The organism is uncultured Fibrobacter sp. (assembly GCF_900316465.1).
Classification (GTDB): Bacteria; Fibrobacterota; Fibrobacteria; order Fibrobacterales; family Fibrobacteraceae; genus Fibrobacter.
Genome location: NZ_ONDD01000002.1, coordinates 115343 through 168085 on the forward strand (window position 1 = coordinate 115343; position 52743 = coordinate 168085).

The window sequence follows — 52743 nt, forward strand, 5'->3', positions numbered from 1 at the left end:
CAGGCGGAAGGGCGTCTTCTTGCCCGTAGCGCGGATAATGCGGTCCTTGAAATTCATAGCCCAAATTTAGTAAAATGAAAAAAAGTGAATCCTTTTCTGTTAAATAATATTATCTTTATGGGTGTATTCGTGTATTTAATGGAGGGTGGCATCATTTATGCGTTTTTGGACCAAAAAGAGCATTTCTCCTGAAGTGCGCCGTCGCAAAGCCGGTTTCGGAATTGTTGAAATTCTGATTTCTTCGCTGGTTTTGGGTTTTATGATTGTTGCCTTGAACTTGCTGCAAACCAGCAATAGAGACTCGATTATCCGCATTCGCTCCCGCGATGGAGCGGTGGCAGTTGCTCAAGAAGTCCTTGATTCCTTGTCTGCCGTAGGGGTGCCCTCTTTGCAGATGCCTACTAGCGGAAATAAGATTGTTCTCCATAAAACCCGTCAGTGGGATGGTAAACCGGGGGCATCTTCGGGCCATAAAATGACCGTTGATTATACGGTCCGTTTGGGTATATCTAACGATGCGGATTATCAAGAGAGTAACGCTTCTTATTACCACACGACCCAGCATGTTTATGCCAAAAAAGTGGATATAGAAGTGGAGTGGACCTATAAAGGCACTCCGCACTCAATAAATATGTCCACAATCCTGCGATAGAAACCCCGTTTTTGGGCTTTTTCGTCGTTTTTTGAGCCATTAATGTAAAAAAAGATTATATTAATTACTGCACGGAATACTATTGTCGGTAGTCTGGTTTTCATGGTAAGAAGGACATGAAAAATATATTGATTAAAAATAGCTGCAAGAAGGGTGGTTTTACTCTCATTGAACTCATGGTGTATATGGCACTGTTGGGTATAATTGTGGTTATTGCAGGCCAAGTTTTTAGTGATAGCACCAAGTTTAGAGTTCGCTCAGAAGGTATGATTCGCTCCAACGCGATTGCAAGCGATGTGGCCTTCTATTTATTAGACGATATCGGTCAGACGGGCGCAAAAAGTGCTAAAGATGCAGCAGGGTCTTTCTTTAAGAAGGATGCCGTTTATATGGATGTGACTGCTGGGGACGAAGATTATTCTTCGTTTAGAATAGCTAGGTCTTGCGGTACTTGTAACACGGACACTTTGACGGTACGCCGTGTTCGCTATGACGATGATGGCCAGTTTAAGGCGGTTGAAGAGGTAAAGTGGTTTACCGAAGGAAAAAAACTGTACCGTTTTTGCCATACGGTACCTAATACGTCTTCGACTGCGTCGAGTGATTGCCCAAGCGATGATGATGATCCAGAACGCGTAGAAGTTGCAGACTTTATCGATACCTTTAAGGTTATTCCTGCAAAGCCGAGAGTCGTGTCTACAGTGGATAAATCATCGGAGGAACTTTCTTACTTGTTGCCGAGTACAGATGCCTCAGTGAAAGCGTTTAGATTTGTCCCGCGTTATGGTGAAGAGTATTTTGAAATGCTGGCTGTTGATCCTGCTGCAGGTGGGGAGGCGGTAGCCTTGTCGGGCTTTGCCACGAATTACGATTACGATAATCATGAACCTGTTTCTGCAGGGCAAAGGGCAAACCAGGTGTTTGTGGCCGAAAGTGATGGTTCCACGGGAACTTGGAAAACGTTGTGTAAAAAGGTGACGCTGGAGCCCCAAGTGGAATACGAAATCTCGTTCAAAGTGCCGTATGACAACAATGAAAGCAGAATGTTCTGCCCTGGCCGCGATTATGCCTCGGTGGGCTTTAGAAATTTGGATGGCGCCAAGTTTGCTGGTCTAGATGACTTTAACTTTTTTATGCCGGCTTCTACGACTGAACCGCCTGAACGAACGTTCCGCTTTTCTGTAAAGACTCAAGCGGCCGATGCTTGCATGGCGTTTACCTTTGCAAGCTATTCTCCCATTGCTGCCTCGGGAACAGTGACCTTCCGTGAAGTTGCTTTGAAAAAGGTGGAATCTTCCAACTTTGATTTTTCCGATGAAAACTACTATCCTGATGATCCTAATCATACTGAGTTCAAGAAGGACAAAAAGAATATTAAGGGGTTGCTGCTTAAGGTGGTGGCAAAACGTCATGGAGAGGGTTCTACGATTCGACAAGTTATTCCAATCCCAAGTAATGGTCTTACGGACTAAGGGGGGCAGATATGTTTAATAAGAAGGGTGTATCGCTTGTTACCGTGTTGCTGTTTATGTTGATAGCAACGATTGCCGCTACGGCTACGTATAAGTGGCTTTCGTCGGCACAAGGCTCCAGCGCAAGCCGAATGAATGTGGCCGAAGCACAACAGGCTTCAAAGGCCGGCTTGGATGCCGTTCGCGCATGGATGACTTACCATGCGAACGATGTGGGTGCGGTGATTCGTCAATACATTGATGGTGGAAAAAAGCCAGTCAGGTTGGATGCTGTTGTAAAGGCATTCGGTTCTCATAAGCAAGATTACTCGGTGTGGCTCACTGGAGCCGATGTGGCTGCAGCTCCTTATCGCCTAAAGATTACTTCTGTCGGTACGGCCCGTGGTGGCGCTGCGACGTATAGCGAAAACTCCATTTTAAAGGTAAATGGCTTGTATCGAGTGAAAATTCCTGAAAAGCTAATGGGCCTCCATTTTAACGATCCTTTTGCGGGTGGACATGCCGGTATTACCAGTAATGATTTTTTGCAATCGGGTTTGATTACGGGGGATTTTTCAGCCAATAACACTCCTGTAATTGACTCAAAAATGGTTATTACAGGCGATGCTGTATATGGTGGTGATATTACTCATGGAGGAGATGTTTATATCGGCGAAAATATTACGGCTCCGGCAGCCATCACTATCGGTAGTAATAATCCTCATATTCTTGATACTTTGGTTGCTTATGTGGGTGGAAACATAACATGTGCAAGTGGTCAACCTATAACCGTGTATGGAGACTTGTATATTGGAGGATCTGTCAGTGGTTGTAATATAGATGTTAAAGGCAACTTGACTGTGGCTGGCAATTTGCAGGTCGCTGCGAATAGTAACAGTGCTTATATTTCGGTAGATGGAAATATGGTTTTTACTGAGACTGGCTCGCTGGATTATAATTTAGATGGAACCAGTTTTAATCGGTATTCTTCAATAACCGTTGGAGGCAATCTTTATCTGCCGAAAACGATTGAAGCGCATTGCACTGCAGGCGGACAATGTGGTGATTTGGATAAGGATAAGAAGATTGAAGTCGCTGGTAAGGTTTATCAATACAGTGGGACGACTTACTATAAAATTTTGTATCAGAATTCTGATGAATCTGAAGTAGGCATATATAAGAATACAACGGTACAAAATTCCATTTACGATAGTGATGATTACAATAAAAAACATCGAATTGCCAGTATTTCAGCATCGTCTTTTGAAACCCAAACAATAAGCAGCTGGGACAAAGATGATGATGTCTTGAAAAATGTTAGTGGCAAATATTGGACTAAAATTGAAAAGATGAATGCTTATGGCAGGCTTATTGTCGATGACGCCATTCCTCAACCGTTGTTAGTGGATCATGAAAATGCTTGGAAAGCACAAGTGGCTAATGAACACTGTGCAGGAATCGATGATGATGGCGACTTTTATATGGACGATGCTGCTATTGATGCCTTGAATCTCTGCTATACGACAGTTTCGCAGTCACAACTTTACAATGGTTTTTTGGTTATTAGATGGAATAATACTGATAACAAGCATTCTACCCATACTTTAGATCACAAATTTGTTCTCTATTCTACTGAAGTACTTGAAAATAACCCTGTTTTGCCAGCAACTTCTGCTAATGGCATGGTTTTCTTGTATTTGGAACAAGGTGCGGGGCGAACGTATGCAGATGGTGGTGATCACAATTATGTGGTAATTTCAAGGGGTGATATTGAAGAAATCAATGGCTTGATACTAAATGGAACCATGATTCTTGAACAAGGTAGTAGTTTGCTTAAGACACAAGGGGGAACTCGGTTGGAGTTTGATCAAAAAGTTGTCTCTACAATGATTTCGGCCGGTTTGATTAGGGAAAATCCTGAATTCACGAGACTTGTGGATCCTACAGCCGAACCCGCTGCGGCGGCTGCGGGTAATGGTGGTGTTTATGATGATTATTATGTGTCAACAGCTCCGCAATTGAATATTACTCTTGAATCGCAGTATAAGAACAAAGAAATTGACCCGGCAACTCTTGATGAATCCAAGAGAACCGATATTCAGGCCTCTCTTCTCGTGATGCCTCGTATTATTTATGTGACGCAGGACCTTGTCGGTAAATTGTCTGATTATTACAATGTTTTGCGCTTGAACAAGGCTGTATACAATGGCGAAGGTGCTGTCGCTTGTGCCCCGGCGGGCTTGTCTCCTGTGTTGACGTATGACGGAACGGTTATGGTTCCAGAAGAAATCTATACCTGTAATTACCAATCTGAGTATGGAGACAATCCGTTCTACGTTGTTGTTAGCGGAAGGAGAGGACAAACTCCGGCGGTATCCTTCGAAGAACCGAATTGGGCTCAAATTTCTGCAGGCGGTAGCCCCGCTACAATCAATATGCGCGTACAGCAGGCTACTGGCTCAGCAACAATGTACGTTGGTGTCAATGTCTATAATTTGCCGGAATCTTGGACCCTTTATGCAGAGCCTGGCGTTGTGCCTCAAGCGGTGACCTCTGGTGTAGATGGTATGAGGTCTTACCTTGTAACGTTTAATGCGACGAATGCCACAAAGCCATTGTTCAAAATTTCGGCACCGGCTAATGCAGAGGCGGCTACGGTTCATTTTGAACTTGCTGAGCCTTTGAGCGGTTGTGTTGTGGGTTCCCCTGCAACTTACGAGGTCTCCGTTTCTGGTTCTGCAACAATCAATCGTGTTGCTATTCCGGCAACATATTGCGCAGGTACGGGACATGCTAATATTACGGGGTCTGATAATAATTCTTATAATTGTGCTTCCGTTGCTAGCCTCGATTGGCCTAACTGTGGCTCATTGCAGACGGGTGTTTGGGTGTACCCGTATTGTAATTCCTTGACAACAGTTACAGACAATAGTTCTTGGACTTGCGGAACGAATTATGCCATTCATTTGGAGAAACGTAATATATCGCCTCATTGTGTGGCATTTATTCCGGATACTAGCTTGGAAGCCGAAAATGGTGGAACATACTCGCTTTATGGCTCGTTAAAGCGTAAAGCCTATAAGTTGTACGTGAAGACAGATGGCGCAGAAGGTGTGACAACTCAAATTTCCGTAAAAGATGCTGAAGATGAATCTGCTCCATATACGGTGATTAGCTCTTCTTCTACAGAGAATGGTTACCAGGTTTACCAAGTGTATTCAAATTATCGTGTAAAGGCTGAGGCAAAAAACTATGGCTCGAATAAATTTACTTATTGGGGCTGTGCTGGTGTTGATTGTGAAGGTCATAAAGTTGACGATCATCCCGTTTCAGAGCCATACCTGATTGGTGGGACAGATACCTTGACGGCATACTTTAATAAAAGAGATGAGCATTGCTTCTTTGATTCATTTGGAAATCACGTAAGTAGTAAAGGCGTGAATGAACCCCTTAGGATTTGGTGCCCAAACAATACTTATGAAAATTGTATTGACCGTTGTAAGAACGGATATCATTGTTCTGTAGGTGGAGAAGGTAGCGCTTACGAAGGTTATGACCCCGAAGCGAATTGGTTGCTTATTTACACCAATTCTGGTGCAAAAAGAACAAGCGAATGTTTAAAAAGGGTTCTGGGTATTTGTGTAAAACATGGACATGAATATCGCTCTTTTACACAGCCCTCCACTACCGGCGGAACCTTGGGAGAACTCATATTTGATGACGGCTTACTTCGAGCACCAGGAGCTTTTGATCTTGACATATTTAATGTGTTTGATAGTTATGCCCCAACAATGCTTCTGCATCGTGCTAAGGCAGGTACAAACGGAAAAATGTCCTTGAAAATGAAACTTCCGTTTGATGCAACGGCAATGTTGCAAAATGTTATGAATGATGGAGATGATTTAAATGATGGGGCTGTGCTTAGATCCGATGCTGGGGGCACGAGTTATTTGGCTGTAACCTTGTATAAGGCTTTTTATGTGGCTGATGGTGACTATGGTGCCAGGGTCCGTGTTTGCTATGTTGAAGGACAGGATAATGATGGCTCCGATTGCCTTGATACGGAACTGACAAATAAGTTTAATGGTGGCTTTGTTCCTTTGTCGAGTCTAACGGACGTATCGATGAATATTACTTTAGAAGGAGCTTCGCTTACCGTTGATTTTGACTTTAATACGGCTCTCATTAGTGCCGGTTCTCACAATTTAGGTTTTGCATCGTTTGATTTGAGCAAGTTGCATAATACGTCATTGTCTTATGGTGCTCCGGGGCATGAGTATATTGGCTTGAAAATGTTCAATGCGTTCTATCGCTATAAGGATATCTCTTGGACGTCTGAAACCTATAGCAATGAGTGCTTTGATACTCCTCGAATCTATTGCTCTTTCGCAAACCAGTACATTGGCGGAACGGTGCCAAGGAATGAAAATGTCACCCCTTGGGTTGGTGCTTCTAGCTGGTTTAGCGAAAACAACTGCAAAACAATAAAATATTACTACAATGGTTGCGATATGGATGGTAGCTTGTATGCCAAGGATTTCAAATATCTTGGAAATGTATTGGATTGTTCTAGAGACCAAATAGGTGGCTTCTGGGATAAGGGTGGACAGTTGAATGGCTCTACCTATAATTTTGAAGACCAAGGATACCACAAGATTGATACCTCGAAAACATTGTTTAGCCATTATAAATTAAGTGGTTATGCAAAAAATGCTACGGTTCAAATTACATGTGGCAGTACCACCTATTCTTCGGATTGCGGACGTTTTTATGTGGGTGACATTATACCTTGTTCCAAACATGAACAATCCTTTGAACAAAGGAAAGAATGCTTTGCTGACGATCCTTGCTATGTCAATATGCCCAATGGAGAATATGCAAATTTGAGGGACTCTAAAATCTCAATGGTCATTTCAGGATTGACAGGGTCCGTTAATGCGTATTTGATTGACCAAAATAATGTAGCTAGCGATCCATATCCCATAAATTCGAATGGAACTATCGAATTTTATGCCACGCAGGTTTCAGATAAGATGGGTTTTGATCCTCAAACGGTGACTGCTGTAAGGTTTGAAGGGACATCTAGCTTTACCGTTTCGGACTTGCAGAGCTATTGTGGTAATGCTCCAGGGCTTTTTGATTGTACAGTAGCCTTTGATGGTAGTGGCTTTATAATTAATTCCACAATTACGAATACCATAAATGCGGCTAATGGTGGTTGTACCGTTTCTAATAACGAAAATGATGACTATCTTGAAGATGTAACTCAGGATTGCCCGGCGAATGGTTCGTTCTATGTGCCTGGGTCTAGTATTTATAGTGGTTTTGGTAATGATGAAAATTCAAAGAATTATTCTTTTACCATTACGATGACCGATAAAGAAGGCGTTGTGACTACTTGTCAAACAAATACAGTAACGGTGAAAAAAACAACCATGTCGTGCTTGGTTGACGATGATGAAATTGATGCTGGTGAGAATTTACCGGCCTTTAAGTACTATCTGAAAGATTGTCCTTCGGGAGGCTGTAATGCGACTGTAGAACTTGTGGGTAAGGTAAACGCTCAGTCTGTAAATTACAGTAAAAATTGTACGGATGACATTTCTTGTGAGTACCAGAGCTGGACCCCTTCTGATATTAACACCGTTGGGAATACAGAATTAACGTATCGATTGAGATATTCAACGTTGTCCGTTTGCGAAGCGACTGTTAAGGTGAACACGGTAACTTCGGCAGCGGCAACAAATTGCCGTGTAGAGAATGGGACGTTTATGGCTGACATAACGGGACCCTCGTCGGGAACTGCTTTGGCAAAGTTGTGGTATAACGATGTCCAAGGAAATGTCCTTGGCAGCGAATCGGTTACCTCTGCGTCAACATCCTTTACTCAAACATTAGATCTTGGCCCTGGATCTTATACCTTGGTGCTGACCTTAAATGGTGAACTTGCGTGTGGTGGAGCTGTAGCCTATGAAGTTTCCGGTTCTTCTACAAACAATTCTGGTAATCAGAATTCCGGCGATAACTCAGGTGAAAATTCTGGAGAAAATCAGAATCAAAACAACTCCAATTCAGTATCTGCAACCTGTTCGTATACAACGGATGAAACTACAGGTAGTGTTTCCTACACTATTTCTAGTGTTAGTGGTTGTGACAACAACGATTGTGTTGTAGTTGTGAAGAAGGGTGAAGTTGATGTTAATAAGGGATCGTCTTCTCTCGGAAATTCTGGTATGGGGCCTGTTGACATAGAAGAAAACGGAACTTATACTGTGTATTTAAATGGCTCTGCTATGGATAATTGCACATTTACTGTCACTATGGTCGAAAATAATAATAGTGGCGATAATAACAATGGTAATGGAAATAATGAAGGCGATGAAACTCCTAGCGAGAATCTGAAGCCAGTAAGTCTTTCATGTGTGAACAGCATTGGAAATGGAACTGAAATTCCGAGTGGGACAAGAACGATTAATTGCCATGATGCTGCGAATTGTACAGCAGTTAGTGTAAAATGTTGTCCGAAGAAAGATTGTGACAATGGCACTTCTTCAAAATGGAGTGTTGGAAAACAAGAGCAGTCAACAACTCCGAGACTGTATAATAATTCTTTCTCGTGTACAAATGGTAAATCTATAACTATTACAAGTGCTGGTGATTTGAAATGTATGCTAACCAATAATTAGTGGCTGGCAAAACTCTAAAATTAAACCCGGACTGCATAAATGCTGTTCGGGTTTATTTTGTGAAAAAAAATTGAACGCCTTAGCGGGCAACCACCTGCTCACGAATCTTTTCGCAGATTTCGCGACCCGCTACTTGAGCGAGGCTTTCGAAGGCGAATTCTTCAGCAGAGCCGGCACCGCGGCTGGTAATCAACTTGCCGTCGACCACCACGCGGTCGGTCAGGTACTGCTTGCAGACGAGGTCGCCTTCGCAGCCCGGGAAACAAGTGCACTTGCGGTCCTTGAGGATTCCGGCCTTCGAAAGCACCAGAGGGGCAGCGCAGATGGCGAAAATCCACTTGCCTTGAGCATCAAACTGCTTGATGGTTGCTTCGACAGCAGCACTTGCCGCGAGATTCTTGACGCCCAGACCCCCGCCAGGGAGGTAAATGGCATCAAACTGTGCAAGGTCGGCGTCCTTCAGCAGAATATCTGCTTGAATACGGAGCCCGAGCTTACCCGTTACGGACAAACTGTCGCTAATGGATGCGAGGGTCACATTCAGGCCGCCACGCTGCCAGTAGTCAAAGGGGGTGGCGAATTCGGTTTCTTCGAAACCATCTGCCATCAAGAATAAGATCTGCATAAAACCTCCGTGAAAGGATGTTCAAAAGGTAATAAAAAAAAGATGCCGGATTGGGGCCGGCATGACAAGTTTTTTGAGGCTGCTACCCGACGCTGTGTTCTAGCTTTAAAGTCAGCAACTGGCGAGCTTCCGTGGCGAATTCACCAGGGAGTTCCTTGAATACGTCTTTGCAGAATCCGCCGACCATTGCCTGGATGGCGTCTTCGCGCTTGATGCCGCGGCTTTCGAAGTAGAAAAGCTGGTCTTTGCTAATGCGGCTGGTGGTTGCTTCGTGTTCGGTGGTGGAACTTGCGTTTGCGACGGTGATATACGGGAACGTGTGTGCCGCACTCTTGTCGCCCACGAGCATGCTGTCGCACTGCGTGTAGTTGCGGGCACCCGTGGCCGACTTGTGAATGTTCACTTCGCCGCGGTAGGCGTTGCTAGAATAGTCGGCACTGATGCCCTTGCTGATAATCGTGCTCTTGGTGTTCTTGCCTATGTGGATCATCTTGGTGCCGGTATCGGCCTGCATGTGCCCGTTGGTGAGGGCCACGCTGTAGAATTCTCCGACGGAATTATCGCCCAGCAGCACGCAGCTCGGATACTTCCACGTGATGGCAGAGCCCGTTTCGACCTGCGTCCAGCTGATGCGGCTGTTCTTGCCGGCACACTTTCCGCGCTTCGTGACAAAGTTGTACACGCCGCCGGCTCCCGTTTCGCGGTCGCCCGCGTACCAGTTCTGCACGGTGGAATACTTGATGCTGGCGTTGTCCTTCGCCACCAGTTCCACGATAGCGCTGTGCAACTGCTTGCTGCTGAATTCCGGCGCCGTGCAACCTTCCAGGTAGCTGACGCTCGCACCTTCATCAGCGATGATCAAGGTGCGTTCGAACTGGCCAGCTTCCTTGTTGTTGATGCGGAAGTAGGTGGAAAGATCCATCGGGCACTTGACTCCAGGCGGAATGTACACAAAGCTTCCGTCGCCAAAGACCGCGCTGTTCAGTGCTGCAAAATAGTTGTCGCCTGCAGGCACGACCGAGCCCAGGTATTCCTCAATCAGTTCGGGATATTCCTTGATGGCGTCGCTAATGCTGCAGAACAGAATGCCCATTTCCATGAGCTTGCGCTTATGGCTGGTGTAAATGCTGACCGAGTCAAAGACCGCGTCCACAGCCACGTTGGCAAGACGCTTCTGTTCGTCGAGCGGAATGCCGAGCTTTTCGAAGGTGGCCAAGAGTTCCGGGTCTACGTCTTCAATCTTTTCGTGGCTTTTCTTGGTCTTCGGGGCGGAGTAGTAGACGATGTCTTGCAAATCGACCGGAGCAAAACTCAGTTCGCCCCAGTTCGGCTGCTCCATGGTCTTGAGCTTTTCATACGCTTTCAGTCGGAAATCGAGCATGAACTGCGGTTCACCACGGAGCTTGGACGCCCTGCGGATGACATCTTCGTTCAGACCTTTCTCGAAGGCCTCGTTCTCGATATCCGTTACAAAACCGTATTTGTAGTTTTCGCTCATTTTATTCCTTTTTTGCGCGTGCAAATTTAGAAAAAGATGCGTGATGCGTCCACTGCAATGGTGCAAATTGTCATAATGAAGACTCCCTACACGCAATTCCGCAAAAAATGAATACTGAAAATGACAATTTTTGTCAGTATTTTATAGGTATATTTGTTTGCGTAAAAAAGAGGTAAATTATGAATCATTTTAGCATCGCAAACAACAATATCCTGTTTTCCGCACTCCTGATGCTTGCTCCGGCTGTGTTTGGAGTCATGTTCTATGGTTCTGGTAGTGTTGTCGCGTCGGTATCGGCCGCAATTGCTTACTTGAGCCTGGTCATCGGGGAACGGCTGGATGGCAAATCGTACTGATTTTTGTAAGTTTGTTTATACAAACTGCAAAAAGAAGGACGAGAATAAATGAATAGAGTGTTATTGGGCCTAGCGTCATTGCTTGCGGCATCCACTTCGTTTGGCTTTGAAACCTGGCTTGGGGTGTATCAGCATAGTTCTGTCAATACGGAACTCGGAAATGCAACCGAAACGGAAGGTCGCTGGTTCGTTATAAGTGATTCTATAGATGGTGGAGAATCAAGTATTATCTGGCCTGCAGAATTAGGAAACGAATATAGCCCCACAGATGTGACTCCAGTACTAGAGCGTTGTGATGGTCTTTGCGGAACCGCCATGCTAGAAAAAGGGTTTGATTATCCTTATGCGATGGTTGCCTTCAACGTCGTGGGACAAACGTCCGATACGGATACGACTTCGGCTTCGGGAGATGCTTCTAATTGGGGTGGCCTTTGTATTACATATCGCTCGACTGCGAGAACGACTCTTCAGTTAGGTCTTGGCGAAAAAGTCGACCATGATATGGAATATGGAAATCCGTATGTGACGCTCCCTGTAACAAATAAAGATACCAGTCTGCAGTTTAAGTGGAGTGATTTTAAGCAGCCTACTTGGGTATCTAATAAAGGTTTGCATATCAGTGGTGAAGATGCAGTAAAGCAGCTTGTTGCAATTCATTTTAGAATGCAAGATGTTGTCGGCACCTATGATTTTAACATTTGCGCAATTGGCCCCTATAATGGTGGTTGCCCTGAACGCTGTTCTGAAATCGTTTCGCAGCGATGGCTTTCTCATGATAGCATCACTATTTCTGATATTCCTGATCAGCCATATACGGGGGATTCCATTTGCCCTGAGGTCGTGATTACGGATCACCATAAATTCGACTCGATGAATGCTGAAGATCGACTAGTCTTGGGTTCCGATTATACCGTCAAATGCGAAAACAATGTTGGTGTCGGTACAGCCCGTATGACCATATTTGCAAACAATAAGGATTATTACGGTGTCGCCGTCAGGAACTTCAAAATCGTTGATGCTGTTCAGTATTTTGGCGCTCTCTCGGTCCATAAGAATCAAATAGAGACTTGGGCTGTTATCGATGGCGATTATGATGGTAAAGATACGGTTAAAGTGGATAGTCCAATTAAGGTGAATCGTGTTGCGATTAAACGCAAATTTACGCGCGATGCTTATTCTACGATTATGTTCCCGTTCGATGTCAACACTGACATCCTGTATGGTGTAGCTAAAGTTCTTGCCTTTGCGGGAATTTCACAGGATTCCGTGACTGGTGCGGAACAGGTTGAGGTGGATGAATTGTGGGATTGGTATGGATCTTTTGATTCTTTCACTTTGAAGGCGAATACTCCCTATATCATCAAGACAAGCGATTCCTACATTGCTGTTCAGAAGGCTGTCACGATTGAAAAAACGACGGAAGGGCTCAACGTGGGCGAAGTTACACCGTGGGAGTTCCGCGGCACATACTCGTATAAAACTTGGGACGAAGATGAACTGAAATACAGATCGGTCTATGGCTTTGCCGCTAGAGAAGAGGGCGATTACGCAATAGGTGATTTTGTCAAGGTGGGAGCTGGGGCTTCAATCAATCCCATGCGCGCTTATATCGTGTTCAATCCGCCGAAGCCCTTGAAAGGTGCGCAGATTTCTTCGAGCGAAAAGGAGGCTCTGATACAGTCGCTGCCCGAAAATATGGAAGTGGTTGTTGTTAATAAGGACGGTGAACAGACAACGGTTATCGGCACGCTTAATACGCGTACGGGTGTAATCCGTATGAGTCGTGAACATCAGTCGTATGATCTTAATGGTCGTAATTTGAAGGGCAAGCCCAAAGCCAATGGCGCTTACTATGGCAAAAAAACTAAGTTTTAAAAACAGGAGGAACAAATATGGAAAATAAAAAAGAATATCGTGTGCCTGAAATGAAAGAGGTTATTCTCAAGCGTCAAGAATCCTTGTTACAGAGCAGTTATGCTGGACCGCTTGGCATGCTTGACGAAACATCTAAGCATGATGCCTAAGATGTAGAAACTCAATTAAAAACGAAGCCCCGGATGAAAATCCGGGGCTGTTTTAATGCCTTTTAGAAATGGAACGGGTTGATTAGCGTCTTCTGAATGCCATTTGCTAATGCTGTCGCATTAGCGACGACGTTCTGCCATTTCTTTCTTCAAGATGTCCATGACGGCGCCGAGGTCTGCGGTCGCCTTGAACACGGGGTTCGCGAACTTGGAGCAGATGTTTTCGAGCTTCTTTTCGTGGTAGCCGACCTTGAATTCGGTGAACTTGAGGCCGTGTGCCGTGCTGATGACGACCACGTTTTCTTCCTTGTCGATCTTGCCTGCGGCCACGAGCTTTTCGAGGGCGCCGAGAGCGACACCAGTGTGCGGGCAGCAGTAGAGACCGATACGGTCGCCGCGGTGGGCTGCATTGGCGAGTTCTTCTTCAGTAACGCTCACGACCATGCCGTTCGTCTTCTGGATGGCGCGCACGGCCTTCGGATAGCTGACCGGGTTACCAATCTGGATGGCAGAAGCGAGAGTCTTCTTGGCCTGCATCGGAACGAGCTTGTCGAAGCCGCGTTCGTAAGCCTGGAAGAACGGGTTGGCGTTTTCGGCCTGAGCCACGATAATGCGAGGAATGCGGTCGATGAGGCCCATAGCCTTGCAGTCTTCGAAACCCTTGGCCAGAGCGCTCACGTTACCGAGGTTACCGCCCGGGATAATCACGGTGTCGGGCACCTTCCAGCCCATTTCCTGGCAGATTTCCGGAGAAATCGTCTTCTGGCCTTCTACGCGGAGGCTGTTCATGGAGTTGGCGAGGTAAATGCGGTTGTCGGCAGTGACCTGCTGAACAATCTTCATGCAACCGTCAAAGTCGGTGTCGAGGGCGAGCACGATGCTGCCGTTGGAAATCGGCTGGATCAGCTGGGCAACGCTGGTCTTGCCGGCGGGCAGGAACACGATGCTCGGAATGCCTGCCTTGGCGCAGTAGGCGCTGAGGGCTGCAGAGGTGTCGCCGGTAGAGGCGCAAGCCACGGCGTCGATTTCGTGAATCTTCTTTTTGATGATGTGGTTCACCTGGCTCACGAGAACCGTCATGCCGAGGTCCTTGAAAGAACCGGTGTGGGAGTTGCCGCAAAGCTTTACCTTGAGGCTCTTGATTCCCATTTCCTTGGCGAGCGGAGCGGCGTCAAAGAGCGGGCTCCAACCTTCGCGCATCGTGACGATGTCTTCGAGAGGCATGTCGGGGAGCACCATTTCGCGCTTGCTCCAGATACCGCTCATGTCGGCCGGTTCAAAGCTCATGCGGCGTTCGGCGAAAAGCTTCTTCCATTCGTCGGGGCTCTTGCTTGCAAGGGCTGCGCGGTCGTGTTCGACTTCGAGCAAGCTACCGTCAACCTTGCTGCGGTAAATGACGTCGGTCAGCGGGTAGGTATCGTCCCCGTTGATGTTTCTAAAATGGGCGTTGAACTTTGCCATAATATCCTCTAGTTTTTTCGGGGGTAAATATAGGAAAATCACGCGGTTATTTGTAGCCTAATTTGCTATATTCTCCACGGAATTACAGACTAGACTCGGAGTACTGAGTGAAGAAAACATTGTTTAAAAAGTTGAAAACGACACAATTGATTGTGGTGACGTTGCTATGCTCCATGGCGTTGACGTCCTGCTTGTTTGATTCTGACGATAATGGCTTGGAATCGTGGCTTTCGGACCGCGGCCTTCCGAGCAGCTACCAAGTACAGACTTTGACCATCAATAACATCAAACCGGCTTCGGTCAGGGTGGATTTTGATACGCTTCCGAAGTCTGCCGATGTAAATGCGGTGCTTGGACGTGTTTCGAACCTTTCGCACGACCTGGTTTTGGATTTTGCCTATTCGGATACGACTTTCATGAAAAAGATGAGCAGCTCCGATACTGCGGGTGCGTTCCTCGTTCTTTCATGGCTCCGTACGTTCTACAATGCAAAACAGTATCCTAGCGATTCCTTGCCGTTTGACGACGATGTCGATGTGACGGTGAGCTGGAAACTCGAAACGAACAGCAAGGACTCTTATAAGACGTACTTTAACAAGATTACCAAGGTTGCTGATTCTACCTGGTACAAGGATTTGCTGGAGTGGGAGAGCGATGGCTCTGCCGATACCGTGGTCAACATGAAGCGTGTGAAAAACGATACGGCCACCTCGATTCATTTGGACCTTCCGTCTGCCTTGGTGAAAGAACTCAAGAAGGTGAAGGGCTCTGCCCACTTGCAGTTGCGCCTGTCTGCACCTAAGGCAACGCGCCTCTATCGCTTCTATGGCGATGCATCGTCTACGTATCCGCCGTCCTTGGTGCTCTTTTCCGATTCTACGACCTACATGAAGCCCACTCCGACTCCGTTCCGTATGGCTAATATCCTGAAAAACGAAGAAGAATGCCCGGAATGCGCCATCCTCCATGGCGGTGGACTTTTCGATTCCCTGGTGGTGGAAATTCCGCCCGAACCTATCCTTGAGGCCTTGTCCGAATTCTATGGCGATGAATTCCCGTTCACCAAGGGCGACAGTACCGACGTTCGCCAGATTGTAGTGCATGCCCAAATCACGATGGCCCGCGACGACTCCAAGGGCAGCAATGAACTGGGCTACCCGATCCAGATTGTGACGGGTTCCTATATCGATAGTGCTGACCAGCGCTACTTGGATACCGCTGACCTCAGATACCGCCGTATGGAAAGGTATCGTCTTGATACGGCTGTGATTTTGAGCGAAGGCCACCAGAACCTGATTTTCCATGACGGCGATTCTTTGACGCTTCAGCTGTCGTATGGTTTCCGCGACTTCCTCAACAAGGCAAGCGATGGCCGTGGCATGAAGTTCAGCATGCGTATTGGTTGGCCGTTCTTGCAAGAAAAGATGACGGTTTATAAGGATACCATTATCACCACCAAAACGAAGGTGATCTCTGCTAAGGGCGATACGACTTATAAAACCAAGAACGACACTCTCTACAGGTACTTTAGCTACTTTGACTATGCCCGCTACGATTTCTCGACGGCGATGGAGAATCCGATGACGCTCAAGCTATGGCTTGCCTCTAAGCGGGAGGATGAAAAATGAAAAAGTTTTTGCTTGCATTAGGTGTATTTTCGAGTTTTGCTTTTTCTTCGATGATCGGTTTGGATGCCTTGGGCGAAGAAAACGTCATGGGCGGTACGGCTTCGGCTGCTGGCCGTGGCTTTGCCGGTAACGCCAAGACGGGTGATGCCGAAGGTCTTTCGGTCGTGAACCCGGCTCGTTTGGCTTTTGATGCGAAGGTTGTCTTTAACTTGAACTTCTCGATGGAACTGGATGGTGCCCGTGACAATGGCGAGCATTATGCCTATTCCAGCATGTCGATGCCGTCTTTCAACCTTTCGTTCCCCATGGGTTCGTTCGGTGCAATGGGCCTTTCGCTGTGGCAGCATTATGCAGCGTCTTTTGAAGACGAATACAAGAACAAGGAAACCCATGCGAATGCAAAGCTGGAATACAAGGGTAGCGTCTACGAACTCGTTCCGACTTACGCTGTCCGCTTGCCGTTCTTCCGTTCCCTTTCTTTGGGTGCCTCTGCTCACGTCGTGATGGGTAATAACTCCAGAAACTTGACTCTTGGCGCTAACAACGAAAATATTGACAAGAGCGATTCCTGGGCAACGGGCGACTACATTCTTTCGGACTATGTCGAAGGCGCTTGGGAAATCAAGGACCATCCGGCATACTACACGGGTGCCCTCCAGTATCGCGGTAAAAACGCCTCATACTTTTTCTCGTTTACCACGGGCTATACTTTGCTGAACACGCTGGACTACAACTTTAGATTCAGCGAATTAGATACGCTGGAATCGGCTCGTGCTAAGCGTGAAATCGATGTGCCCGCCATGCTTGCGACCGGTATCAACTACCGTTTGGCAAAGCGCCACAATGTCATGATGGACTTGACTTGGCGCGTGTGGGACAAGGATATCGAAAACATTGCGGGCGGTTGGAATATGCCTGAGGTGACAGAAACCCAGACGGACTTTATGGTTTCGCTCGGTTACCAGTTTGACGGCAGCCCGCTGTTCTATGAATCTTACTGGAACCGTATCAACTACCGTGCAGGTGCCTGGTACAGAAACTGGTACATCAAGGATGTTTTTGAGGTGGGTGGCTCGATTGGCGGCGGATTCCCGCTGGGTCGTAAGGGGACTACAATCGATGTCGCTTTCCAGGGGGGCAAGCGCTTCTCCGATGCCAAGTCGGAATGGGAAGAAATGTTCGTCGGGCTGCGAATCGGTTTGACCGGTATCGCAACTTGGGGACAGGAGCGCAGGTAGGATTTTTAATGAAGGAGGCCTAGTATGGCTATAAAAAAAGAGACTGAAACAAAATCCAAGGTTAAAACTGCAAAGTCCACGACTTTGAAGGCGATGAAAGACGCCGAAGAAAAGGCCGTGAAGGCTGTGGCCAAGGTGAAGAAGGCTGCAGCAACGAAGGTTTCCAAGATCTCGGACGAAGTCAAGAAGGTGGCCGCCAAGAAGACGACTACGGCTAAGACTGCTGCAACCAAGACGGCAGAAAAGCCTGCTGCCAAAGCAACTGCTAAAACCGCAACCAAGGCTGCTGCAACGAAGGCCGCCGCTGTCAAAACGGCCGTCAAGACCGCTGTAAAGACGGTTGCAAAAACTGCAGTTAAAAAGGCTGCCGCAACAAAGGCCGCTGCAACGAAGGTTGCTGCAAAGTCCAAGGCATCCGAAAAGGAAGTTGCCAAGCTCGCTCAGTCCTTTGACGCCGAATACCTGGTGCTCATGCAGAAGGACCCGAACTGGATGCATGCCTTCTGGGAAGTGTCCGAAAACAGAATTAACGAAGCGAAGCACGGTAAGGGGAAAATTGTTCTTCGCCTGTTCGACATTGCCGATGACCTTACGGTGCAGCGCGGCAAGAAGCGCAAGTTCCGCGATGTCGAAGTTCCGGCAAATGCTCGTAGCTGGTATGTCGAAAATACCGCCGGTAAGTCCTGCGTCGCCGTTCTCGGTGCCGTGTCCGGCAAGAACTTTATGCCTATCGTGGAATCGGCTCCGGTCATGACTTTTGACAAGTCCGCTGCCGCTCCTGCTGCAGACGATGCCTTTGCAAAGGCTTCTCTCGGCGGTAACACCCTCGGTAACTTCATGAGCTCTGGATTCTCGAGCCAGACGGCTGAATCCTGGCTCAAGAGCCTGGGCGGAAACTTCGGCAGTTCTTCTGAATCCATGTTCTCCGGTGCACTTTCTAGCGCTGCCTTGCAGTCCAACAACATCGAAGTGGCCAAGGATTCCGTGAACTACGGTAAGGATTTCTTCCTGTGGGTCAAGACCCGTTTGATCGTTTATGGTGGTACTCGTCCGGATGCACACCTCCAGGTGCGCGGCGAACCGTTCCCGCTGAACCCGGATGGCACCTTCAGCTTTGAAGAAGACCTGCCGGATTCTACCAAGATCATTCCGGTGTTTGCGACCGACAAGGATGGCGATTTCCCGACCACGATCGTTCCGATTGTCGTAAAGCGCACGGAGTAATCCGTTTTAATGGGAGCTCCCGGAAAAATCATTTTCCTGATGCACGCACATTTACCTTTTGTGCGGCATCCGGAATATAAACGCTTTTTCGAAGAGAACTGGCTTTTTGAAGCTATTGCCGAAACGTACCTGCCTTTGGTACAGGCAATGCGCCGTCTCTTGGAAAAGGGCGTGCCCGGGACGCTTAACTTGAGCGTTTCGCCCCCGCTCATCGAAATGCTTTCAGACGAAAACTTGCTCGATAAGTTCTCGGAGCATTTGAAACATCAGCTCAAGCTGATTGAAAAAGAAGTCGCTCGCAACGCGGACACGGATTTAGAGACTCTTTCGCATTTTTACCTTTCTCGCCAGCACACGCTGATTGACTTGTGGGAAAACCGTATCCATCGCAATTTGCTGGCAGAATTCCTGGAACTTGAAAAAGCCGGAAAGCTGAACTTGCTCACTTGCGTGGGCACGCACCCGTTCTTGCCGGCCTACCAGAGCGATCCTGCTTCTATCCGCATGCAGCTCGATGTAACGGTGCGGGCATTTGAACGTGCTTTCGGCCGTAAGCCCATGGGCGTGTGGCTCCCGGAATGTGGCTATTTCCCGGGGCTCGACAAGTACCTTGCCGAATTCGGCCTGCACTACTTTTTCTTGGAAACTCACGGCGTATTGCTTGCTTCGCCCACGCCCAAGTACGGCGTGTTCACGCCGCTGCGTACGACGCAGGGGCTTTACTGCATGGGCCGCGAACAGAAGAGTTCGATGGAAGTCTGGAGTCGCCGTACAGGTTATCCGGGCCACCCTGAGTACCGCGAATTCTTTACCGACATTTCTAAAAACCGCCCGCGCGATTACTTGGGCGAATACTTCTTTGCCGGCGATACTCCCATCGATTCGGGCTTCAAGTACAACCGCATTACCGGTGGCGAACATAAGGAAATTTACCGCCCGTGGAACGCGATGAAACTCGCCGAAGACCATGCGCGACTTTTCGTAGTGAACCGCGAAGCGACGATTTCAGAATTGCTGGTGAACATGGAAGGCCATAAGGCTGCCATGCTTTGCCCCTACGACGCGGAACTCTTTGGTCACTGGTGGTTCGAAGGCCCGATTTTCCTCGAAGAAATGCTGATGCGTGCGGCCTCCTCGTCGGTGATCGAATTTGCAGGTGCCGACCAGGTAATGACCAGTTCTGCAGACCCCGATGCGCATGAACCGGCGTTTTCAAGCTGGGGCGAAGGCGGCTTTGGCTCTGTTTGGATCAACGGGGAAACGGACAAGTATTATCCGCAATCTTACCGCATGCGCGCCATGATAGACCATTTGATGTCTATCCGCGAAAAAATGGGCGTGGGGTCTCCGCGTGGAAAACTCTTGACCCGCTACATTAAGCAGATGGAACGCGAACTCATGTTGTTCCAAGCATCGGATTGGGCGTTCATGATTCATAACCATTCGGCAGAAGGCTATGCCCGCCGTCGATTGGACGACCATTACAACAATGGGCATGAATTGTTTGCAGAGGCCTGCAAGGCGATTTTACGCAATACTGATAAGCCGGCAGCCAGTTCTATTTTGCCGAAGCTTGAAGAAACCAACAATATCTTCAGCTGGCTTTAATAAACAATTATAAAATCTTTCAGCTTTCCGCTGTTGCCGATTCTAAAGCGGTAAACGCCCGGCACAAGAAGCGATTTGACTTCGCGTTCGTCAATGCAATGGGTGCTGGTGCTGTACTTGATTCGTGTAATCAGGTTGCCGCGACGATTGCGGATTTCAATATAATCCTTGTTGTGCGGGAGCGGCGTAAAGCAAAGAGAGCCTTCTCGCCAGGGGGTGGGGTAGGCGCGCAAGGTGGAATCCTTGAATACGGTTGGAATCGGCTCGTCTTCGAAAAAGCGGCTGAATACCCAAAGGGTAGAATCAGGATTCCCCTTGCCGTAGAATTCTGTCTTAGCGGAATCAATGCTGTTGGTTGTCGGCAAGAAACGGATGGTGTAGGAGTCCGAATAGATGGCGACGGCAGAGGCTCTGCCCTTGAATTTGGACATGTCGGGAGAACCATTGGTTTTGTAATCGTAGGCGATGTAGCTCAGCGTGGGGGCTTCAAAAGATTTTGTTTGCGCTTCTGTTTTAAATTCTGGCCATCTTGACTGGTCGTCGGCTATCATGAACGAGCTGTCAACCAATTCGCTTCTCTTTCCAGTGAATACAAGTCTTGTGGCGAAATCGTGGAATAGGGAATCTGCTGAAAGGTTCTTTTTCTTGGCGACTTGCGTTAACTGGTATTGGAAATTCTTGTTGGGTTCTTTATTGAAGTTTTCCCAAATAAGTCTGTTTACGTCGTGGCCCACATGGTTATGCAGGTACAAGAACAAAATGCCTGCACCATATGGCTTGTCAAGAGTGGGGTACGGCTTTCCGACGTTTTCTGCCATAGACGAAAGGTGTTCAAAGTAATCGTCGACATCAGGGGCTGCAATTTCTTCGACACCGGAAGCGGATGCCTCGAACCAGAAATTCACGGAGGTGTTCAAATAGCGGAATTGAATGGCGTGATAGAGTTCGTGGATAGATGTCACGCGGAGAGCTGCCATGAAGTTCTTGGCATAGGTGTAGTTGTAAATGGGGTGCGTGAAATCTTCGTTAGCGCGGGAGTAAGGGCAGGTTTTATCGCCAAAGGTAACGGAATCGGTAATCGCACCGCCCTTTGGAACATGCTTGAAATCGTTTTCAATTAGCAGTTCGCTTTCATCTTCGTTCATTGGAATCGTGAGACCGAAGCAGTAATAGCAGGGTTCTCTAAAGAAGGTTCGGTAATTGCGCAATGTCGACATGTCGATGACTTCAACCGGATAAAGACCATCTTGGACAGGTTTTTCGTAGTGGTATGTCTCGTAATAGCCTTTAGGCGAGCGCATTCCCGATTTATTCACATGAAAGTCCCATGCATATTCAAGGGCTTTTTCCAGGGAGTCAATGTAGGCCTTGGTGGTTTTGTGAGGGCCTTCGAGCGTATAGAAAATCTCGAAGTGCTTGGTCGTGCGAGTGTAAACGCTGTCGTATAAGTCGCTGGCTGTACATGCCGTGCCTGTAGACAGCGCTGCGGTCTTGGGGACGTTCAGCGGCTTGATGGTCTTATTCTTGTTTTTAAGGTAATCCATCATCTGGGCGGTGCCGCAGACATGGCCTGAATAAGCAAGTGTCGCAAGACTCAAAAAAAGGACGGTTATCCAACCCAAACGTTTCATTTAGACCCCCAAAAAATTTTTTCTTCCTCCAAAACTTGGCGCGCACGCTCGCGGATTTTTTCGGGAACGGTAAGCGCTTTTTGATGATGAGGCTTAATGCGAGCATCTATAATCAGCGGCGATTTACATTCCCAATGTTTGTCGCAAAAGTGGGCGCGGTAACCGAAAACGTCTTTTGCCGGGTCCGAACGCGTAAAGGTCAGCCACAAGAAATCGCGAAGATTGCCGCAGTCCAAAGAAGAGTCTAACGCGGGTGCGGAATCGACAATCGAAATCCAGGGGTAATTTTCGCGGAATTTCCAATAGGCGAGAGCATCTACAATTTGTGCTCTGAAGTTTTCGCGGTCTGCGCTATCGTAGGCGGGACCTTGCAAAACAATCACGCCCGGCATCGGAATCTTGGCCGAGGTGATTCCCGGGATCTTGAGCATCTGCAAGTCTTCGGGATTATTGCGAAGTTCGCGCTTCTTGATGCCTGCGGCGGCAATTGTCAGCTTGGAACCATGATTCAGCTTGCTTCCGGTGTAGTCGAGCGTATCGATGCTCGAGCTTGTTTCAAAATGCAAGTCGCGGCTAAAGTCGATGCGTTCCAGCACATGTCCGAAGAATCCGGCAACATCGTTGACGTCGATTTTATGGCCGGCCTCTTCGTCTTCGGCGGCGGCTATCAAAAGGTACTTGGTCAGGCTCGCCTGATTGAATCCGAGAATGGCATTAGCCGTTTTCAAAAGTTCCAGCGGCTCGCGTTCTTCGGGCTTGGCGTAGGGCCTAAAGCGTTCGTGGGCAAGTGCCAGGCAAAGCGGGTGGACTCCGGCGTCATCGACGGCATGGAGCGCCACAAGTCCCGGAATCGATGCCGGAACCATGGGCTTTGTTATCTGGTGAATAAAGCTTCCGAATAAGGTGTCTTCTTGCGGCGGGCGCCCTACGACCGTAAAGGGGTAGATGGCGTTCTTCTTGCACAAGACTTTTTTGATTTTCAAGAACGGGAACGGATGCCTATCGGAATAGTAGCCGATGTGGTCGCCGAAGGGGCCTTCGGGCTTTAAATCCGGCTGGAGTTCGCCCAGAATGCAAAAGTCCGCGTCGCTCGAAACCAGGTAGCCGTCGTGAATAAAGTAACGGAACCGCCTGCCGCCGAGCATGCCAGCAAACAGAAGTTCGCTCAGGTTTTCGGGCATGGGCATGACGGCTGCAACCGTCTGCGCGGGCGTCCCTCCGATAAAGATGCTGACCTTGAGCGGTCTGCCTTCTTCAATGGCCTTCTGGTGGTGTCTAGCGATGTCGCGCTTGATTTGGTAATGCAGGCCGCATTCGTCGCTGGCGTAATCGTTTCCTGAAATCTGCACGCGGTACATGCCCACATTCGTCGTCATGACCGAGGCGTTCTCGGCGGGGCGAGTCGCCACCTGCGGAAGCGTGACGAAGGCGCCTCCGTCTTCAGGCCAGCAAACGAGCTGCGGCAAGTCTGAAAGCTTGCATTCCTTAAAATCCTTAAGTTTTCCGCTCTTTTTCGGGAGCGAATGCAGGCCTGTGCGGGCTGCCCTCAAAAGTTTGGCGGGCGAGGCGTGCTTAAAGAATTCAACCGGGTTCGACTTGAACAGGACCGCTGTCTGGGTCCCTTTCAGGGTGTCGCGGAACAGGTAATCGAGCCTCTCCTGAGAACCGAAAATATTGCAGACGGCTCTGAAGGGGCTCCCTTTTACATGCTCAAAAAGAATGGCCGGACCATTATTCTCAAAAACTTGGCGCGCGATTTCGGGCATTTCCAGGTACGGATCTACTTCACGCTGAATGCGTTTGAGCATGCCAGCTCGTTCAAGATCCAGCAGTGCCTGTTCCAAGTTTTTGTACATGGAATTCTCGCTGCTATCCGGCGGTAGCGGATTGGTCGATGGCGTTGAACCCTTGGGTCTGTTTCTTGCTTTCGATAGCGGCGAGGGCGTCGCGGGTGTCCTTGCGGCTAGCGATTGCGTAAACAATCGAAGCGCGGTCCATTACTTTGGCGAAGACTTCTTCCGGAAATTCATTGAACCCCTGGAACGAGAATTCGTCGTAGCAGGCGGTCAAATTGCCTTCGTCAGTGAACATGTGGCTCGCATTAAAACCGCGGAAAGGTCCCTTGTCCAAGCGGACCATGATTTTCCCGTTATTGATAGCACTGATGCGGCCTGTCCAGCTGATCTTGCGGAAACCGACCATTACCGTGTAACGGACTGTTTCACCAGCTTCGATAGCCTGGGGCAACGTGTAATGAATAACGGGTACTTTTCCGATAGTCACGTTCATGGGCGCATAGCGCATGGTCTCCAGCAAATTTGCCAGAGTATATTCCTGCCATGAAGTTTGACTGTATTGAACCATATCTAATAATTTAGCAAAAGAATTTTCAAATGGAGTGCAGTAAAAAAATAAATTACGCTTTTTATTGCACTTTGTTAAAATTCAAAATCGACTGCGCGACGTTCAGTCACGACCTTCTTGACGAAGGAAACGATTGCCAAATGTTCCGGATGGTTCTGGTAAATGTCGAGGGCTGCCTTGGTGTGGAATGTTGTATCAAGTGCGATATCGTATTCCACGTCTCCGTTACCTAGTTCGGCCTTGTTAAAGTTCAAACCCGATTCAATGCTCAAGAGTCCAGGAATCTTTCCAGCCAAGGCGTGGAAAGCGTCGACCATCTTCTGGCCGTTTTCTTTTGCGGTAGCACCTTCGGCTTCGCTCTTCAATTTCCAAAAAACAATGTGACGGATCATGCGTTCCTCTTTTGGTTATAAATTTGTTTGTACAGGTCCAATTGCCTCTTAAAGCAATCGTTCCAGCTGAATTTTTCGGCGTAGGTTCGGGCGTTAGCCTTCTTTTGGCTTAAATCCGAACGGTAAAGTTCTACAATGGCATCTGCCAGGGCTTCGGGCGTGCGCTTTCTTAAAATGACGCCTGCGCCGGAGTTCTGCACATGCTCGGCGGCTGCACCGGTACTTGCCCCAATCAGGGCGTTTCCGCAGGCCATGCTTTCGAGAATCGAAAGGCCGAAGGTTTCCCAGCCCGAAAGGGCGAGCCCAAGGTCTACGCTGGCGTAATGCCTTGCCATTTCATCGATAGACGAAATAAAACCGGCGTACTGAATGTGAGAATGCTGCTGGACGGCTTCTTCCACTTGCGGCAGGTACGGGCCTGTGCCTGCAAAAACGAGAGCCGGTTCACATCCAAGCTTTTCTGCAATCAGGGGGTAGGCGCCCAGCAAAAGTTCAATTCCTTTTTCTTCGCAAAAACGGTGCGGGAAGAATATGGTGAGGCGTTCCGGCCTTCCGGCTTTCAGTTGCAAAACAAGCTTTTCGTCTCGCTTTTCGGGCGAAAACATCTTGATGTCGCAACCCAGCGGAATCCAGTGGGATTTCGGCAAGTGATTCTTTTCGAGTCGCTTCAGGACTTCGTCGCAAGAAACCTGGATGCCGTCAAAATGCTTGAATTCCTGCTTGGCGTACCAGAAGGCGACCTTCTTGGCCAAAATGCCTAGCGTGCGGCCAAACTTATTCGCAACCGGGCGTTGCACGTAGGTAATAGGAAAGTCGGCGTGCCAGAAGCTCAAAAGAATCGCTTCGGGCACAACCTTCTTGGCCACGTGACGCACCACAGTCGGCAAAATATAGGGCGAACCGACTTCAATCACTTGAGGCTTGTATTTTTCAAGCACGGGCCTAATCTGCGAAGGCCTCCACATAAAGCGGTATTCCCACTTGCCCGGGAATCGGTACGCTTCCACGTGCTCAATAATGAGTCCTTTGCTCTTTTGCTCGGTGTAAGTCTTGGAATCCGGCATCACGAAAACGGACAGGACTTCTTCCTGACTTTCGTAAAAAGCCATTTTCTGCAAATGGTAGCGACGGACGCCGCCGCCAGAAGGACTCCAGAAGTTGTTGAAATCGACAATCGTGAACATTATTCGAGCTCGGCTTCTTCTTGCATGCGGTTCGAAGCCGGGTCAATCGAAAGCGTTCCCTGGTAAAGCTGGTTGTTACCGAGGCGTTTGGAATCGACTGTCAAGAACATGTTGCCACCCTTGGATTCGAGCCAGTAGATAGCGTCGGAATCGCGCAGGTAGGCGCGCGGGCCCACGAGTCCCTTTTCGGAATCGACGAGTTCGCCGCCCAAGAACATCGGAATGTCCAGAGCCTTGTACAGGTCGAGAATCGCCGAGGAACGTCTTTCGTGAATGTCCGAAAGGTCGGCGTGGTCAGCGACCTTCAAGTGGTCAATGCCGTCAATGATGACGACCAGGTTCCCGTGTTCCCTGATTTCTTCTTTCAGGTTCTGGAGAAGTACGATATTGTTAAAGTCGTTCTGGTCGTCCCAAATTTCAAGGCGGTTGTTGCGCACGAATGCCATCAAATCGCGTGTCGCTTCCAGAATCTTCTGGTTCACGGCTTCGTCTTCGCTCTGCTTGCGAACGGTCAACACCGATTCGCCAATGAGCATGGCCACGAGCCTGTCAAAGATCTGGCGGCGGGGCGTTTCAAGGGCGATGTAAATCAGCTTGAGGTTGGGATTGCTTTGGATCATGTCCAAGGCAAGGCTCGAAAGGAGCGTGGTCTTGAGACCGAACGGTTTCGAAGACACATAGAAACAGCCGGACTGGATACCGTCAATTTCCTGAGTCAGTTTCGGAAAGGTGTTGAGCGCATAGCCGACACTTACGTCGGGCGGACAACCCATGGCTGTATCGAAGTTTTCCTTGATGTCCTGCAACAGCATGGAACGACGGTGCGTGTGTACCGTGTCGGTTTCCGTTTTTTCGACGAGCGAAAGCAGCTGGTCTGCACCATTTTTGCGGACAACCAAGTCGACCGTTTCTTCTTTCGGAAGGACAATCGATTTGAATTTCAGATTGAGGCGCTCGGCCATCTTCAGGTATTTCTGAATGCGGTATTCCTGTTCGCGGCGATCATTCTCGCGACGGAGAATGACTGTCACCGATTCTGCACCGCAGGCCTTAAGCTTGTACAGGTGGCTCAGGGAGAGTTCCTGATACATGGTCGAAACCACGCCCGGAATGCCGGCGAGGTCTGCGGTCAAGGCGTCAAAGAATCCTTCCACGACAATCGGCTTTGTAACATCGGACTGGATGTTGAACGGAATGTCGCCCGGGCCCGAGGCGTAAGAAACATACGTGTGCTGTCCGTCGTTTTCGTTAATCAGGCGTCCGTAAACGGAATGAATCAGACCCTTGGAATTGCGGGCAGGGATTGTGATGCGGGGTTCGTGGTAGGCGTCCAGGTTGTCCAGATAGAAACTGATCTGGTGGCGTTCAATGCCCGACATCATGCAAAAACTCACGAACGGTTCCGGATCACCGCTATAATAGCCAATGCCGTAAAGCTGAGCTTGGCCGATGCTCCAACCGCGTGCAGCCAAAAATTCTGCAGAAGAGGGGCTCTTGCAAGCGGCCCAGTGGCAGTAGCGCACAAAGTTTTCAAGTACCTTGGACTTTTCGCCACCGATTTCCTTGATCCACGGGTGTTCTTCTTGCAGGTCGTGTTCCGGCTCGAGATTACCCAAAAAGTTAACAGCTTCTGCTCGGGCGGCAGGTTCGTCCATGCCGTTAAAGCGGCTGCGCATTACAAATTCAACGAGGTCGCCCTCGCTTCCGCACTGCAAGCAGCGGTAGCGCCAGTAACCCAGGGCATCATAAAAGAACAAAGACGTTTCTTCGGGAGAATGAAACGGGCAGCATGCAATCAGGTTTCGGCCCCAGCGACTTAAAGGAATTCCCAGCTGTCGCGGATGGGTCTTGGCTCGCATGACAATTCCTGCATGTTCTTGGTCAATAATCATAGGAGTCCTCTTTTATACACTAGAAATCTAGTTATTTCTATTGCGATAGGGTAGTAAATCTTTTTAATTTTTAGGGTATGATTGTCCTTGGAATAGATCCCGGCACGATTACGACCGGATATGCGTTTATTGAGTCTAGTGCGCAAAAAGTAAAGGTCCTGGAATATGGAACTTTGCATGCTCCGGCAAGCCATGCGCTCGAAGACCGCTTGTTGCATATCGTGTCTGGACTTGAAAAATTGCTGGACAAGTACAAGCCCGAATCTTTCGGGATGGAAGGAATCTTTTTTGCAAAGAATGCCAAGAGCGCGTTGGTGCTTGGACACATTCGTGGGGCTGTTCTTGTGGCATGCCGTAAGCGCGGAATGACTTATAGCGAATACAGCCCGCGTGCCGTCAAGCAAGCCGTTACAGGCGATGGCGGTGCATCCAAGGAACAGGTGGCCAACATGATTTTTGCCCGCCTCGGAATTCAGGGTGGCGATCTTCCGCTGGATGCTTCCGACGCGCTTGCGATTGCGTGGACTCATGCCAGCCCCTCGCCGCTGAACGATGCGGTTTCGAAGGTTCTTGGCAAAAAGAAGGTCGTGCGTAAAAAGAAGGCGACGACTAAGCAGTGGTTAGATTTGATTGAAAAAATGGGAGGGCATGTCTGATGGACTCCAAGATTTGTTACGGCCTTCGCCCGGTTGACTCTGCTGATTTTGTCGAGGTCGATGGCTATATCGTTGATAAACTGGTTCTCGACGATTACAACAAATTAAAAGAGACTTTTGCGAAGTCCGGTTTTGCTCTCCGCATAGAATCCGCCTACCGCCCGTTCGAACGTCAGCTTTCGATTTGGAACCGTAAGGCTAGCGGTGAACTCAAGCTTCTTTCCGCCGAAGGACTCCCCATGGAGCGCCCAAGCGACGAAGAAGAATTGATGTATGCGATTTTAACTTGGTCGGCGCTCCCTGGCGCAAGCCGTCACCATTTGGGGACTGATTTAGACGTGGTCGACGGCAATGCATGTCCCGCCGGCTACGAGGTGGAACTCACACCCGCCGAATGTGACGGTATGTTCCGCCCCTTCCACGAAAAGCTGACCGAACTTGTCGGGGCGGGCGAGTCCTTCGGCTTCGAGCGCGTCTTCGTGCCTGGTCGCGGTAAAATCCAGCCCGAAAAGTGGCATATCGCGCACTTGCCGACCTCGCGCAAGTACCTTGAAAATTTTTCGCTGAAAGAGCTTCGCGCCCTCTACGAAAAGACCGATATCGCTTGCAAATCGGCGCTGCTCGACAATCTCGAAAAGCTGGCTGAAAACTATATCTACCCTTACTTCGTGTAATCGTTCCCGGAGTAGACTATGAACTTCTCTCCTGAATCCCGCGGAATCTTGCGCATGCCTCTTGCCGAATATGGCCGCTCCGCCCTCGGTACGCCCTTGCGCTATATCCCATGCTCCGGCCCATGCCGCGTGCTTGTGGTCGCCGGAATTCATGGCGAAGAACCCGAAACCACGTTCTTGCTGAGCCGCGTGCTCCGGGCATTCGAAACTCCTTTTGAATCAGTCGCCTTCGTCCTTTGCGCCAATCCCGATGGCGTCACGCTTGGCACCCGCGGAAACTTCAACGGGGTAGACCTGAACCGCAATTTCCCGACCTCCAATTGGAGCAAGGAACCTGTAGGCTCCCGCTCTATTCTAGAGGCCCCGCGCGACACGCTTCTCTCGGCAGGGAATGCTCCCGGAAGCGAACTGGAAACGGCCGCACTTGTCGCTCTAATCCAAAAGCTTGCGCCTAAGGCGATCCTTTCGATGCATGCGCCTATGGCCTGTGTCGACGCTCCTGCGAACACGCCTATGGTCGAATCTCTATGCGAAGCGTTCGGCATCCCTTGGCATGCCGATATCGGGTATCCGACTCCCGGCAGCCTCGGCACTTGGTGCAAGGAACAAAAAAGTCCAGAGTGTATCACCCTGGAACTTCCGAGAATGTCTTTAGAGGCTTTGTTTGACCGCTACGCCCATTCGTTTGCCGAATGGCTTGAAAACGTCTAGCGGCGTTCCTCGATCTTGTTCTTTTCGGCGTTTTCGATGATTCGCTTACGCTGAACAAGGCCTACCGTAAATCCGATAATCAGGTAGCTGGAGCAGAGAACCAGCAAGTATTCCAGAATGAACGGAACCTTTTCCGAAATGAACAGGAATCCGCAGATATAGGTAATCACGATCAGGATTGCTTGGCCGATGTTGAACAGCTGGTTCTTGCGCGGCTGGAGCTTGGGCAAGAAGAGCGGGCTCACCATCAAAAGTCCAGTAACGAGCATCACCAGAACGGGGATGAACATCATGGGGCTTTCGGGATTTTCGAACAGACCGTTGGACTTCAGGTATACCACCAGGATTGCGTTGATTGCACCTGCAAAGGTGGACGGAAGGCCTGAGAAGTGGTGGTGGTAGGTGTCGCTGTCGCAGGCGTTGTACTTGGCGAGGCGCATGGCGGCGCAAAGTACGTAAATCGAGAAGGTGACAATCAGGAGCGCACCGTTGGCCTGGAACCATTCCGGAGACAGGGTCTTATAGGCGAAGAAAATCGTAAAGGCCGGAGCAAGGCCAAAGGCAATCAGGTCGGCAAGGCTGTCGAACTGGGCGCCGAACTCGGAACTTGCATTCACGAGACGGGCGGCAAAGCCATCCAGCTTGTCCAGGAGAACGCTCAAGATAATGAAATAGGCACCGGTGCGAATAGGATCAGATGTTGTAAAGGAACTGAATGCGCCGGTCACCCAACAGATGGCAAAAACGCCCAGAAGAAAATTCATGCTGGTAAACGCATTCGGCAAAATAAAACGAGATTTACCCATAGGGGCCTCCATTAAGAAGTATCAAGCTAAAAATAGTTTTTTTGCTGGCTGAAAACAGAAAACGCCCTGTAAACGGGCGTTTTCAAAAGCTGTAATTCCGTTTTTTTTTTACTTCGCGTTTGGCTGCGGCGCAATTTTCCAAAGACCCTTCACGCCGGCGGCAACCACAAGGCTCTGCGGCGGTGCATACGGGTTTTCTTCGGTCGGGAAATTCGTCCAGTGCTTGGTAGAGAACTGGTAGAACTGCGTGGGGCGGTACATAATCGGAAGTACCGGAATCGTTTCCATGAAAATCCTGTTCAGAGCGAAATAGGCTTCGGTGAGTTCCTTTTCGTCGGTGAGAGCAGGAATCTTTTCAAGCAGCTTGTCTGCATCTTCGTTCTTGTAACGACCTTGGTTGGCAAAGGCTTCTTCGCCAATGGGTCTGTAAGAAACGGAGCCCATCACCTGGTCAAAGCGGTTCCACGGAGATGCTGCCGAAAGTTCAGCCGTTTGAGTCTTCATAGCTAGGTCAAATGTACCGAGGCGCAGGTTCCTGTCCCACACGCTGTAGTCCACGAACTTTTCTTCGGCGGCAAGACCGATTTCATTGAAGGATTCAACGATGACCTTGATGGCATCTTCCCAGTCGGTCCAGCCTTGCGGGCATTCAATGGTGAAGCTACGGACGGGCTGGCCATTCTTGTCCAACAGCCTTCCGCTTTCATCCCAGCTATAGCCGGCCTTCGTAAGGATTTCCTTGGCCTTTTCAACATCGTAGGAGTATCCGTACTTTTCGGCGTCTTCCTTGTTGAAATACTTGGATTCGGTGCCGAAGGGCAAGATGAACCCGGGCTGAATCACCGGCGTGTAGTTCGAAATGGCGCGAGCCTTGATCTTTTCGAAGTTGATGGCGTGCATCATGGCACGACGGAGCTGCACGTCATCGAACGGAGTGCGGGTGTGCGCAATGAAAAGTGTCGTGATGGAACCGGGCAGGTGGTACGGCTCGTTGCGGCGTTGTTGCTGTTGTACAGGGAATGGATGATATACTTGGGAGAGGGCTTCTTTCCGCTGAACTTATAGTTGCCCCAGTACTTGTCGTTACGTTCCAGGACAATCTGGTCGGGGGAATAAGTCTTGAGGTTGTATGGTCCCGAAACCACCGGCATAGAATCGTTCTTGAATTCGGCAATACGGTTCATGTCGTAGGTCTTGCCGGACTTCGCCCCCTGGATGAGCGGCTCGAATACGGCCTTCGGGAGAATCGAGGTTTCGGCAATGGCGTTCAAGATAATCAAGGGGTTCTTGTTCTTGCTGAAATGGAACGAAATGTTGTTGCCACCATCGTTGGTGATTTCGCTCAGGAATTGCCAGTTGCCGTGACGCGGCGTGGGCAGCAAGGAGTCAATCTTGAAAGTGTAAAGAACGTCGTCGACGGTAACGGGGGAGCCGTTACTCCATCTTGCCTTGGTATCCAGGTGCACCGTGATCTTGTCTTCGTCACTGGTGTAGCTGTTGGCAAGCATGGGCTCGAGTTCGCCGGTCAGCTGGTTGTAGGTCAGCAGCGACTCGTAGGTAATGCGGCTGTTGCCGTCGATAGGGAAGTTGGGATTGTAATCCAACGGGTTGAAAGAAGAAGGTGGCGTCCAGTCGAAACCACCGATATACAGCGTTTCGCTGCGTTCGTATTCCGACTGAAGCTTATCCTGAGCAGGCTTGGTTTCTTCGTTACAACCGATAGCGAAGAATGCCCCAAGTGTAGAAGCCAGAGTGAAAAAATATCGAGCACGATGTTTAACCGTGCATCCCAAAGAATTCTTTATATTCCCATAATCCATATCTTAAATTTAGTGTGTTTTTAACAAAAAAACCACCAAAATTTGTTTACAAGATAAAAAAAATGCCCTTTTTTAGGGCATTTTTGGCGCTATAGCGTGAATCCGTACAACAGGCGTTTCGGAGAGGCGCTGAACAAAGTATGATTCAGTATAAACGGCGTGCCAGCGCCGCCTGGAGTGCTGTATTTCCTCTCTTTTTTACCCGACTTCAAAGAGATGCCTATGACTTCGTTTCCTTGGTCAATCCAGGCAAAACCGTCTTTGACAAAGGGCTTCGGGAACACGGCGTTCTTGCCGTTGAATTTCCACAGCGGGGCGCCCGCTTCAGAGTAAAGCAAAATGGATTGGTCCGAAAGACCGACAAGGAATTTCCTTTCGCCGTGATCCGTAATCACCTGCAAAGAAGACACTGCATTTTCCATTAGAATCTGGAGCGGGGTGGCGTCTTTCTTCTTGAAGTTGAATAGATAAAGCTTGTTGCCGCTTGCGACTGCGGTAATGGAGTCTGCGCTGAGCAAATGTGAAATCTGTCCAGGAATCTTGCGGGCGGAATTTTCTTCGGTCTGTCCGGCATCGTCATCAAGTGCGACAAGTTCTCCTTCCAGGTTGCAGGCATAAATCGTCTTGTCCGATTTGGAATGCAAGAAGGGTACGGAGAAAATCTTTCTCGACCAGGCCAGTTTATTGTCGGGCTTCAAAATCTTGAGCAAGAATCCGTTCCATGTCGAAACGTAGATGGCGTTTTCGGTCACGTTCATCTTGAATGCTTTTCCCGGAAGCTGTAAGCTGGCTGGGGAAACATCCTTGTTCAAATCGTAAATCGAAATGTTGTAGCCCGAAGCGATAACCAGAGTGTTTTCGTCGTTGTCGATAACGGGGCTGTTGTCGAGGGCTCCAATGTATTTTGCAGAACGAAGTTCGCCATTTTCGGCGTTAATGCTGAAGAGTCTGTCGGCGGCGGGGTCAATCGTGTACAGGTTTCGCTTGCCGCTAAAGAATTGCGGGTAGCGGGTCTTGGGCGAAATCGGAAGCAACGTCACGAACTTTGCGCCAATGGCTTTGCTGTAGCGGTTTAAAATCAGCTGGGTCGTTTGCGGATTGCCGCTCGAAAGTCTAACGGCTTCTGACCATGCTTTCTGCTTTTCGCGTTCATTGTTGCTGTTCTGTTCTAGGTACAATGCTTTAAAGAACCAGCCTTCAGCATTGCCGGGTTCCAGCTTGAACAGGGAATCCAGTACGCCAGGCAAGTCGTCCCATTCTTCATGTTCGGCGAGGTATGCCGCTTGCTGGGCTAGGATTTCAGAAAGCATCACCTTCTTGCCGTAGTAATGCGGCGAAAGCGAAACCAGCTTGCGGTCGCCAAAGTACAAATAGAGATTCCCGTTCGTGAAAATGGGCGCTTGCTCAATTGGCTTTGTGAAGTTAAAATGCCACAGCGGATTCAGAATGGTATCGACAGCGGTAATGGCGCCTTCGCCAGAGAATAAACCAAGTGTTCCCTTGGCAAGCGGGTGAATCGAGGAGGCGTCGCTTCGAATGGTTTTTCGAATCATGCCGGTTCTTCTGTCAATCAAGGAAATTCTTCCCGAGGCTTCGAGCAGAACAATTTCTCGTTCGAACGGGAACATGCTTTCGATGTTGCTGACTGAAATCTTCCAGAGCGGGGACGTTCTTGCTTTAGGAATATAGCCGTAAAGGTAATTGCCCGAAACCAAGAAGAGCATGTTCTTGTCGATCAAGACGTTTCGAATCACATCAAACTGGGCGATAGATTTCTTGGTAGAACCATCTTCCGACGAAATAAAGTGGAGCGCGTTGTCGGTGCAATTCAAGACGAATTCATTGGTGGGGGCAAAGAATCCTTCGGGCACGCAGCCGTTGTACTTGTCGGCCACTTGCGTTACAATTCGCTTGTTGTTCAGGATAGAAAGCTGCTTTTCGCCTTGAACAATCACCCTGTTTCCATCAACCACCAGATGTGTAATGTCTGTAATCGGAAAACTCTTGTTCGGGCTGCTGGCATAGAAAGCCTTGAATACAAGACTATCTTGGTCTATGGGCTGGTACCAGATTCCCTGACGGTCGATATTGAAAATTTGCTTGTTTGCGGGAACCGTCGCGATTTTTTCGAGGCGGTCGTCCTTGATTTTGCAAATGGAACCGTCATTCAAAAGCAAGAAAGTCGGATCTTTGCCGAAGGTTTTCTGAATCGGGCTCTTTAACTGAATCGGAGCTTTCAACAAAGCTTCGGGCTTGCTACTGGTAGCGCTTTCTCGTTCTGAAAGCCAGTAAGCCTTAGGAACTTCGCTCGTTCTTGCCAAGCTCTGCTCGTAGTAGAAATTGGCCGAAGTCTTGTTGCCTGCAAGTTCCTGGATTTTGCCGAGGTAAAAATAAGCCTTTTCCTTGTCGTCTTCGTCGCCTTGCATGGCGGCTTTTTCGAGCATCTTGATAGCGTCTGCGGTTTCGCCTTTCAGCTCGAACAGATAAAGCGCTTCTTGAATGGCCGCTTCCATCTTTTCGGCAGAGGCAAAAGATACAAGCCCGCATAACCACACGAGCGTCAATGCCGTGCGAATCGCAGCGAAGGGACTTATGTTTAACCGTTTATCAGCCATCTTTTTTATGCGTCAAATTTATAGCCGGCGCCTCTCACCGAGATAATAAACTTCGGGTTGTCCAAATCGTCTTCGATTTTACGGCGAAGGTTTGCAATGTGGTTGTCGACGGTACGGGTCGAGGGCATGTTCTCGTCGGTGTAGCCCCAAATTTCTTTAAGCAAGGTTTCGCGCAAAATCACTTCGCCGCGGTGAGCCCAGAAATATTTCATAATCAAGTATTCGCGGGTGGTCAAGTCCAGAGGCACGCCGCCCTTGGTCGCTTCGAATTTCTTGACATTGATTTTGATGTTTGCAAATTCAAGAACTTCGGGAACTTGAACCGAGGTGCTACCGCTTTGTGGTTCAATGCGGCGACGGAATGCCTTGACGCGGGCGAGAAGCTCCAAAATCGAGAACGGTTTTGTCACATAGTCATCGGCTCCCATTTCAAGCCCAGCGACTTTGCTCGTTTCTTCAGTCTTGGCGGTGAGCATAATGATATAGGTATCCGGGTGCTTGTTGCGAATGTAACGGCAAACTTCAAAGCCGCTCTTTTTCGGAATCATCAGGTCTAACAGCACCAAATGGGGCTGGTAGGAATCCGCCTTGGCAATCGCTTCTTCACCATCGCAGGCCGTTTCAACGGTGTAACCTTCCATTTCAAAGTTGTCCTGGAGGCCAAAGCGGATGATTTCTTCGTCTTCTACGATGAGTATTTTGAAGTTCATGGTTATTCTGCCTTTTTAAACTTGACGGTGAACGTGGATCCCTTTCCGGGTTTGCTGACCAACGAAATGGTTGCCTTGTGAGTTTCGGCAACGCGCTTGACGGTTGCAAGGCCGAGCCCGGAGCCCTTGGTGCTTCGAGTCATTTCGTCACCCACTCTATAAAAATCATTAAATATATTTTTTTGTTCAGAAGCGGCAATGCCGATACCGGTGTCCGCAACCGAGAATATGACCCATTCGCTGTCGCTCTTGACATCGACCTTGATATCTCCGGGGGCTTCGGTATACTTGATGGCATTGTCAATCAAGTTCTGAACCAAGCTGTATAGCGCCGTATAGTCGCCCATCACAAACACGTTGGGCTCAAAGTGCGTGTAGAAAGTAAGCCCTTTTTCGACACCGATGTCTTCGACGGCGTCAAAAACTTTCTTTGCGCAAATAGAAAAGTCTAAACGTTCCCACTTGAAGGCGCCTGTGCCGTGTTCCATTCGGGTGTAATTCAAAATAGCGCCAATCAAGTTTTCAAGTCTCGAGGCTTCTTTGCCAATGAGCGTGGAATATTCTTGCACCTTTTCGGCGCGCTGCAAGCGCCCACGCGCCATCATTTCGGCAAACATCTTAATCGAGGTCAGGGGAGTCTTCAATTCGTGCGAAACGCTGGACAAGAAATTCGCCTTCATGGCCAAAAGTTTGCGTTCCTGCGTAATGAATCGGAACATGAAGAACGAACCGAAAATAACCGTGATGAGGGCGAAAAGCATAAGCCCGTACATCAAGAACATGCGGTGTCTCGTTTCTTTATGAATGTCCTGCATGTCTTTTTCGTACAAGGTGAATTCCCATTCGAAAGCGTCGGAAATGTAATGCTGCGCGATAATGGGGGCTCCTTCCGGGATTTCTCCCATAATCAGTTTGTCGCTGTTTTCGGTAATCGAGAAGGGGATGTTCTTGTAGCTCTGTACGACTGCCTTGAGCTTGCTCTGAAGACGTGCCTTGTAAGCGTCCTTGTTGATGACGGCAATGACTACCTGGTCTCCCGAAAGATACGGGTACGACATTTTGAACAAGGTAATCTCTTCGGTGTTCTTGTAAAGAATACCTTCCTTTGATGAAACGTCGTCGTTCAGGATTTCATGGAACAAGTCCCTGTTGTAATACAGGATGTCCATGTACCCCAGCTGGCGGTTGAAGTTTTCTCGCAGGTTCCAGAAGGCTTCGCGTTTTTCTTGCGACAGGTTTTCAAATGAAAGAATCTGCGTAAAGGCCGATTCAAAGAAATACCTAGATGACGAAATGTCGTCGATGTTTTGCTTGTCCAGGAATTGTGCCAATACCGAAAGACAGTAGTCTTGTGCTTCTTGGTGCTTTCTCTGGAATACCAAAATTTCAAAATGCAGCAGGTAGACGGCGTAAGTCAAGTCGGCGTGCAAGTACCCCTGTTGGTGCGGGTTGCTTTCAAGAATTTCAAGCAGGTGCAGTGCTTCGTCGTATTTCTTGTTCTTGTAGTAGAAACGAATCAGTCCAAGAATGTTTTGGACTTGTTCTTCCTTGGATTCAAAGAAAAAACTGGTGGGTCTAAGACTCCGGGACCGCTGTTCCAGGTAAATCCTTTGCGCGATGCTGTCTTTTAAACCGCTTGTTTCAACTTGATAGAGTTTCTTGTCTAGGGTAGAGGGGACGCTGTTCGAAAAGTTGGACGACTTGAAGAACTTCTTGGACGTCATGTCGGGGTAGATCAAGTTCCCGTTGTTGAACAAGAAGATTGCGTCTAGTCCTTCTACCGACTTGAATTCGGCGGCGTGTCCAAAGTCCAGGAGCCCCTGCGGCTGTTCGTAAAGGAATAGCGATGCCGCCTTGGTTTCTTGGTAAATCTTGGACTGTTCTTTTTCTATCGCTTCTTCGACTTCGTTTTGGAATGCGTTTAGGTTTTCGTCGAAATTCTTTTGCGACAGGTATATTTCATTCTGGATGTTTCTAAAACTCAGAAACGAAAGAATAGCCGTCGGGAGGACGATTCCTCCCGCAAACAATAGGACGAACAGCAGATTATTACGTGAAACCTGCATTGCCAGTCCTTATAGAACTTGTAGGCTTAGTGCGATTCTCTTACTTGACGATCTGCGCACGGTGGGTCACCGATACCCTGTGTCCAACTTCAATTCGTCTGCTGTTGGAATAGAGTTCGCGAATGAGAATGCTCGATTCGTTGTCTGCGGCCCTGGCAATAATGCCGCGGCCAATCAGGCGGGGCGGGAGCGATTCGTCTGTCTTGTCTTCTTCCCAAATAGCGACGGCATCACCAGTGTTGTAACCTTCGTTAATGCCTTTATCGACAAGCACATACGAGAATGCGCCGATAATCAGCATCGGGTCCATGGAGTAGCGAATCATGGCCAGGTCGTTCAGTTTGGCTTCCTTGACCTTGCTATAGCCAGACACGTTGATGGTCTTGAGCGGCTGCTTGAGTCTTGCCTTGGCCTGGTGGATCTTGATTTCGCGGAAGCTCGTCACGATCTTGGCGCGAGAAAGCGTATCGCCAATAGCGGTGATTTTTGCAATGCCAGCAAGGCGGAGCAGCGCATACTTTTCGAAGGTGCTGCCCTTAGCTGCAGGAACGTTAATTGCTTTAGCATCAATGATTTCGACGAGGTCGCCACGCTTCAGGTCGGCGTTCGTCTTTTTGCCGACTCCCACGACCACTTCCGTTTCAGGCATGTGAATCAGGGGTTCCTTCTTTTCGCCTGACTTGATCGAAATGAAACGCTTGTCTTTTTTCAGGGAATCAAGCGTGTAGATTTCGGGGGCGTGCATCTGGTAGTAGCCATTGAAAATCTTGGGGGCCGGACGCTGCTTGTAGTAGTATTCGTCATTGGCCTTGGGTTTCTTGATGCCCTTCTTGTCTTTATCGCGCAGATTGCCGAGCATGCCTTCGAAATCGCTATTGCGTTCGTCGCCATCATCGCAACCGGCGTTTGCGACTGTCAGACCCTTGCCCTTGGGGAGGGCGGAATCCGAAATGGTTGCATTACAGGGGTACTTGCTTTTCTTTTCGACCTGCAGCACATTGCCTTCGCGAATGGAATCGCCAAGGTAAATGGAGTCGCCCGGATAAATCCAGTGCGGGTCTTCGATGTGGCGGTTGTTTTCCCATAGGTCTGGCCAGGCAAAGGGGTCCTTGAGGAATTCGTCACTCAAGTCCCAAAGGGTATCGCCTTCCTTGACAATGTAGGCAGACGCCAACAAAGCAGAAAGACCCAGACAGATGGATGCACATTTCAAAAGTCGCATAATAATCCCTTAAAGACTGTTATATCAATAATTTAACCTTTTCTTTGCTTAAAAGTAGGGGCTTTTTGACTAAAATGCGGAATTTCTTGCGTTTTTCGGCCAGAAACGCGTTCTTGCGGGCGCTGAATGGTCCTAGAACGCTGTTTTTGAACCGGATTCTGCCCCAGGACTCCCACGCGGTCAGGTACGAACAGGAATAGAATTTCAAACTTTCCGGAGCCCGGTTCCAGGTAAAGCGGGATATTCTTGCGGAGCATGTAGCCCTCATTTCGGAACTGCTTGATTGAGCGTGCGGCTACTTCGAGGTTCGAGGTCTGTAAAAGAATTCGTTCCGGTCTTGAAAGGGCGGCAGCTTGTGCAACACCTTGTGCCAGCGGCTCGTCGCCGGGCAGGTTGAAGTAGAAAGTCCAGCGACCTTCGTTTTCGGGCTTGCTGAAGAACTTGCCAAAGAAATCCTGTTCCACGTGACTGCGGATGAATTTCATATTGTCATCTATGGTGTTGCGGGCGTTCAAGCGCGACGACATCATGGCGTATTCGCGGCAGTCCATCGAAACGACTCTTTTGAATCGGCTCGCAAGTGTTGAACTCACAAAGGAACTTCCGGAATAGAATTCAAAGAAGCAGTCTTCGGCATTCGGGTGGATTGCATCTTCAATGCGCTTGGGGAGTCCCATCCAGGCGTCATGAATTCGGGGCGTCCAGTCCAGCACGTGCATACTGATCCCGGTCTCGCCAATCGGCATAAAGTCGCTACCGAAAGCGCTCTTGGCTTCCACCTTCATCGGAATCGTTCCGGCCGGATCAAAAGGCTGGTCGGGTAAGCACTGAATGTGGTGGCAACTGATGACTTCCGGACAGTTTCTTTGTATAAAATCAACGAAAGTCTTGTAACCGTGAGCAGAGAATCGGCCTTTCAGGTTAACTTGAACGAGCATCGCATAGCGTCCGTCACCGACGGCGCGGAACCAAATTTGGCGGAGAGCCTTCTTGAAAATATGCAGGTGTTCTTTCTTGACTTGTTCAAGAACTTTGGTAACAAGTTCGGGAGTGTCCATTCCGCGGGCGGGAGCGTCAATGGAAAGGGATTCCTGCTGTCCGCGGTAAGTCTTGATAATGCGCCAGTCGGAATGTTCCGGATTTGCATCTGCTGTAAACCAAGCCTGGAACTTTCCTGGAATGTGTTCGTTTTCGGCCCATGCGGCAAGCTGCTGCTTGATGTCTTCAAAAGTCAGCGCTGCTTTACGTACAGGCTTTTCTGCCTTCGGGGCTTCCGTCTGTTCTTTGCCGCGACGCACATTGTTTGTGCGAGGACTGTTACTTCTTTTTCTAAAATCGTTTCTCATTTTATTTTCTTAAACAAGGAATCTCGGGTAAATCCAGGAACATTCGCGGGCGAGCATCTTCGGGAATTCGCGGAAGGTTCCGTTAATCTGGTAAAGGTTCAGGCTGCCTTCCACCGGCGAAAGCTTAATGAGCGAGTCCGCGCGGGCTTCGAGGTAGGGGTATTCGTCCAAGTTGCAAGACGATACGACTGCACAGCCCGTGAGGGCGATAATGGTATCGACCATCTGCATCAGAATCTGGTGCGGTGCGCCATTCAAGCGTGTTGACTTCGGATTATGCAACACGGCTGAAATCGGGTCGATCACCACCACGCGGTAGTCGTGGTTTTCAAGTCGCTTGGCACCTTGAATACGCTTGGCGATAAGCTGTGCTGTTTCGATAGGCGAAAGGGCCGTACCACGCAGGTTCAAGAAACCGAACTTCGGGGTGCTGGCGTTCAAGTTGCGCTTGCCGCCCAGCAAGTAAAGGCGGTTCAGGAACACGGACTTGGTAAGTTCAAAGTTGATGAACAGCACGTCGCTCGAAGACGTTGAGTTGCCGAACCAGTCTTCGCCATAGCAAATCGAAAGGCCTAAGTCCATAAGGGCGAGAGACTTGCCGCTCTTCGGGGGTGCCGTGAACAAGAAGAATTCGCCGGCACGGAGCATGTTTTCGACAATCGTCTGGTCTTTCTTGGGGGCTTCTTCGGTGTCGCTTGCAAGTTCAATGAGCGGTTTTCCGTCAAGGGAGTATTCCACCCATTCTTGCCATTCCTTAAAGTTCTTGGCGCCCTGTTCAAGACCAATCAAGTACTGCTGTTTACCGCCGCGGAGCACGCCCGGCATACGCACCATCATGTGCGGGTTGCTGTTGCTCGGGTCAACCTTGAATCCCTGGGAATCAAGTGTCTTGAAAAGGAAGTCGACGCGTTCGTTATATTCTTCTTCGTCGTTGGCAAAAATCTTGACCCATGCCTGCACAGAATTTGCACCTGTGTTTACAAGAGCGGTACAGGGGAGGTTCAGTGCCTTGTAGTAGGCGAGCTGCTTGGCCAAGGACATCTTGGGGTTGTCGACCACCACATAGCGGTAGCGGAAAGATTCGTCCGTGACGTCGTCGCCACCCTTTACGGCGTTAATGCACAGGAGGGCGCCTTCGGGGCTGTCGAGGCTCTTCATGATTTTCTTGATAGAGTCATCTTGCCCGATAATATTCGATACGAGTTCTTCGGTGGTTTCGGGGGTGTTTGAAACCTTGAACGAAATGGTTTCGTCGGGGTCGAAAGCAGCTTCCAGAAGCTTGGCCAAGTCTTTTCGCCAGTCTGCGGCGGGCCAGGGAATGGAAAGTGCTTCCGGATCAATCTTGAAGTTCTGCAATAGTTCCAGGGACTGTGTATCAAGACCCATGGCCAGCATTTGTTCCATGGAAATCATGTTTGCCGACAGCGGCGTGATGATTGGCATGGCCATCGTCTGCGGGGCGGCCGCAGCTTGTGCCTGGGGAACTCCTTCCGCAGCCGGGGTGGAGTTCTGCGCCGGCGCCGGTTGTTCCTGGGGACGTTCTGCAGAGCGCTTTTCGGCGGAGAACGCCCGGCGAAGAGTCTGTTCGACCTCTTCTCCGTCCATGCCATCGTCGCGGGCCTTTCCGCCCAGCTGGAAACTAGCGTCCATGAATGTCCAGCCTTCTTCCATGGCGGCAACACCCGCCTTGTACAGTTCGGCCTTGAGTTCGTTTACGCTGTTATACTTGTTCTTAAGGAACAGGTTAATGGTCTTTTTTGCGTTTTCCATAAGCGCCTCAGATGCTTTATCATACTGAATGTAGCTTTTTTATTTACAAAAGGGTACTTAAAAGTGCAAAATGCACGAAAAAACGCCCCGCAAATCTGCTGAACCCCAGTGATTTAATTTGTTTGTAACAATCCGTGGTGGAATTAATCAAATAATGAATCGTAATTCGCCTAGAAACGAGCAAGACGAGGTCCTTACCTATGTTTTGTTCCAAAAATAAATTTCTGACAAAACATGGTGACGACATCCTTTGGCGAACGATTGGCGAAGCCAATCTCCTGCACTAAAGTGCAGAGCCAAAGTAAAATGCGAGCCAAAGCTGTATTGAATCATACAGCGAGAGCTCGCATGACGTGGTATTGCGATGTTTTTCGGTGAATTACTTGGACGGGTTGAAGGAATCCTTCAGGCCAACCGTGCGGTTAAACACCAAGTGGCCCGGCTTGGAATCTTCGCTATCCAAGCAGAAGTAACCCTGGCGCATGAACTGGAAGCGGTCTTCGAGCTTTGCGTCGGCGAGGCTCGGTTCCACCTTGGCCTGCTTAATCACCATGGATTCCGGGTTCAGGTAGTCGTGCCAGTCTTCGCCTTCCGGGACCTGAGACGGGTCTTCGAGGGTGAAGAGGTTGTCAATCAGGCGCACTTCGGCGTCCACGGCGTGAGCAGCGGAAACCCAGTGGATGGTGCCCTTGACCTTGCGGCCATCGGGAGTTTCGCCACCCTTGCTCAGCGGGTCGTAGACGCAGTGAATCACCTTCACCTTGCCGTCGGCGTCCTTTTCGACGCTCTTGCAAGTCACGAAGTAAGCACCCTTCAAGCGGACTTCGCCTTCCGGCTTCAAGCGGAAGTACTTCTTCGGCGGTTCTTCCATAAAGTCGTCGGCTTCGATGTAGAGTTCTCCGCTGAACGGAACTTGGCGCGTACCGGCGTTCGGATCGTTCGGGTTGTTCTCGACTTCGATCATTTCGACCTTGCCGGCTTCCCAGTTGTCAATCACGAGCTTGACCGGATCGATTACGGCCATCACGCGGTTGGCGGTCTGGTTTAATTCTTCGCGGATGCAGAAGTAGAGCAAGTTCACGTCGACCATGGAGTCGGCCTTGGAAACGCCGATACGGTCGCAGAATTCGCGGATGGAACTCGGGGTAAAGCCACGGCGGCGGTAACCGCAGACCGTCGGCATACGCGGGTCGTTCCAGCCCATCACGGCCTTCGTCTGCACCAGTTCCAACAGCTTGCGCTTACTCATCATGGTGTAGGTCAGGTTCAAACGGGCAAATTCAATCTGCTGCGGGCGGTTGTCGAGGCCAAGCTCAATCAGGAACCAGTCGTACAGCGGGCGGTGCGCTTCAAATTCAAGCGTACAGATAGAGTGCGTAATGCCTTCGATCCAGTCGCTGAGCGGGTGCGCGAAGTCGTACATCGGGTAGATGCACCACTTGTCACCGGTGCGGTGGTGGGTGCAGTGCTTGATACGGTAGATGACCGGGTCGCGCATGTTCATGTTCGGGCTAGAAAGGTCCACCTTGGCACGGAGGCACTTTTCACCATCGGCATACTTGCCGTCGCGCATTTCGCGGAAGAGCTTCATGTTCTCTTCGACGCTGCGGTCGCGGTAGGGGCTCGGACGGCTCGGCTTACCGGCGTCATTGCCGCGGTATTCCTGCATTTCGTCGCGGGTCAGGTCTTCTACGTAAGCCTTGCCCATTTCAATCAGCTTTTCGGCAAAGGCGTAAATCTGGTCGTAGTAGTCGCTGGCGAAGTATTCGCCGCCCTTCCATTCAAAGCCGAGCCACTTCACGTCTTCGCGGATGGAGTCCACGTATTCCACGTCTTCTTTGGTGGGGTTCGTGTCGTCAAAGCGCAGGTTCGTGACGCCGCCGAAATCCTTGTACTTGTTTGCAGTACCGAAATTCAGGCAGATCGATTTGGCGTGTCCGATGTGGATGTAGCCGTTCGGTTCAGGAGGGAAACGGGTGTGCACATTCTTGCGCTTGCCCGTAGCGAGGTCGTTAACGATGATGTCCTGTACAAAATTCGAAGATTCAGGGATTTCCATGGTTAATCCTTTAGTTTTTAACGCTGGAAAATATAGTAAAATGGTTATTCGTCTCCGAAGAACCAGTCGCGGTCATGGCAGACAATGGTGGTGTGCGTTGTTCTGTTAGCGATGACTGCGATTTTGTCTATATCGGTGCAAGCGGGCCCATTTTCAAGTTTTGAAAAAAGTTCTCGGTCTTCATAGTCGACCCATGATTCATTTTTACAGATGTAGCCGGCTTTTTCTTTATTTAAGTATACAATGACGCCCTCTAAGGCCGCCTTACAGGAGTATTGCGAAGTCTTGTGGATGTCTTTGGAATCTTGGATGGAATCGGACGAGGCGTCGGTAGAGCCTTTTCCGCCGCAGGCGGCAAGTAAAAAGGCTGCCGAAAGAATGCTGAATAAAGATTTCATGAATGTTCTTGCATCATGACGATGCGTTTTACTTTCTCATACTTTTGCCAAAACCGCGGCTATTGCTATTACGGTTGCTGTTCCCGCTGTTGCGGTTGTTATGGCTGCTGCGGGAATCGTCGTAGTTTTTCTGGCTGCTACGGGTAGTCTTGATGTTGCCAAAACCTTGATTGTTGTTTTGGTTGTTGTCATCTTGCCAGTAATTGTCCTTGGTGGTCTTGACCGTTGCAACCGTGTTCGGGTGGGCGGCTGCATTATGAATTTCGGCTTTGCTCCTCGGTGCCGTGCTGTGGTTCATGGGGACCTTCACGGGCCTGCTCGGAGGAGGCGTATAGGTGTCGTGCCTTGCCGGTGCCACATAGTGGTTGTTCCTGGGCTGCGGAGGCGGATTGTGATGGCGCGGTGGGCGCGGCGGCAGAGGCCTGTTGTGGTACCAGCGGTAGTCGTGCACGTAAATCAAGTGCGTATCCCATTCAAAGCGGCTTGTGCCCCAACCCCAAGAATCGTAGTAAGTACCGACCCAAACGCCGCTGCGGTAACGGAGTCCAGGGTAGCCGTTCGAATAAACGTAGTATACCACGTGCGGGTTGTAAACGGGAACGTAAACGTATTCCTTTTGTACAGGTTCGATGATGATCGTCTTTTCCTTGATGACCTTGACCTGTTCGTTAGTTTGTAAGTGACCGTGGTTATAGGCGGCGGTACGCATACGCTGCACGGCATCCATCACGGCCTCTTTTTGAGTGGCGACAGCGTCGCCCAACTGGTCTGTCCATACTTGGTATTTGGCCATGGTGGCAAGAACAGTCGGGAACGGAATCAGAGCCTGGACACTTTCGTCGTAGGGGAGGTCTTCGAGCTTGATGCGTTCGGCGAGTTCTTGACCTTTCAGGTGCTTGTTCTGGTTTGCCCAATCGGCAGCGCCCGGAATTTCATCGCCATGAACAGATGCCGCCAACACCTGCACCAGGAGCGGGTCAGGGTAAAGCGCAATCGTCGAGACGAGAGTGTCGAGTTCCGCTGCGGTGAACTGCTCGTTTGCGCGAGCGGAATTGGGCATACATAAAATGACTGCAAGTAAAAACCACAGCCAAGCGAACTTGGTCGCAAATGGAATAGCTAAACTTTTTTGAGCCTTCGAAGCGGTAAACATGTTTACCTCCTATAGCTTTAGGTTACTAATATTATACAAAAATTCTATGCTAATTAGATGCGAAAAAGTCGATTTTGGTTGCAAACAGGCATTTTTCGGGGATAAAATTCCCGCGTTGTAATTATCCATTATGGACGATTTTATTTTTACACGCTTCTTAAACGAAATTATGGTTTCGGTTTTGAGGGCGAAAATGCTTAAAAATGGCTAAAATGAGTTATAAAAAGGGTTAATTCTACTTAAATTTGGCCGTTTTGGGGTTTTGGAATGTTGTTAAGTTGCACAACACATTAACTAAAATTAACATAAATTCTTACACGTTTGAATCTATTTTTACAACAGATAGTTGGAGGCACTATATGGGCTATTGGGCTAAAATTATATCTGGCACGGCGCTTTTGGCGTCTTTCTCCTTCGCACAGACTTATGATCTGCCGATTATTTTCGTTGACACCAAGCAGAAATGTCTTGATAAGAATGTCACCGAGAAGATTCAGGCGACCATGCGCGTTTTGGATGGAAAGACGAACAATGTGGCGGACAGTGCCAAGGGTACTCTCTACGATATTGGCATCAAGGTAAGAGGCCAGTCTTCTGCAATGTTCCCGAAGCCGGGCTACAGCGTTGAAGTCCGCGACGACAAGGGCGAAGGCATGGACGTGAGCATGTTCGGGCTCCCGCCTGCCGATGACTGGGTTTTCCACGGTCCTTACGTTGACAAGAGTATGCTCCGTAACGCTCTCGCTTACTGGCTCTTTAGACAGGCGGGCCGTTATGCTCCCCGTACCAAGCATTTTGATCTGTACATCAACGGTGTGTACCGCGGCGTGTATGTGATGGTCGAAAAAATCAAACGCGGCAAGTATCGCGTGAATGTGAGCAAGCTTAAAGAAACCGATATCGCCGGCGATAGCCTTACCGGTGGCTACATTTGGGCTTTCGATAAGGTCGGCACCAACACGGGTGGCGGCGGTAGCAATAACCAGGGTGGTATTCAGGCAGAAGGTTTCAATACCTCCGATGGCTTGAACGTCATTTTGCACTACCCCAAGAAAGCAAACATTCAAAAGGAACAGGAAGAATACCTCAAGAAGTACCTGAACGATCTTGAAGCGCTGTTCAAGAACGGAAAGAATGGTGACGGCTTTGATAAGTACGTGGATCTCGGTTCTGCCGTTGACTACGTGTTGCATCAGGAAATTACCAACAATGGCGACTCCTACTGGTGCAGCTTCTTCTTGCACAAACCCAAGGACAAGACCAAGAACGGTGTGTTTACCGAAGGTAAGGTCACTCTTGGCCCGCCGTGGGACTTTAACCTCGCTATGAGCAATGGCGGCATGATGGGCTTTGGCGGTTCGGGCAACAGCTGGCAGATTGAAAGCAGCAGCAAGTCCGGTCAAGGTGGTATGTGGGGCATGGGCGGCGGCTCGTTGATTGCTCCCAAGTGGCTTACCGGCATGTGGAAGAGAAGCGATTACCAGAGCGAACTCAAGAAGCGCTGGGCAGAACTCCGCAGTGGCGTTTGGCATACCAAGGTCATGGATGCTTACCTGGATTCCATGAAGACATACCTGAAGAGTGCTGCCGACAGAAACTTCAAGCGCTGGCCGAATCTGGGTAAGAACAGTGGCCAGAACGATCCTGATCCGGAGCCGATGAAGTACTGCAACTCCAGCAGTGGCGGCTATGGCATGGGTATGGGCGGTAACAATGCCGATACTTGGGAAGGCGAAGTGGAACATCTCCGCAAGAAAATGAAAGAAAGAATGCAGTGGATGGACCAGCAACTCGGCTTTACGGAATCGTCTAGCCCGATCGTGACTCAGCCCGTGGACCCGAGCATTCATGAACCCGATTGGGAAAACGACAAGAAGAAGGATTCTATTCCCGATAACAATCCCCCGCAGGATATCGCTGATAATTTCAGCAGACTGTCTCCGACGAACTACTTTGACGTGAACGGTGACATGCTTGAAATCCAGACGAGCTTGGGTGGCACATTCGCTTTAATTGACCTGAATGGTACGGTCTTGTACAAGACTCGAATCAAGAAGGGTCTTACGACCATGAAGATTCCGGGCAAGGCGAAGAATACGCATTGGATCGCAACACTCAACGGGAAGATGCTCGGTCGCTAATAGAATTTAAGAATGGGGGAGGGGTGTTTATGATTCGCCTACCTAAGTTATTACTCTGTACAGCAGCGCTGCTTTTCGCAAGCGCTGCTTTTGCGCAAACATATGACCTGCCGCTGATTGTCGTGAATACGAAAGGCCAGAATCTTGCGAAAGGTGCCGACAAGATTCCCGGCGAAATGCGCATCGTGGATAACGGCTCGAATACGCTTTCGGATTCTTCGAAGGTCGATAAAATTGATATCGGCATCAAGATTCGCGGGCAGACTTCTGCGGACTTTCCGAAGAAGGGCTACGGCGTAGAGCTTCATGACCCGACGGGGCAAGACACGAGTCTTAAGGTTCTCGGCATGCCCAAGAATGCGGACTGGGTATTTCATGGCCCGTATGTGGACAAGACTCTTATTCGTAACGCGCTGGCACACTGGCTTTACCAGAGAACGGGACGTTACAGTTCTCGCTTCAAGTTCTTTGAACTCTATTTGAACGGCCAGTACAAGGGTGTCTACGTGCTTCTTGAAAAAATCAAGCGCGCCAAGGCCCGTGTGCATATCGCAAAGCTCAAAGATGAAGATACTAGTGGCGATGAATTGACTGGTGGCTACGTGCTCAGTATTGACAAGGTGGAAAATAACTCCACGAGCGGTCTCGATAAGGAGGGCTTCAAGAGTAAAGATGGTTCGCCGGTTGTGATGCGTTCTCCGAAAAAAGAGAACACGACCAAGGAACAGCAGGACTACATCAAGAACTTCTTTAACAAGATTGAATCTACTTGTGACAACGGCGATGTCAACAGCAACGGGTGTTCCGATATTTTGGACATTGATGCTGCTGTAGACTACATTATGCACGAAGATGTCACCAACAATACAGACGCCTATATTTGCAGCTTCTACATGTTCAAAGATAAAGACAGCAAGGGCGGCAAGTTACAGTTGGGCGCTCCTTGGGACTTTAACCTTGGATTTGGAGCCTACCAGCGTGTAGGTGGCGAAAAGGCCGAGGGCTGGCGTGTTCCGCAGAGCGCAAAAGGCGGTTCCGGCGATTGGTTTGTGGCTAAGTGGGTGCAGAATCTTTGGAACAACGATGGCTTCCAGAAAAAATACAAGGAACGCTGGAAAGAATTGCGTAGTGGCGTTTGGCATACCAAGAACATCGATCATTTTATCGATTCGCTCAAAACCGTTCTGAAAAAGGCTGCTGACCGCAACTTTGAACGTTGGCCGAATCTCGGTCAGGCGAGCGGTACCTGCGATGCCGACCCGATGGATTCCAATGGCGGAAACAATGGTGGCAACAACGGCAACCCGTGGGGTGGTGGCATGTGGGGCGGCGGCATGGGCGGCTTCTGCATGGGCATGAAGATGAACTACTACAATGAACCCACGTGGGATGCCGAAATCGAACACTTGCGTAAGTATGTCAAGCAAAGGTTTTCGTGGATTGACCAGCAGGTCGGTTTTAGCGAACCATCGGCACCGGTAGTCACGGAGCCTCTTATTATTGATGACTGGACCTATTACGACAAGGTCGCCGAGGATGACGATCCCGGCTCAAGCGTTTCTAACCCGCCTCCTTCGGCCATCAATTCTTATTTGAGTATTTCGCGCTTGAACTTCTATAAGCTGGATGGCCGCTTAATGACTGTCCAAAGCGAAAAGGGCGGCTTGCTTAAGCTTTTGGATTACAACGGCCAAGTGATTTTCCAAAAGAGGATTCGTGCTGGAGTAGAAAGCGTGCAACTTCCGTATAGTCTAGTTGACAAGACCTGGATTACAACGCTTAATGGAAAACTTTTGAGCCGCTAAGTTACAGATAATGCTTGACCTTGTTTACAGGGTCAAGATTTTCTTTTGGGGGCTTGGGCACATAAATCTTGACGGCGTACACGTAGTGGTCGGTTTCGACCAGGATGTCGCCTTCTTGCATGTCTTCGTTGATGTCAATTTCGATTTCTACACCGTCGCGGGCGATGCGGCGGATAGAATGTTCCTTGAGCTCGTGACGCTCGAACAGGACGTCGATAACCTTCTTGTAGGTGCCGTGATGAATGGTGCCCAGAATGCTATTGCAAATCATTTATAATTCCCGTATTAAACCGCATCCATGGTGTCGACCTGGTTTACGATTTCAGTGACGGTCGCAATATAGCTATTTATGCTGTCGATGAAGGCCCTTTCGTTTCGGCTACTGATGGGAGCGCGGAGTGCGGGGTAGGCGCTAAAGATTTGCTGGTGGTTTTCGGGGTAGGTCTTGTGGAGCAAGTAGTAAACCCCGTACATAATCGGAAGAAGTGTTGCGTTGGCGCGGGCGAAGAATCCGAGCGGATTGCGGTCTTGCTGCAAGTAAATGTAGGCTTCGCGCAGGTGAATCAAAAGTCCGCGCAGTTCGCGTTCGCATTCCAGGCGCAGGCATTCCGCATTCGGCTGGTAATTGGGCAGCGGCTTTGCACCGGCAAGAGCGACATTTCTGTTTGCAATGTGCAAGAATTCCAACGGAAACACGTCTTCGGATGTCTGGATTTCTTTAAGCGTAAAGAAGTAGCGAAATTCGATGTTTTCTTTCTTGGCTTCGCGCAACAGGTTCTGCAGGGGCTTGATGCTTGCGGTCGAGTTGTCGCGCAAGATAAAACTTATAGTCCAAGGGCTTTCCAGGGCGTTGAAACCTTCGACCAGGCAATCGCCGTGAATGAACGCTGAAATCAGGTTGTCGCCCAAGGCTTGCTGCAGCATGCCGGGCCAGTTGGATCTTTGAAGTTCTACGATGCTCAGGTTCTTTTTCATATTAACCTCACCAGGAATTCCGGTTTCCGAATCCGCTGTTGCCAAATCCACTTCCGAATCCACCGCCAAAGCCACGCGGGCTGCTTCCGAATCCGCCTCCGAATCCGACTTCTGGTTCGTCTTTCTTTTTGTTCTTGATGGCGCCGCCGAACAGGAACCAGAAAATTCCATTGCCGCGGCCGCCGCTGAATTTTGCCATCAGCAGCAAGAATGAAACAAAGAGAATGAATAGAATCATGAGCGAGGAAACGCTGTTTTCTCTAAGCTTGTACGGGGTTTCGTCGATGTTAAGCTTTTTGCCTTTGTATATTTTGAAAAATGTCCTATGTCTTCTAGTAAAAAAGAGATTATTGAATAATGAAAAATTTGAAGTATTATATTTAGATTTGGACAATTTTAAAGCATATAATGATACATATGGATTTTTAAAAGGTGATGAAATAATAAAATTTACAGCAAAAACTATATCAAAACATGTCCATAGTGGTGAAAGTACGAATTGCTTTGTAGGGCATATAGGTGGAGATGACTTTGTAGCAATAGTAGATGGAAACGAAAACTATGAAGAAATATGCCAAAATATAATTATAGAATTTGATACAAAAGTATTAGATTATTTTAATGAAACAGATAGAAAAAGGGGTTATGTGGAAGTACCAAATAGAAAAAATATAATAGAACAATTTCCATTAACTTCAATATCAGTAGGTGTTGTTGTTGTATATAGTGGAAGATTTAAAAACACCTTAGAAATAGGAGAAATAGGAGCACAAGTAAAGCACTTAGCTAAAATAACACCAGGAAGTGCATATGTTATAGATAAAAGAAAGGAATGAGTTTTGTACTCATTCTTTTTTTTCACACTTGTACAAAAATCGACATATTATATTGTAGTACGAGGTGAAAAAATGAACTTTAAAAAAGGATATATGGTTGCAAGAAAATCATATAACAAAGATATCATATTTATAATAGAAAAGATAATTAAGAAAAGAAATAGGCAAGATTATGCTATTTTAAATGGACTTACTGTAAGAATAAAAGCAGATGCACCAATAGAAGATTTAGAAATAGTAAGTAAAAAAGAAGTAGAAGAAAAAATTAAAGAATTCGAAGATGTAATAAAAAAGCGTGCTGAAAATCTAGATAAAACGAGCAAAAAAGGATTTAAAAGATATAAAGAGATAATATATACAGGTAAAATACTACATCTAGATGGTGACAGAAGGTATATGGAAAAAGCTATAAGATATTATGAAAAATTAGGCTTAAAGGCAATTGTTAAAAATGTATCTGAATCGAAACAGCAATATGTAATAAAAAATTTGCTAGAAAAATATAATCCTGACATATTAGTGATAACAGGGCATGATTCTATGCTAAAGAAAGGAGCAGATTATAATAATATAAATAATTATAGAAATTCTAAATACTTTATTGAATCTGTAAAAGAAGCTAGAAAATATGAACCAGATATGGATAAACTGGTTATATTTGCTGGGGCATGTCAAAGCTTTTTTGAGGCAATAATGATAGCTGGTGCAAATTTTGCGTCATCTCCAGGTAGAATTTTAATAGATTTTGTAGATCCTTTAATTGTGGCTGAAAAAGTAGCTACAACAGATAAAAATAAAATTGTAACAATAAATCAAATAATAAAAGAAATAAGAGAGGGCTCTGCCGGGATAGGAGGAACGTCAGCAGAAGGGAAAAGAGAGAAAATTTTGATTAATTAGCAAATATTACATTTATATTACATAATTGTAATATAAATGTAATATTTGGATACTGATAAAAGCAAAACACTACAGCACCAACAGATACAGCACATTTACATCAACTTACTTTTTTTGACATTTTATGTAAAAAATGCTATAATTTGTCTATCAAAATAATAGAGAA

At 48.6% G+C, this 52743-nt stretch carries 40 protein-coding genes and 2 pseudogenes (1 of these 42 running past the window's edge); 18 read left to right on the plus strand and 24 right to left on the minus strand.

Features of this window, described 5'->3' with window-relative positions; all coding sequences use genetic code 11:
• Positions 1-57, minus strand: the 5' portion of a protein-coding gene (locus tag QZN53_RS01375; protein ID WP_163436939.1) for an Hsp33 family molecular chaperone HslO. Its footprint begins 822 nt before the window's first position; only the first 57 of its 879 coding nucleotides appear in the window; the start codon lies at positions 55-57; its stop codon lies off the left edge, out of view.
• Positions 58-157: 100 nt separating this feature from the next.
• On the opposite strand from QZN53_RS01375, the gene QZN53_RS01380 reads away from it, so the two are divergent.
• The 4 genes and pseudogenes from QZN53_RS01380 to QZN53_RS01390 all read left to right on the plus strand — a co-directional run bounded on the left by QZN53_RS01380 (position 158) and on the right by QZN53_RS01390 (position 8789).
• A complete protein-coding gene (locus QZN53_RS01380) occupies positions 158-652 on the plus strand; it encodes a type II secretion system protein (RefSeq protein WP_163436940.1) in 495 nt (164 codons plus the stop codon).
• A 116-nt stretch (positions 653-768) separates the two neighbouring features.
• Positions 769-864, plus strand: a pseudogene (locus QZN53_RS12960) (prepilin-type N-terminal cleavage/methylation domain-containing protein); the annotation flags it as partial.
• A gap of 54 nt (positions 865-918) precedes the next feature.
• Complete coding sequence (locus QZN53_RS01385) at positions 919-2124, plus strand: hypothetical protein (RefSeq protein WP_294651047.1); 1206 nt, start codon at positions 919-921, stop codon at positions 2122-2124.
• 11 nt (positions 2125-2135) lie between these two features.
• Positions 2136-8789 (plus strand): polymer-forming cytoskeletal protein, encoded by a 6654-nt coding sequence (locus QZN53_RS01390; protein WP_163436943.1) that lies wholly within the window; start codon positions 2136-2138, stop codon positions 8787-8789.
• Positions 8790-8868: 79 nt separating this feature from the next.
• On the opposite strand, the gene QZN53_RS01395 is transcribed toward QZN53_RS01390, so the two are convergent.
• A complete protein-coding gene (locus tag QZN53_RS01395) occupies positions 8869-9414 on the minus strand; it encodes a DJ-1 family glyoxalase III (protein ID WP_163436945.1) in 546 nt (181 codons plus the stop codon).
• Positions 9415-9496: 82 nt separating this feature from the next.
• Positions 9497-10936 (minus strand): Fe-S cluster assembly protein SufB, encoded by a 1440-nt coding sequence (gene sufB / locus QZN53_RS01400; RefSeq protein WP_294651053.1) that lies wholly within the window; start codon positions 10934-10936, stop codon positions 9497-9499.
• Between the two features lie 155 nt (positions 10937-11091).
• On the opposite strand from sufB, the gene QZN53_RS01405 reads away from it, so the two are divergent.
• Genes QZN53_RS01405 through QZN53_RS01415 form a run of 3 tightly spaced genes read left to right on the plus strand, consistent with a single transcriptional unit; the run spans position 11092 to position 13292 of the window.
• Complete coding sequence (locus QZN53_RS01405; protein ID WP_163436947.1) at positions 11092-11268, plus strand: hypothetical protein; 177 nt, start codon at positions 11092-11094, stop codon at positions 11266-11268.
• A 48-nt stretch (positions 11269-11316) separates the two neighbouring features.
• Positions 11317-13143: a hypothetical protein gene (locus QZN53_RS01410; RefSeq protein ID WP_163436948.1), complete on the plus strand. Its 1827-nt coding sequence runs from the start codon at positions 11317-11319 to the stop codon at positions 13141-13143.
• 17 nt (positions 13144-13160) lie between these two features.
• Positions 13161-13292, plus strand: coding sequence for a hypothetical protein (locus QZN53_RS01415; RefSeq protein ID WP_294651057.1), 132 nt, complete (start codon positions 13161-13163; stop codon positions 13290-13292).
• A 120-nt stretch (positions 13293-13412) separates the two neighbouring features.
• Here the strand turns inward: QZN53_RS01415 and thrC are convergent, their stop codons facing one another.
• On the minus strand, positions 13413-14753 hold the full coding sequence (thrC, locus tag QZN53_RS01420) for a threonine synthase (protein WP_163436949.1): 1341 nt from the start codon (positions 14751-14753) through the stop codon (positions 13413-13415).
• A 107-nt stretch (positions 14754-14860) separates the two neighbouring features.
• Here thrC and QZN53_RS01425 point away from each other — a divergent pair, with 107 nt between their 5' ends.
• Genes QZN53_RS01425 through QZN53_RS01440 form a run of 4 tightly spaced genes read left to right on the plus strand, consistent with a single transcriptional unit; the run spans position 14861 to position 20451 of the window.
• Positions 14861-16381 carry a hypothetical protein gene (locus QZN53_RS01425; RefSeq protein WP_163436950.1) on the plus strand — a complete coding sequence of 507 codons (1521 nt, stop codon included), beginning with the start codon at positions 14861-14863 and terminating at the stop codon, positions 16379-16381.
• Entirely contained in the window at positions 16378-17619 is a 1242-nt protein-coding gene (locus tag QZN53_RS01430; protein ID WP_163436951.1) for a hypothetical protein, read from the plus strand. Before QZN53_RS01425 ends, QZN53_RS01430 begins: the two co-directional genes overlap by 4 nt.
• 24 nt (positions 17620-17643) lie before the next feature.
• On the plus strand, positions 17644-18843 hold the full coding sequence (locus tag QZN53_RS01435) for a DUF4912 domain-containing protein (protein ID WP_294651062.1): 1200 nt from the start codon (positions 17644-17646) through the stop codon (positions 18841-18843).
• Positions 18844-18882: 39 nt separating this feature from the next.
• Entirely contained in the window at positions 18883-20451 is a 1569-nt protein-coding gene (locus QZN53_RS01440; RefSeq protein ID WP_294651065.1) for a 1,4-alpha-glucan branching protein domain-containing protein, read from the plus strand.
• Here QZN53_RS01440 and QZN53_RS01445 read toward each other — a convergent pair.
• The 6 genes from QZN53_RS01445 to QZN53_RS01470 all read right to left on the minus strand — a co-directional run bounded on the left by QZN53_RS01445 (position 20448) and on the right by QZN53_RS01470 (position 27914).
• A complete protein-coding gene (locus tag QZN53_RS01445; protein ID WP_163436953.1) occupies positions 20448-22082 on the minus strand; it encodes a hypothetical protein in 1635 nt (544 codons plus the stop codon). The two genes, QZN53_RS01440 and QZN53_RS01445, sit on opposite strands and share 4 nt — an antisense overlap.
• Positions 22079-23938, minus strand: coding sequence for a UbiD family decarboxylase (locus QZN53_RS01450; RefSeq protein ID WP_163436955.1), 1860 nt, complete (start codon positions 23936-23938; stop codon positions 22079-22081). Before QZN53_RS01450 ends, QZN53_RS01445 begins: the two co-directional genes overlap by 4 nt.
• 13 nt (positions 23939-23951) lie before the next feature.
• Complete coding sequence (locus tag QZN53_RS01455) at positions 23952-24446, minus strand: hypothetical protein (protein ID WP_163436956.1); 495 nt, start codon at positions 24444-24446, stop codon at positions 23952-23954.
• A 74-nt stretch (positions 24447-24520) separates the two neighbouring features.
• Positions 24521-24838 (minus strand): Dabb family protein, encoded by a 318-nt coding sequence (locus QZN53_RS01460; RefSeq protein ID WP_072798675.1) that lies wholly within the window; start codon positions 24836-24838, stop codon positions 24521-24523.
• Complete coding sequence (locus QZN53_RS01465) at positions 24835-26022, minus strand: glycosyltransferase (RefSeq protein WP_163436957.1); 1188 nt, start codon at positions 26020-26022, stop codon at positions 24835-24837. The genes QZN53_RS01460 and QZN53_RS01465 overlap by 4 nt, the downstream gene beginning before the upstream one ends.
• The gene (locus tag QZN53_RS01470; RefSeq protein WP_163436958.1) at positions 26022-27914 is read right to left on the minus strand and encodes a CHC2 zinc finger domain-containing protein; all 1893 of its coding nucleotides are present in this window, start codon (positions 27912-27914) and stop codon (positions 26022-26024) included. The genes QZN53_RS01465 and QZN53_RS01470 overlap by 1 nt, the downstream gene beginning before the upstream one ends.
• 77 nt (positions 27915-27991) lie before the next feature.
• Here QZN53_RS01470 and ruvC point away from each other — a divergent pair, with 77 nt between their 5' ends.
• Genes ruvC through mpaA form a run of 3 tightly spaced genes read left to right on the plus strand, consistent with a single transcriptional unit; the run spans position 27992 to position 29955 of the window.
• The gene (gene ruvC, locus QZN53_RS01475; RefSeq protein WP_163436959.1) at positions 27992-28570 is read left to right on the plus strand and encodes a crossover junction endodeoxyribonuclease RuvC; all 579 of its coding nucleotides are present in this window, start codon (positions 27992-27994) and stop codon (positions 28568-28570) included.
• Entirely contained in the window at positions 28570-29244 is a 675-nt protein-coding gene (locus QZN53_RS01480) for a M15 family metallopeptidase (RefSeq protein WP_163436960.1), read from the plus strand. The genes ruvC and QZN53_RS01480 overlap by 1 nt, the downstream gene beginning before the upstream one ends.
• An 18-nt stretch (positions 29245-29262) precedes the next feature.
• The gene (mpaA, locus tag QZN53_RS01485) at positions 29263-29955 is read left to right on the plus strand and encodes a murein tripeptide amidase MpaA (RefSeq protein WP_163436961.1); all 693 of its coding nucleotides are present in this window, start codon (positions 29263-29265) and stop codon (positions 29953-29955) included.
• On the opposite strand, the gene QZN53_RS01490 is transcribed toward mpaA, so the two are convergent.
• The 11 genes and pseudogenes from QZN53_RS01490 to QZN53_RS01540 all read right to left on the minus strand — a co-directional run bounded on the left by QZN53_RS01490 (position 29952) and on the right by QZN53_RS01540 (position 45920).
• Positions 29952-30761, minus strand: a complete 810-nt coding sequence (locus QZN53_RS01490) for a CDP-alcohol phosphatidyltransferase family protein (RefSeq protein ID WP_163436962.1) — start codon at positions 30759-30761, stop codon at positions 29952-29954. The two genes, mpaA and QZN53_RS01490, sit on opposite strands and share 4 nt — an antisense overlap.
• 108 nt (positions 30762-30869) lie before the next feature.
• A pseudogene (locus QZN53_RS01495) lies at positions 30870-32581 on the minus strand (ABC transporter substrate-binding protein).
• A gap of 89 nt (positions 32582-32670) precedes the next feature.
• Positions 32671-35196, minus strand: a complete 2526-nt coding sequence (locus QZN53_RS01500; RefSeq protein WP_163436963.1) for a lipopolysaccharide assembly protein LapB — start codon at positions 35194-35196, stop codon at positions 32671-32673.
• A gap of 5 nt (positions 35197-35201) precedes the next feature.
• On the minus strand, positions 35202-35906 hold the full coding sequence (locus tag QZN53_RS01505) for a response regulator transcription factor (protein ID WP_163436964.1): 705 nt from the start codon (positions 35904-35906) through the stop codon (positions 35202-35204).
• 2 nt (positions 35907-35908) lie between these two features.
• Entirely contained in the window at positions 35909-37972 is a 2064-nt protein-coding gene (locus QZN53_RS01510; RefSeq protein WP_163436966.1) for a cell wall metabolism sensor histidine kinase WalK, read from the minus strand.
• 40 nt (positions 37973-38012) lie between these two features.
• Positions 38013-39194 carry a LysM peptidoglycan-binding domain-containing protein gene (locus tag QZN53_RS01515; RefSeq protein ID WP_163436967.1) on the minus strand — a complete coding sequence of 394 codons (1182 nt, stop codon included), beginning with the start codon at positions 39192-39194 and terminating at the stop codon, positions 38013-38015.
• Between the two features lie 32 nt (positions 39195-39226).
• A complete protein-coding gene (locus QZN53_RS01520) occupies positions 39227-40492 on the minus strand; it encodes a hypothetical protein (protein ID WP_163436968.1) in 1266 nt (421 codons plus the stop codon).
• Positions 40493-40549: 57 nt separating this feature from the next.
• Entirely contained in the window at positions 40550-42310 is a 1761-nt protein-coding gene (locus tag QZN53_RS01525; protein ID WP_163436969.1) for an AAA family ATPase, read from the minus strand.
• 379 nt (positions 42311-42689) lie between these two features.
• The gene (locus tag QZN53_RS01530) at positions 42690-44369 is read right to left on the minus strand and encodes a glutamine--tRNA ligase/YqeY domain fusion protein (protein ID WP_163436970.1); all 1680 of its coding nucleotides are present in this window, start codon (positions 44367-44369) and stop codon (positions 42690-42692) included.
• Between the two features lie 44 nt (positions 44370-44413).
• Positions 44414-44767 carry a hypothetical protein gene (locus tag QZN53_RS01535; protein WP_163436971.1) on the minus strand — a complete coding sequence of 118 codons (354 nt, stop codon included), beginning with the start codon at positions 44765-44767 and terminating at the stop codon, positions 44414-44416.
• A gap of 28 nt (positions 44768-44795) precedes the next feature.
• Positions 44796-45920, minus strand: coding sequence for a DUF3300 domain-containing protein (locus tag QZN53_RS01540; RefSeq protein WP_163436972.1), 1125 nt, complete (start codon positions 45918-45920; stop codon positions 44796-44798).
• A 359-nt stretch (positions 45921-46279) separates the two neighbouring features.
• On the opposite strand from QZN53_RS01540, the gene QZN53_RS01545 reads away from it, so the two are divergent.
• Positions 46280-48061, plus strand: coding sequence for a CotH kinase family protein (locus QZN53_RS01545; protein ID WP_163436973.1), 1782 nt, complete (start codon positions 46280-46282; stop codon positions 48059-48061).
• Positions 48062-48090: 29 nt separating this feature from the next.
• Positions 48091-49866 (plus strand): CotH kinase family protein, encoded by a 1776-nt coding sequence (locus QZN53_RS01550; RefSeq protein ID WP_163436975.1) that lies wholly within the window; start codon positions 48091-48093, stop codon positions 49864-49866.
• A 1-nt stretch (position 49867) separates the two neighbouring features.
• Here QZN53_RS01550 and QZN53_RS01555 read toward each other — a convergent pair whose 3' ends face one another.
• The 3 genes from QZN53_RS01555 to QZN53_RS01565 are packed head-to-tail and all read right to left on the minus strand — an operon-like array spanning position 49868 to position 51040.
• Positions 49868-50137 (minus strand): hypothetical protein, encoded by a 270-nt coding sequence (locus QZN53_RS01555; RefSeq protein ID WP_088657500.1) that lies wholly within the window; start codon positions 50135-50137, stop codon positions 49868-49870.
• Between the two features lie 14 nt (positions 50138-50151).
• Positions 50152-50841 carry a hypothetical protein gene (locus tag QZN53_RS01560; protein ID WP_163436976.1) on the minus strand — a complete coding sequence of 230 codons (690 nt, stop codon included), beginning with the start codon at positions 50839-50841 and terminating at the stop codon, positions 50152-50154.
• Positions 50842-50848: 7 nt separating this feature from the next.
• On the minus strand, positions 50849-51040 hold the full coding sequence (locus QZN53_RS01565; protein WP_163436978.1) for a hypothetical protein: 192 nt from the start codon (positions 51038-51040) through the stop codon (positions 50849-50851).
• A 25-nt stretch (positions 51041-51065) separates the two neighbouring features.
• On the opposite strand from QZN53_RS01565, the gene QZN53_RS01570 reads away from it, so the two are divergent.
• On the plus strand, positions 51066-51677 hold the full coding sequence (locus tag QZN53_RS01570; protein WP_205428106.1) for a GGDEF domain-containing protein: 612 nt from the start codon (positions 51066-51068) through the stop codon (positions 51675-51677).
• A gap of 72 nt (positions 51678-51749) precedes the next feature.
• The gene (yabG, locus tag QZN53_RS01575; protein WP_163436982.1) at positions 51750-52577 is read left to right on the plus strand and encodes a sporulation peptidase YabG; all 828 of its coding nucleotides are present in this window, start codon (positions 51750-51752) and stop codon (positions 52575-52577) included.
• The last annotated feature ends 166 nt before the right edge of the window (positions 52578-52743 follow it).

Bases quoted from the DNA above. Each gene is read 5' to 3' on its own strand.
- QZN53_RS01385 (WP_294651047.1), top strand. From the start codon at position 919: ATGATTCGCTCCAACGCGATTGCAAGCGATGTGGCCTTCTATTTATTA.
- QZN53_RS01540 (WP_163436972.1), bottom strand. From the start codon at position 45,920: ATGTTTACCGCTTCGAAGGCTCAAAAAAGTTTAGCTATTCCATTTGCG.
- QZN53_RS01515 (WP_163436967.1), bottom strand. From the start codon at position 39,194: ATGCGACTTTTGAAATGTGCATCCATCTGTCTGGGTCTTTCTGCTTTG.
- QZN53_RS01415 (WP_294651057.1), top strand. From the start codon at position 13,161: ATGGAAAATAAAAAAGAATATCGTGTGCCTGAAATGAAAGAGGTTATT.
- QZN53_RS01570 (WP_205428106.1), top strand. From the start codon at position 51,066: ATGAATAGAATCATGAGCGAGGAAACGCTGTTTTCTCTAAGCTTGTAC.
- QZN53_RS01555 (WP_088657500.1), bottom strand. From the start codon at position 50,137: ATGATTTGCAATAGCATTCTGGGCACCATTCATCACGGCACCTACAAG.
- QZN53_RS01445 (WP_163436953.1), bottom strand. From the start codon at position 22,082: ATGAAACGTTTGGGTTGGATAACCGTCCTTTTTTTGAGTCTTGCGACA.
- QZN53_RS01455 (WP_163436956.1), bottom strand. From the start codon at position 24,446: ATGGTTCAATACAGTCAAACTTCATGGCAGGAATATACTCTGGCAAAT.
- QZN53_RS01460 (WP_072798675.1), bottom strand. From the start codon at position 24,838: ATGATCCGTCACATTGTTTTTTGGAAATTGAAGAGCGAAGCCGAAGGT.
- QZN53_RS01565 (WP_163436978.1), bottom strand. From the start codon at position 51,040: ATGGCAAAATTCAGCGGCGGCCGCGGCAATGGAATTTTCTGGTTCCTG.
- QZN53_RS01390 (WP_163436943.1), top strand. From the start codon at position 2,136: ATGTTTAATAAGAAGGGTGTATCGCTTGTTACCGTGTTGCTGTTTATG.
- QZN53_RS01490 (WP_163436962.1), bottom strand. From the start codon at position 30,761: ATGGGTAAATCTCGTTTTATTTTGCCGAATGCGTTTACCAGCATGAAT.
- QZN53_RS01450 (WP_163436955.1), bottom strand. From the start codon at position 23,938: ATGTACAAAAACTTGGAACAGGCACTGCTGGATCTTGAACGAGCTGGC.
- QZN53_RS01430 (WP_163436951.1), top strand. From the start codon at position 16,378: ATGAAAAAGTTTTTGCTTGCATTAGGTGTATTTTCGAGTTTTGCTTTT.
- QZN53_RS01560 (WP_163436976.1), bottom strand. From the start codon at position 50,841: ATGAAAAAGAACCTGAGCATCGTAGAACTTCAAAGATCCAACTGGCCC.
- QZN53_RS01410 (WP_163436948.1), top strand. From the start codon at position 11,317: ATGAATAGAGTGTTATTGGGCCTAGCGTCATTGCTTGCGGCATCCACT.
- mpaA (WP_163436961.1), top strand. From the start codon at position 29,263: ATGAACTTCTCTCCTGAATCCCGCGGAATCTTGCGCATGCCTCTTGCC.
- QZN53_RS01440 (WP_294651065.1), top strand. From the start codon at position 18,883: ATGCACGCACATTTACCTTTTGTGCGGCATCCGGAATATAAACGCTTT.
- QZN53_RS01465 (WP_163436957.1), bottom strand. From the start codon at position 26,022: ATGTTCACGATTGTCGATTTCAACAACTTCTGGAGTCCTTCTGGCGGC.
- QZN53_RS01530 (WP_163436970.1), bottom strand. From the start codon at position 44,369: ATGGAAATCCCTGAATCTTCGAATTTTGTACAGGACATCATCGTTAAC.
- QZN53_RS01535 (WP_163436971.1), bottom strand. From the start codon at position 44,767: ATGAAATCTTTATTCAGCATTCTTTCGGCAGCCTTTTTACTTGCCGCC.
- QZN53_RS01380 (WP_163436940.1), top strand. From the start codon at position 158: ATGCGTTTTTGGACCAAAAAGAGCATTTCTCCTGAAGTGCGCCGTCGC.
- QZN53_RS01395 (WP_163436945.1), bottom strand. From the start codon at position 9,414: ATGCAGATCTTATTCTTGATGGCAGATGGTTTCGAAGAAACCGAATTC.
- QZN53_RS01480 (WP_163436960.1), top strand. From the start codon at position 28,570: ATGGACTCCAAGATTTGTTACGGCCTTCGCCCGGTTGACTCTGCTGAT.
- QZN53_RS01510 (WP_163436966.1), bottom strand. From the start codon at position 37,972: ATGCAGGTTTCACGTAATAATCTGCTGTTCGTCCTATTGTTTGCGGGA.
- QZN53_RS01435 (WP_294651062.1), top strand. From the start codon at position 17,644: ATGGCTATAAAAAAAGAGACTGAAACAAAATCCAAGGTTAAAACTGCA.
- ruvC (WP_163436959.1), top strand. From the start codon at position 27,992: ATGATTGTCCTTGGAATAGATCCCGGCACGATTACGACCGGATATGCG.
- QZN53_RS01505 (WP_163436964.1), bottom strand. From the start codon at position 35,906: ATGAACTTCAAAATACTCATCGTAGAAGACGAAGAAATCATCCGCTTT.
- QZN53_RS01525 (WP_163436969.1), bottom strand. From the start codon at position 42,310: ATGGAAAACGCAAAAAAGACCATTAACCTGTTCCTTAAGAACAAGTAT.
- QZN53_RS01550 (WP_163436975.1), top strand. From the start codon at position 48,091: ATGATTCGCCTACCTAAGTTATTACTCTGTACAGCAGCGCTGCTTTTC.
- QZN53_RS01500 (WP_163436963.1), bottom strand. From the start codon at position 35,196: ATGGCTGATAAACGGTTAAACATAAGTCCCTTCGCTGCGATTCGCACG.
- yabG (WP_163436982.1), top strand. From the start codon at position 51,750: ATGAACTTTAAAAAAGGATATATGGTTGCAAGAAAATCATATAACAAA.
- thrC (WP_163436949.1), bottom strand. From the start codon at position 14,753: ATGGCAAAGTTCAACGCCCATTTTAGAAACATCAACGGGGACGATACC.
- QZN53_RS01470 (WP_163436958.1), bottom strand. From the start codon at position 27,914: ATGATTATTGACCAAGAACATGCAGGAATTGTCATGCGAGCCAAGACC.
- QZN53_RS01405 (WP_163436947.1), top strand. From the start codon at position 11,092: ATGAATCATTTTAGCATCGCAAACAACAATATCCTGTTTTCCGCACTC.
- QZN53_RS01545 (WP_163436973.1), top strand. From the start codon at position 46,280: ATGGGCTATTGGGCTAAAATTATATCTGGCACGGCGCTTTTGGCGTCT.